Raw genomic sequence first — 57,671 nt, 5'->3', positions numbered from 1 at the left:
GCGAAAAATCGATCCCTTCTAAAACGGTTGTGCCATCTGCGTTGGTTAAAGGTATAGAATTTAGATAAAACTTAACGCCCCAGTTGTTAAACTTCTGGTCGTTCCCGTAGCCGCGGATCACAACGCGCTGGCCGCCAAGATTGGTTCTTTTGTCAACCTGAACTCCGGCCATCGTGTTTAAACTCTGTTCAATGTACATGGAATTATTTCGGTTGAGTTCGTAAGCGCCTAGAGTTTCTGTGCTTTGTCCGTGGCGTTTAAATTCTGCGCGTTCTTTTTTTATTTTGCTTCTGCCCTGAACCTGAACGGTGTCTATTGCCTGTTCCTGGTTTTGTGCAAAGCAGAATGTTGATGCGAATAAAGCACCAAATAATATTTTTATTTTCATATAAGATTTTTGATTGTATTTAATAATTTTTTCGGTAAAAATCATTAAAATCGGGGTGGCAGAATTTCTCTTTCAATGAAATCTGAAACCTTTGATAGTGTTTGAAAATTTAGAATTCGAGGTTGAGTTCTTGTAAGATCAGAGTAATGTTGATCTTTGTTCACCATTTCAACTCCTAATTTTTTTAATTTTTGAGGATTTAAATTTCGGGGTCTGCGACAATTTTGTTCAATGTGATTTATGGAACTGAGCTGCCGAATATCTTTTTCAATTTTGGCGAGTTTCGTTTCTTTTTGATCATGGTAGGCGAAATAAATTTTCTTTCCGTTGAGTTCTTTTATCTGAATTACATCATAAAGATCATCATTAAGAATAAATTCTTTTGAATCGAGCCATTTCGCATTAGCCAGGTCTTTTTCGGAAAACTGAATCAATTCACTTTCTTTGAATTTATTTTTGAAGATTTTGATTTTAATCTCCTGATGCACCTCATTTTTAAGATGGGTGAAAAGTGGTAAAGAGACAAATGCAAAACCAATAAATAGGATGCCGGATAAAAATAAGTAGGATTTTATTTTCAAAGTAAAAAAAGCAATTTAGTTTAAAGAAATAGTGCGCGATATAATTTGATTAGTTTAAGTCAATGTCTTACCGATTATCAAACCTTTTATTTCTAAGATGATTTGACCGCAATTTCAACTTAATTTAGGGTGAGATCAAAAAAAACAACCAAAAAACAAGAAATGAATCTTCTCTTTGGTTGTTTAAATAATGCTGAAAATTTTATTTTTTCAATAATTTCAAAGCCTTGTTGCCAGACTCTGTTTTAACCAGAATCAGGTAAAGTCCCGGTTCCAGATTGCTTACTTCTAAATTAATTTTTGAAGCAGCAGTTTTAGAAATGGTTTTAACCACTTTTCCGGAAGCGTCGTAAATTCCGACAGTCACATTACCTTTTAAAGTTGAAGGCAGATAAAGATCTGTATTTCCAACAGCAGGATTTGGTGCGATCGTATATTGAGCTTTGGCTAAATTTCCGTCATTTGTTCCAAGACTACTGGAAGGAACAAGTGATTTGATGATCCATCCGAATCTTGCTTCTGCCGGATCAGTTGTTAGACGAAAACGCACCGCAACTTCTTCTCCTGCATTAAAACTGGATGGGAAGTCTAAAACGCTCGTTTTAAATTTATCTTCAGTAACTCCATCTGCAGTAGAAACATTATTCCATTCTGGATATGAACCTTCGTCAAAGGTGCCAACAGGAACCCAGTTTACAAGGTCGGTGGAAGCTTCTACAACTGCAAAATCATAGTTGCCTTCCGTGAAAGCCATATGAGTGATGCTCTCTTTCGAATCTGAACCAACCATTATTGGAGTTCTTAGATACGTTTGATAGGTAGTTGCATTAGCATAAGGATGCCCAATATTGTTCAGTACATTGTAAGGGAATTTCGACTCTAAATTGTCAACCACAAATTTCCCTGCAGTTCCTATGTAAACATCAGAATTAGTAAATAAAGGCAGGTTAACATTTTGCGCACCTGCGTTAAAACTGATGATCTCTACATTGCTCGTATTTTTCGTAGTCTCATTAGCTCCACCATCGGATAATCCGGAAACGGATACGGTGTGAAAACCTTCGCTGAGTGTAGATGAGGTGAAGGAATAATCTGTATTGGCTGTTGTATTAGAAATAGTGGAAACATAATTTCCGTCTACATAAACCTTTAAACCTGAAATTTGAGGAGTCGTATAAGTAAAGACTGCTTTTGCCGTCATGTCATGAATTCCGGTTTGATTAATGCTTTTGATTGAAGGAGCACTAATATAGGTCGGAAGAACATAATCATCCAATTGTGGAACAGTAGCCGTCCACACTCCGCGACCATGAGTTGCGAGTACGACCTGGTTATCTACAATTTTCATATTCCACACAGATATTGGTGGAAACGCAGTAACGATATACCAGTTGGCACCTCCGTTGGTTGTTTCAAAAATCCCTACATCTGTACCTGCCCATAATACATTGGTATCAAAAGGCATTTCGAGCAAACTGTGAACAGGAACATCCGGGAAGCCGGTAACTGTTCCGGTAGAAAATCCGGTAATGTCTGTCCATGTCGCACCATAATCGCTTGTTTTTACGACTTTTGGCTGACCTGCTCCACTAAATAAAGTATAAGCCTGAGCCTCGTTCACACTTGAAGGTGACAAACCGGAAATATAAAAATTCCCTGTTGTTGGAACTGAGCCTGTCGTTTTAGCAAAGGTGTTCCCATTATCTTTTGAAACATTAACGCGGTAAGTACTCGAAGCACCACCGGAAACTACTGATCCAGCCCAAACCACATTTGGATTCGCGACCGAAACTTTCACAGTGGCATAAGATGCATTTCCTAACCACGTTCCGTTTGTTGCTGGATTGAATGTAGAAACAGTCCAGTTAGTTCCAAAATCCAGAGATCTCCAGACTCCCGTACTTGAAACGGTAAAAATTACATCAGGATTATTGTTAGCATTTGCCAGTTTAGAATAGAACGGGGATTTTGCTGATCCGTAATCAGCATTTCTAGCACTTGAAGTAGCGGTAGTTGTACCTCCATTTTTAGAAACCGCAAAATTATTGTACTGAGAACCAAAAATTAATTTTTGGGTGTCTCTATAATTCCAGAGTGCTTCAAAACCGTCGCCGCCAAGTACTGCCAAAAATGGAGATGCTGCGGTAGATGGAGCGGTTATCGTTACTGCAGAACCATTATCCTGTGCTCCAACAACGTACGCATCTACGCCTTTCTTTTTATCAGCACCATAAAACTGCGTGTTATTAAGACCTTTGGCTTTTGCTTTCCAGTCTCCCTGAGTTTCCCCCGGATTGCTTTTGTAATCCGTATAAAAAACACCACCATCATTATTTAATACCAATCTAAACTGTGCTGCGTTTGCAGGATTAACCTGTGCAATTAAACCGTGCTGATCCGGATGCACATAAGTATTCAGTTTGGTACCATCGTAACCACTTGCAATACTTAAAACTTTATAAGTATTATTTGCAGGATTTACAGTGACCTTAGCCAGATAAATACCGCCAACGTAGGCGATTGTTTTATCGGTTGGGTGTGCGGTGATGATATTATCATACCAACCCTGAGCTCCCAGTATTTCTTTACTGTCACCGGAGGCGAAAGTCTGCTCTTCGAATGTGGCACCTGCATCATTACTAACATATATTTTAGTAGTTCCGGCGGCCTCTGCGCTCAGGAAAATAGTATTATTATCTGCCGGTGAAATAGCAAGTTCTACTCTTTTTATAGTTTTTCCTGCGGAATCAAAAACTCTTGTCCAGGTTGCACCGCCATCTGTCGACTTGATCACTCCATAAGAGTTAACAGATCCATAAATAGTGCTGAAATCTGCTGTTGCTTTTAAATCCTGAACGTTAAGCGTTGTTCCCGGTCCTGTATATACTTTCGAAAAGTTGACGCCACCATCCAGACTGCGGTAAATTCCCGTAGATGTTGCAGCAAAAATTTTAGCAGCATCTGTTGGACTGACTAACAATCGACCCACACTTCCAAAAGAAGAGTTTGCCAGGTAAGTCCAGGTTTCACCTGCATCAAGTGATTTTACAATACCGGATCCTGTAATGGCATCAAGTGCATTGAAAGGTTCTCCTGTTCCCGCATAAATAATATTGGCATTGCTTGCAGAAATTGCTAAAGTACTTGTCGCCAAATTCGGAATAGAATAATCGGTGGTCGTTCTCCAGTTTAAACCTGCGTTTTCAGAGATCCACACACCGCCACCGGCTGTACCATTGTACCATTTATTAGGGTTTGTCGGCGAGGCGAGAATGCTTCTTCCTCTCCCGGGAATATTGTTTGGTCCTCTCTCCGTGAAAGTGACTCCGGGTAAAGCATAGGTACTGTTTTTGGAGGTATCATAACCAACTGCTTTTGCCTGTGCCAGCATCGGACTTTTTAGTGCTTGTTCGTGGGCTTTTTCTAAAAAGCCATATTTGTAAAGCATCTCATCACTCCCTACAGGTCTTGTAATGTTTCTGCGGTATTCAGCCATTTCAACTATTCCGCTTACTTCGCCGGGCAATCTTATCCCTTTGATTTTTCTTTCCTTTTTATCTGCTAGATCTTTGTAAACATTTTCACCAGGTTTAGAAAGATTTATCAGGATTTGCTTTCTAACCTCTATTTGTGCGTCATTATCACTCAGATTGGCAAAAATATTTTTATATTCATTTCCGGCCAAGTTAAGGTCAGATATCATTTTATCTGCAGAATTGGTTGTTGAAACCTGCGCGTTTTTTTCGTTCAGCGCTTTTTCGCGGTTGCCGGAATGCGTTTGTACGATCGGCTGACAAGATGCAAATAATGCGATTGTTCCTGCAAGTACAAATGCCCTGTAATGGTAGTTATTCTTCATAATTATTTATTTAAATCTATTAAGATTTCATTGGGTTGATGATTTTCATTAATGTCTGTAGTTTGTTGCATGACCTCGACGTAGGGAATGATCGCTAAGGTGTGATCATTTTTCCAGTAAATCTTTTCAGCAGCGATACCGGTTTCCTTTTTTACGATCATATTATCTTTGGTAGACGTAATATAATAGGTGTAAAACCTTACCGGACTGTTCTTTTTTTCTTCTACTTTAAAATGCAGGGTGTAAGAACTGTTTTTACTTAATAATTTGCTAAAATTACTTTGTGTATTCACAATTTCGTCGTTTTTGATTGATGTTTCTTTAGTGTCTTTATTGGTGCTGCAACCGGTCAGAGCGTTACTAAAGAGAAAAAAGCAAGTGCTTAAAAGCACGGAATTAAATAAAAATTTCATGTTTTAAAGATACAATTTAAGAGCATTTAATAGGATTTTTTTTTACTATATTTTCATATTTTGTATATTTTCAATAGTTATGCGGTGTATATGAATAAATCTTTGCCCGCTCGATCCTTTCAGAACTAATAAATTTTCGTCTATCTTTCTCTGCCAGCAGAAAATATTTTTATTTTTACTCATTTTCAATTTTATAAAAATTTAGATCCGATTGCCACTAAAATCATCCACCGGAATTTGCAGTGACATCTTAAGAATTTGTTACAGACTGAAAGAAGTCTGCATCACTAGCAGAAATAAAGTGAAGGAAATCGCAATGAGAATTCCAACCCATGATTCATATCCCTGCTTAAAACGGAGTCCTTTTATGAAACTTCTGTGGAATAAAGATACAGCCCGTCGACAGGCTCGAGATAAAATTAAAATCAGGTTTTTAGCTCCTGAAGAATTACCAAATTCAAAGAATAAAATGCATTTTTATCGATTGCTACATTCGAAAAAATAGTTATCTTTGCACCCTTATAAATAATCGGGACGAGTTCCCACAAAATCAAACATTTATGTCAGTAAAAATTAGATTACAAAGACACGGTAAAAAAGGAAAACCTTTCTTCCACATCGTAGTTGCCGATGCAAGAGCAAGTAGAGATGGTAAATTCATCGAAAAAATTGGTACTTACAATCCAGTTGTTAATCCTGCGGTTATCGAACTAAACATCGATTCTGCTGTAAAATGGTTAAACAACGGAGCGCAACCAACCGACACCGCTCGTGCGATTCTTTCTTACAAAGGAGTTCTTTACAAAAGACACTTACAAGGTGGAGTAGACAAAGGTGCTTTCGATCAGGCAGAAGCTGAAAACAGATTCAACGTTTGGTTAGAAGGAAAAGAGCAACAAGTTGCAGGTAAAAAAGATGGTCTTAGCAAAGCGAAAGATGATGCTAAAAAAGCAGCATTTGATGCAGAAACTAAAGTAAACCAAACTAGACTAGACGCTGCTGCAAAAGTTGAAGCTGATGCGAAAGCAGAAGAAGATGCTAAAAAAGCAGAAGTTAAAGCTGCTGCCGATGCAAAAGCTGCGGAAGCGAAAGCTGCAGAAGATGCAAAAACTGCTGAAGAAGAAGAAGCTGCAAAAGCACCCGCTGCTGAAGCAACGGAAGAGCCAAAAGAAGACAAAACAGCTGTTGAAACAGTTGCCGAAAAAGTAGGAGAAGCTGCCGCTGCTGTTGCAGGAGCTGTTGATACTGTAAAAGAAACTGTTGCTAACGTTACAGAAAAAATTACAGGAAAAGACGAAGCTGCTACCGAAGAAGGAACTGACGAAGCAAAAGCTTAATCAAAAAAACAAATCGTTATGCGCAAAGAAGATTGCTATTTTTTAGGAAAAATCACACGCAGACACGGTCTTCAGGGAAATGTATTCTTGAAATTAGATACAGATCAACCTGAAATGTACAATAAATTGGAATCAATATTCGTTGACATCAACGGATTATTGGTTCCCTTTTTTGTTGCAAGACAATCCTGGAGCAAAGGCGAAACGCTGATTATCTCCTTCAAAAATTCTACAGAAGCGGTGGTCAACCAGGCGGTGGGCAAAGATGTTTATCTTCCGCTTTCTACTTTGCCGGAACTTACGGGCAATAAATTCTACTATCACGATGTTGTAGGTTACGAGATCCGCGAAGAAGACGGTAAAAGCTGTGGCGTTATCCAATCCATCAACGATCAGACCGGTCAGCATTATTTTGTGCTGGATCTGGGCGGCAAACAAATCGTTATTCCCATTATTAGAGACTGGATCCTGGAAGTGAACCGCGAGGAGAAATTCCTTAAAATGTCTTTACCAGAAGGTTTAATGGATGTTTTCTTAATTCCATCTAAGAAAGACGAGTAGATTTTCAATTTTATTTTGGGCGACAAATTCCGTCTTCCACTCCCAATCTTTTTCTGCCCTTTCTAAATCCCCACCCAAAAAAGGATTTCCGTTCAAGCCGGGTCGCAAAAGGGATCTCTTAATCAATTTCCGTTTAATGTAATAAACAAAAAACTTAGCCTTTGCTAAGTGAAACGCCCTTGTGCCTTTCATTATTCACAACGTTAAGATAAATACCTTTGCGCTCCTTGCGTTTAAAATCATCAAAATTATCATAGCAATTCCAAATTGTACTTGTAATTACACAAAAATTTTGATTACAAATAAAATCCGTCGCAATAGGGATTTCCTAACCAACTCACTTCTATAATTACTTAAAAAAAGAATTAGCCTTTGCTGAGTGAAAAGCCTTTGCGCCCTTCTTTATTCACAACGATAAGAAAAGTATCTTTGCGTTCCTTGCGTTTAAAATCATCAAAATTATAATAGCAATTCCAAATTGCACTTGTAATTACACAAAAATTTTGATTAAAAATAAAATCCTGTCGCAAGAGGGATTTTCTTAACCAGTTCTCATTTAAAATTGTTAAAAAAAACTCTGCCTTTGCTAAGTGAAACGCCCTTGTGCCCGTCATTATTCACAACGATAATAAAAATACCTTTGCGTTCCCTGCGGTTAAAATCATCAAAATTATCATAGCAATTCCAAAATGTACTGGTAATTACACAAAAATTTTGAGTACAAATAAAATCCGGTCGCAACAGGGATTTTCTTAACCAGTTCTCATTTAAAATTGTTAAAAAAAACTTAGCCTTTGCCAAGTGAAACGCCTTTGCACCCATCATTATTGACAACGATAATAAAAATCCCTTTGCGTTCCTTGCGTTTAAAATCATCAAAATTATCATAGCAATTCCAAATTGCACTTAGATTAAAATTTTGATCACGAGAATACTGGGTTTTTGCTAAATCTTTTTCTGCAGATCTTCAATCCTTTCCAGCATTTCGTTAAAGAATTTTTTGCGGTCCCGTTGTCCCGAAAAACTCAGTGATGTTGAGTTTTTGATCTGATGTTGAAAAAAATTAAAAGCATCATCACACGTGTTTTTATCATCCGTAGAAATATATCCAAACATATTAAACGGAATAAATAATGATGATTTCTCTTCGTTTTTAAACAGAATACTGTTGTTCAAAATTAAAATATCGTGCGCATAGATCTGAAATTTGCCACTTTCGTTCTCTGCTTTTTGCTCGATGCTTTTAATTAAATCGATCAGTTCGTTCAGAATGACATAAGCAGTTTCTTTCTTTAAGATCTTGATCTCCGTATAAAAAGCAACTTGGTTCAGAATGCTTGTAATGGTGGTGTTATTCCAGATTTCTGTAACGTTCAGGTTTTCATAAAGGGTTTTTAGATCGTGCGTTTTATCGGAATGTCTTTCTATTTTAAAATCTTCAAATGGTGTTAGGAAATCTTTTTGATTAAGAAGATTCATCCAGACAAAGAGTTTAAATTTCGATAATGCGGAGTTCGAAATCGTATAGAAGAACGGAATGTCTTTCGCTGAATAGTAAACCTCCGTATCCTGATTAATTTTATAGGCTTGTAAAGATTGCAGAGCATCGTCAAAATAATTCAGCAAATCTTGGATTGTTCGGATCGGTTTGGTCTTTTTCGCTATGATCTGGTGATCCGTTTTAAGAAATTCATCCAGAGAAATCTGATAATACCCTGCTAGAATTACAGCTTCTTCAAAACTAAATTTTGCCTTTTGCGAAGTTCTTCTGTGCGCGGCATCATAACTTATATTCAGAATATTCGCGATCTCATCGTTCAATGATTTCTCTCCAATTTTTCGTCTGATCTCTTTCAATAAAAGTTCCTGATGCATTTTTGCGATTTTCACAAATGTAGAAAAAATTTTAATTCTTTTCCACATTTAGATGATTCGGTTTCTCACTTAGTTTTGACCTATAATTTAAAACAAACAGTATGAAAACGCGATTTATGGCAACAGTCAGTATACTTTTAGGAATTTTCATTTTTGGGCAGGATTTGCCCGAACCCAAACTGAAATCTCAAATAGTAACAATTAATCCATCCCAAATTCCAAAAAATACGGCAGGAATAAATGTGGGAATTCTGGATCAATACGAGAATCAAAAGATCAATGGATTCAATTTCCAACTCAATCCAATTTCTTTGATTTATCTCTTAATTCCACAAGAGATCCAAGTTCCAAAAGAAGGCAGCGGAACCGTTTCTGTAAATGGAATTCATCTATCAACCGGTGGAATGTTGGAAGGAAAAACACTTAATGGAATTGGAGTTTCCATGTATCATATCGCAGAAAAAACAAATGGAATTACGGTCAACGGTTTCAATAATAATTCGGGGAAACTCAATGGCCTGCATGTTTCTTTGATTAATAATTCTGCGGTTTCTGGTAATGGAATGTTGGTTTCTTTATCAAATACGGCAGACGATTTCTCAGGAATCCAAGTCGGCGGAAGCAACCAGAATTCAAAAGGAAAAGGTTTACAGGTCGGTATTGTAAATCGTGGTGAACATTTCAAAGGTGCTCAAATTGGGCTCGTCAATAAAAATACCAGCGGACGGTCTTTTCAGATCGGTTTCTGGAATAAGAATTCAAAAAGAACATTGCCTCTAATTAATTTTTAAAATCATGAAGATCCTGTTTATATTTCTCGGATTGTTTTTCGCCAAATCCCAAACCACAGAAAAAGACCAGAAGCTGCTTTTCGAATTGGGAACTTCCTCCGAAATTTCCCCTAAAATTACAACCCGAAATCCTGCAATCGTCTTCGGTGTTTGGTATCGTTATCCAATAGAAGAAGATTCGCGTCTGGAACTGGGCGGTCAAGTAAAAAGCGGCAATAATTATTACAAATTTGACTATGGGAAAAACGGGATTTTTTATCCCGTAGAATCAAAAGCAACCATCATTAATTTAGGTGGCAGACTCGTAAAAGAGTTAAAAATCAAAAATCAAAACTTAGACTGGGTGAGCGAATTAACTTTGAGCCTTTTGTTTTTTGACGGAACGGGCATTCCAGATGATCCAATTCCGGAACCCGTAGAAGAAAATTCTAAGACGATTATCATCGATGCAGAGGACTTTTCTACCCTGCAATTTTCACAAGGCATCAGGATCTGGAAAGGAAATTTGGGTTTTGGTCTGAAAGCGAGTTTTGCTCCGTACGGTTTATGGTACAAAAACACGATCCCTGGTCAGTTTAATGTGTTTTCCGCCGAAGCAAGTATCGCTATAAAATTGTAGAGATTTCTAAAATTCTAAATTTACAGCACATTTTTTTCAAACGATCTCGTCCTCTAAGACGAGATCGTTTGTTTAAAACTTTAAATCGACATTCACGAAGATCGTTTGTACGCTCAATTTACGGTCAAAAACGATATTAATTTACGCATAATTCTTTTCAAAAAAAATTTTTCTCCGCATCAAAAATTACGCCAATTTTTAGTAAGTTTGCATATACCGATTATGTAAAAACGGGAATTAAAATTGAATTCCCCCGACCATTTAAATATTGAATTTTAGCAAATGAGAACGACCATTAAAGAATTATTAGGAGATTATAAAAAAATACTTCATCACGACATTACCGTTCAGGGTTGGGTTCGGGCATTTCGCTCTAACCGTTTTATCGCTTTGAATGACGGCTCAACCATCAACAATTTACAGATTGTGGTTGACTTTGAAAAGTTTGATGAAGAGATCTTAAAGAACATCAGCAATGCTGCCTCCTTAAAAATTGTGGGCGAAGTTGTAGAAAGTCAGGGTGCCGGACAAAGCATAGAAATTATCGCAAAGAAAATTATTATTTTAGGCGATAACTTTACCGAGGAACGCGATAAGACGATTCTTCAACCGAAGAAGCATTCCTTAGAACTTCTACGTGAACAGGCTCATTTGCGTTTCCGTACAAATCTGTTTAGTGCTGTATTTAGAGTGCGAAGTTCAGTGAGTTTTGCGATTCATCAGTTCTTCAATCAAAACCAGTTTTTCTACATGAACACGCCGATCGTTACGGGTGCTGATGCAGAAGGTGCCGGAGAAATGTTTGGGGTAACGAACTTTGACCTTAATAATATTCCGCGCGACGAAAATGGTGATATCGATTATGAACAGGATTTTTTTGGTAAGAAAACCAATCTAACGGTTTCCGGACAGTTGAACGTAGAAACTGCGATGATGGGATTGGGTAGAGTTTATACTTTTGGTCCAACTTTTCGTGCAGAAAACTCAAATACAACGCGTCACCTTGCAGAATTCTGGATGGTAGAACCCGAAGTTGCCTTCAACAACTTAGAAGACAACATCGATCTGGCCGAAGATTTCTTAAAATATGTTATCAATTATGTTTTAGAACACTGCAAAGATGATCTGGAGTTTTTAGACAAAAGATTTGTAGATGAACAAAAACAAAAGCCGGAAAAAGACAGAGCTTCGGAAGGTTTAATAGAGAAATTGGAGAATGTTATTACGAAAAGATTTAAGAGAGTTTCTTACACAGAAGCGATTGATATTTTAAAAAATTCCAAAGAAAATAAGAAAGGAAAATTCCAGTTCCCGATCGAAGAATGGGGTGCAGATCTACAAAGTGAGCACGAACGTTACCTGGTAGAAAAACATTTTGAATGTCCGGTTGTTCTTTTTGATTATCCGAAAGATATCAAAGCGTTTTACATGAAATTGAACGAAGACGAAAAAACTGTAGCTGCGATGGATGTTTTATTCCCCGGAATTGGCGAAATCATTGGTGGTTCCCAAAGAGAAGATAAATTTGATGTTTTGAAAGCCAAAATGAAAGCGATGAATGTTGATGAACACGAACTTTGGTGGTATATGGATACCAGAAAATTTGGTTCCGTTCCGCATGCAGGTTTTGGACTTGGTTTGGAAAGATTGGTGCTTTTCGTTACAGGAATGACCAATATTAGAGATGTGATTCCTTTTCCTAGAACGCCTCACAATGCGGAGTTTTAAAATTTTAGTTAACTTTGGTTAAAATCAAAAGCTATGGAAAATTTAATTGTATATCCCGATAATCAAAAGCAATTGAATGTTTTAAAATTGCTTTTTGAAGAAATGAAAATTAGTTTTAAAAGCGAATCCAATGAAGAAAAACTGGAGGATTGGCAGAAAAATTTAATAGACGAAGGAATAAAAGATTTTGAAGAAGGCAGATTTAATTCAAGAGAAGAGGTGAATAAAAAAGCTTTGGAATGCCTGAAATAAAATGGTCTCAAAAAGCTCAGAAAGAATTAAATAACACCCTTATTTATTGGTGTGAACGTAATAAATCGGATGCTTTTTCGATGAAAATTTTAAAAGAAGTTAATATAAAACAAGATTTTTTAGAGAGAAATCCAAATTCTGGAATACCCGTTAATTACAAATCGGTATTTAAAATTCAAGTATTGAAATTCTTTTCTTTGGTTTACGAAGTGAAGAAAGATGAAATAAGGATTCTTTCCTTTTGGGACAATCAAAGAAATCCCGAAAATTTAGAAATTTAAAAAGTAATTTACTTTAATATAATACATGTTAAAACAAAACCTTCAAATGCGTCTCGGCCAGAAGTTGGCGCCGCAGCAAATTCAGTTAATGAAGCTAATTCAGCTTCATACCCTCGAATTCGAGGAAGAATTGGAGCGTGAGTTAGAAGAAAATCCAGCCCTGGAAAAAGCGGAAGAAAAAAAAGATGAAGAAGAATTTTCTTCTTTAGATGAAGGCTTTGAGGAAGAAGGTACCGAAAGCATCAGTACAGATTTTGATGTTAACGACTATATTTTCGACGATGAGCCGGCTTACAAAACAACTTCCAGCAATTATTCTGCGGATGACGAAGAGTTCGATAACCAGTCGCTTTTAACGGAAGGACAATCCTTATATGACTATCTTTTAGAGCAGATCCGTTTGGTCAACATCGACGGTGATGATTTAAAAATTGCAGAATATATCATTGGAAACCTCGATAACGACGGATATCTTCGGCGTGAAATCAAACAGATCGTAGATGATCTGGCATTTTCATTGGGAGTTTATACGACCAAAGAGATCGCAGAAGACATTTTAGAGAATTACGTTCAGAAATTAGATCCGCCCGGAGTTGGTGCACGAGGTTTACAGGAATGTCTGTTGCTGCAGATCGAGAAAAAAGTGAGTGCAGATAAAGCGGTTACTTTAGCGGCGAATGTGTTGAGAAATCAGTTCGATGCCCTAACCAACAAGCATTACAATAAAATTATTCAGAAATATGATATTGAAGAAGAAGATTTGAAAGATGCGCTGGAAGTCATTTCAAAACTTTCCCCAAAAGTTGGTGGGAACTTCGATACGCAAACAATTACCATTAATCAGGAAATTATTCCCGATTTTGTAATTCATGTAAAGGATAATGGTGAAAAAGGAGTAGAAGTTCATCCAACCTTGAATAGTAAAAATGCACCTTCATTGAGGGTTTCAGACGAGTATAAAGATATTTTAACAACTTATTCTCACGATAAAAAATCTGCAGAACATAAACAGGCTGCACTTTTTATCAAACAGAAGTTAGATGCTGCAAAGTGGTACATCGACGCTATTAACCAAAGACAGAATACATTGCTGCAAACGATTTCTGCTATCGTGAAGCTGCAGAAGAATTACTTTATTACAGGTGATGATAAATCTCTGAAACCAATGATTCTAAAAGACGTAGCAGATATTACCGGATTCGATATTTCAACAATTTCCCGCGTCGTAAAAAGCAAATATGCAGATACGCCGAACGGAATTGTTTATCTGAAAAATCTGTTTTCGGATTCTTTAACGAATGATGACGGAGAAGAAGTTTCTACGAAAGAAATTAAAACCCATTTGATGGATATAATTGATGCCGAAAGTAAAAGAAAACCTTTAACCGACGATGCACTTGTAGGACTTTTAAAAGAAAAAGGATACAATATTGCGAGACGAACCATTGCAAAATACAGGGAGCAACTCAGCATTCCGGTGGCGCGATTGCGAAAAGAATTATAAATGAGAAGGTCACTGAAAAGTGACCTTTTTTTTATGCCTGTTCGATTTCGATTTTCTGCAGTTCGGCGAGATTTTTCCCTAATCTCTGTAAAATTATTCCGTAAACAATTCTGTAGTAAATCCAAATCAGGATCACACTTAAAACCATCATCAAAATAAGTCCAACGTAGAAACCGATTAAAGTTGGATGATTAAGCTCAATGTTCTGAGAGGATAAAGTCCAGAAGGTGAAAATTGCCAGAACAACTGTATAAAGAATAATTAAAAAGATATTGGCCAAAATAAAATAGTTGACCGTCTTTTTGAATTTCATAATTTGTAAAATCAGCTTTTTGAGATTCGATTCAATATTAATTCTCTTGTAATTTTTGTAAAATTTAACCACAAAAAAGGCAGTCAGAATTAAACTGATTATTTTCAGACATAAATAAAGATGATTAAAATTAGCCTCTAAAGCAACAGAATTTTTAACACCCAATTTGGTTAGGATATTCATAAAACTGTTAGAATCATCACCCAGAAAAAGATAATAAAGGTTCATACATAAAATGACAAGAAATTCTGCAGCACTGATCCAAAGAATATATTTCACATAATTCCGTGAGGATTTATTCAGCATCGCTTCAATATCGGTGCTGTTATATTTTGGTTGAACTTTCTGTTCCTGCCAAGTTTTCTTGAAATTATCTAAATCAAATTCAGGCATGTTTTTCCATTAGTTCTTTTAAAGTTTTTTTTAGTCGGTTCATTTTCACGCGCGCATTAACTTCGGTAATTCCTAAGTTTTCCGAGATGTCTCTGTAAGGCAAATCATCCAGATACATCATTACAATGGCTCTTTCAACATTGGGAAGCATTTTTACCACCCGATAAAGCAGAGAGATCTGCAATTGTTTTTCGTCATCATCTTCCACAAAATCCTGGTGATGATAATCCATCAGTTCATCAGTTTGAGGTGATTTTGTTTTTTTTCTAAAAAGTGTAATAGCAGTATTCAGGGCAACACGATACATCCACGTCGAAATTTTTGAGTTTCCTTTGAATGTGTCGTAAGAACGCCAGAGTTGTAACACAATTTCCTGAAACAGATCCTGTTCATCTTCTAAAGAATTGGTGTAGAGTCGCGAAACCTTGATAATCAAACCCTGATTATCCTTAATTAGTTTCGCAAATTCTTTTTCTTTAATGCTCAAAATCAACGGAAATTTACAGAAGCGAAGATAGGATTTTTTGTGGAAAATTCTGCAGTAAACAAGTTGGAACAGGATTAGATGCGCAAGGTTCACCACAACAATTCTCGAACAAAAATGATATATTTGCCACATGATTCTACGCGGAGAAAATTTAATTAAAGAGTACGGACCGAAAAAAGTGGTAAAAGGCGTTTCAGTCGAGGTTTCACAGGGCGAAATCGTTGGTCTCCTGGGTCCAAACGGTGCCGGAAAAACAACCTCTTTTTACATGATCGTGGGTTTGGTAAAACCAACTTCTGGAAAGATTTTTCTTGATAATAAAGAGATCACAAGCGACGCAATGTATCGCCGTGCACAGAAAGGAATCGGTTATCTTGCGCAGGAAGCCTCCATTTTTCGTAAACTTTCTGTAGAGGATAATATTCTCGGAGTTCTGCAACTCACCAAGCTTTCAAAGCGCGAACAGCAAATGAAATGTGAAGAATTAATCGAAGAATTTTCTTTGCAGCACGTGCGGAAAAACCGTGGAGATCTGCTTTCCGGAGGGGAACGAAGAAGAACGGAAATCGCACGCTGTCTCGCAACAAGTCCGAATTTTATTTTGTTGGATGAGCCTTTCGCGGGAGTAGATCCGATCGCGGTAGAAGATATTCAGAAAATTGTAAGAAGTCTGGTCGATAAAAATATTGGGATCCTGATTACAGATCACAATGTGCAGCAAACCCTTGCGATCACGCATAAAACCTATATCATGTTTGAAGGAAAGATCCTGAAGGAAGGACTTCCGCATGATCTGGCCAACGATCCTCAAGTTAGAGATGCCTATCTAGGCGAGAATTTCGTTTACCAGGATATTCTGAACCGACCAAAAAAGAAATCTTATGCCTATAACATCTGGGCCGGAAATTTCGATGCGAAACAGCAGTTTCAAAATTTTGTACAGGATGATTTCCGTGGAATGGAAGGACTTAGATTGCTTTACGGTTTCGAAGACATCAGTTTCGCTTCTTTGTCGAATTCTGAAATTGAACATATTTTTAAGGAAGTAGTGGATAAAAATGCAAATAATGCGTTCCTTTTTCAGAAGAAAGAAATCAATGACGCATACCCTTTAGAAACGGTAATGGGTGAGGCAAAAAATCACCGGACAGAACAACTGCGTTACCTGACAACTTTCTTTTATGAAGCATAAATTTTAATCTGCAAGATTTTAAATCTTGAGCTAGAAGTGGAATATGCCAAAGCCATTTAACAGAACAATCACCCTTTACCACATTTATCAGCAACTCATACCGTTTATAAAACCGTATCGGGTAATGATTTATGGCACGCTGTTCCTCACATTTATCGGAGCTTTGTTAGCTCAGGTGAATCCTTTGGTTTTAAAATATACGGTTGATGAAGTTACTCAGCTAACGCAACTTCCGGATCCCATGAAAGACGGTATTCATGTTCTGGTCGTAATTTCCGCGATTTTGCTCGGTAAAGAATTTCTAAATATTTTCATCCAGTTTGGACAAAAATTTTACGGCGAAAAGATCAGGATCAGCACGAGTTCGGTTTTAGCACAATCTGCGATCGACAAAATCCTGACGTACCGAGTTGCTTATTTCAACGACGAAAACCACGAATCAGGTAAATTACAGATCCGCATCGACCGTGGAATTGAGAGTTTAACAAAGTTGGTGCAGAATTTCTTCATCGATATTTTACCGCTATTTTCGAACGCTTTTATCGCCTTGATCATCATGTACATGCAAAATGTATATGTTGGTTTGGTTTCTACGATCGTGGTTCCCATTTATTTTGTGATCAGTTCTTTGCAGGCAAAAAAGCTTTCCGGCGTCCGACGGACTTTAAGAAATCAGAGAGAGCAAAAAACTTCCGGACTTTTAAATTTGATCAATTCCATTATGGTGATCAAAAGTTTCGTGCGGGAAAAGTTTGAGGGCAAGAAACAATATGATTTGCAGATGCAGCTCATGAGCAGCCAAATGTTTACGCGAAGAACCAATTTTATCTATGACGGTTTAAAAACTTTTATCGAGCAGTTTGGTGTTGTAATGATCATTTTGCTCACCGTTTATTTAGTGCTGGATCAAAAGATGACGATTGGTGCGATCATGCTTCACATCCTTTTATTTAATAATGTTTCTTCACCAATTCGGCAATTGCACAGGATCTACGACGATATGAACGACGCCATGATCTATGCTGAGGGTTATTTTGATATTTTAAATGCGGAAGAAGAAACAGAACCCAACGGAACTTTCGTCGAAAAAAGTATTAAAGGAAAATTCGAACTCAAGAATGTAAACTTTACTTATCCGAACGGGACAAAAGCTTTAAATAATGTTTCGATGCTTATTGAGAACGGAAAAACTACGGCGCTCGTTGGTTTGAGTGGTGCAGGAAAATCCACCATCATAAATCTGTTATGCAAATTTTATTTACCGGATTCCGGATTGATCGAACTGGATAACATCAATTTAAATCAGTTTGATAATACTTCGCTCCGAAGCGATATTGGTTTAGTACTGCAAAAAAATCACATCTTTCAGGGAAGTATTGAAGATAACATACGTTATGGAAACATGAACGCCACTTTTGAAGAGATCGAAACTGCGGCGAAAAAAGCTTATCTCCATGATCAGATCATTGATCTGCCACAACAATATAAACATGATGCAACGCAACTTTCCGGCGGTCAACAGCAGCGAATTGCCATTGCAAGATTATTTTTGAAAGATCCGCCGATTATTTTTCTGGATGAACCAACCGCAAGTTTAGATGCGATTGCGACAGAGCAGATCAAAAATTCTTTAGATGCTATAAAAGAGGGTAGAACCGTCGTCATTATTTCACATTCTCTTTCTCAGATTTTAGATTCTGATACGATTTATGTCATGAAAAAAGGTCAGGTCGAAGAAAATGGAACGCATGATGAGTTGGTTGCTATGCAGGGAACTTATCGCGAAATTTTCGATGCCTCTGCACGAAGTTTGAATTTGGATAAACTCATGAGTACGTATCGGCAGAATTAATTAGTGAAGCCTTTCAGCCTTCAAAAGGCTGAAAGGCTTTTTAAACTGGAAAATATAAATAGTATTTTTGTAATATTAGAAAAAAATAAATGAAAAAAATCATCCTCTCCTCCTTCTGCATTTTCGCTTTAACGTCTTGTCAGAAAATTGAAGAAAGCGTTACGACCATCGTTTCAGAAACGACAGCAAAAGCTCAACAGAAAGCGAAAGAAACCGTTCAGGAAACGGTGAATGAACAATTAGGAAAATTGGTCAATTCAGAAAATATAGAGTTCAACCAAATTTTTCCACATCAAAATAATTTAGCAATGGACAATCAGGTGGGAAGAAAGGTCGCTTTTCCAAACGGTACTCCTTTTTACGTTTTTAAATATAAAATTGCTGATAAAGATCTGTTGTTGAAAACCTTAGTGGATCAACCTACGAGTGATGAAGCGAAATCTAAGAAAGAATTTGATAAAGTTGACGGTACTTCAATTATTGAAAAAATTACTTTTTTTGAGAAATTCTTACCCTCAAATTCTATTGACATGAGTTTTTTAGATGACATTAAAAATGATAAGAATATTGAATACTACAAAGTGAAACGTTTCCCTAATGCAAGCACTATCATTTATAATCCGAAAAATGAGATGGTTTATCAATTTGTAGAAGTTAAAAAATAGTTGATTTTAAGAAGATGAAAGATCATTTAATTCAAAATACCGTTGACTTTGTAAAAGTAAAACTCGAAGGTGCAGAAGCCGGTCACGACTGGTTTCATATCGAAAGAGTCTGGAAACTTTCGAAAAAAATCGCAGAAACAGAAGACTGCAATTTAGAAGTTGTAGAACTTTCTGCTTTGCTGCACGACATTGCTGATCCTAAATTTCATGATGGTGACGAAACTTTAGCTTTAAAAATATCGAGGGATTTCTTAGAAGCGCACGAAGTCTCTACCGAAATTATTGAACAGGTTTTATTTATCATCAAAAACATTTCCTTTAAAAATAGAGGTGAAATTCCCGAAATTTTGCCTGTTGAACTGAAAATTGTTCAGGACGCAGACCGCCTGGATGCGATTGGTGCGATCGGAATCGCACGGACTTTTAATTTCGGGGGCTTCAAAAATAATTTAATGTACCATCCGGATCTTCCGCCACAACTGAATATGACGAAAGAGGAATACAAAAAAAATGAGGGAACGACCATCAATCATTTTTATGAAAAGTTGTTGCTGCTAAAAGATTTGATGCATACCAAAACCGCAAAAAAAATCGCGTCGGAAAGACACGATTTCATGCTGAAATTTTTAGAAGAGTTTTATAAAGAATGGCAGGTTACATTCTAAAGAATATTGTAACCAACAATCAAAGAGAAATTATTGTAGTAACCATTAATGAATAAATAATCGTTTAAAATATACTTTTTTAAGTAAGATCTTGCCTGGAATACCCATTTGTCTTTGTAGTTAAAACCTAAACCAAATCCTGCATTTGGTCTCGCATTTACATTAAATTCTTTTTTCACAGTCAAGCCGACAAGTTCATATTCCAAAAAATTATCGCCCACTTTTATCGTTGTTAAATTAAATAAACCATCAATAAAAATTTTAGAATCTTTGTTAATAAACATGTAATAACGAGCTCCCACTGGAATTTCTATGGCACTGAACTGAACTTCGGAATTGCTAATTACACTGTTTCTACCTGTCTGCTTGTAAGTCGTATAAGTTGGCTCAGTAAATAACGCAAATTTATTTTTACGGAAAGGTAGTACGTATTCTAATTCAACTCCAAATCTTGGACTTATTTTATTGTCAAAAGCTAAAGAAATACCTGGATTTGCGGGAACTTCATAATCTACATTCGAGAAAGAAATTCCCGGACGTAAGTAAAGATTGAAGATCGATTTTGCTCCAAGGGATCTCTGCTCAGAAGTCGCAGTTTGCAAAGGATTATAATCCTCAAAAAAAGTGGTAAGAACCTGCTCTTTGTAACTTAATTTATCAATTTTTTTACTGGCATCGTTACTGGTAAAATATTTTTTCAATTGATTTTTATATTCATCATTTGTTGCGTAAGAGCCATTATCGTTCGCCGGGAAATAACGTTTGTAAATTAATTGTGTAATGGGCGTATTTACATCGGAATAGAAGAATTTAAGCAATTGTTCATCGTTATAAATGTAAAGATTTTTATCGCCGACAAAAATTTGTTTTAAGAAGACCGTTTTATCAATCCAAATTGGCGCAGATTTATCCGTTAAATACTGCAAATTATCGGTTGATTCATCTATCTGACCTATGAAACGGACATATTTGGAAAAATTATAAACTCCAAATTCTTTTACTTCACTTATTTTACCTGTTAAATTGGCACCATCCTCTGATGATCTGTAAGTAAAAAAGGTTGGATTAAGATTCCAGTCTTCATTTTTTATTAACACGTCGGTTTTCTCGCCGCCATTATTAATATAATAACCTTTTTCAAATATAATTTGAGAAAACGCAGTGGTAAATAAGGAAAGGAGTAAAATGAGTAATGATTTTTTCATATTTTTAATTTATATTAAAGTGAGGGCAAATATAATTATTTAATTAAATTTGTCGCTATGTTTTATTTATTTTTCCTCCTTTTTGTATTTCTTTTGGCGGGTTTATTTGTTTCTGTATTTAAAAGCAAGAGACTGAAGAAGTGGGCGAGAGTTTTTCGGATTTTTACCGTCACTTTTGCTGTTGCACTTTTTACTTATTATTTTACAACTAAAAGCTTAACGCAGTACCGGGAAAATTCTTTAACGGTTCAGTTGATCAACAAACTGCCATTTCCACTGGATTTTTATCTGGTGAAGATTAAAAATGGCGATCAAACAACGTCAAGGTATGAAACCCGACATATCGGAAGCATCCGAAGCAATTTTTACAGGATTGATTATCTGGATATGAAAGACTCTGATCAGTTTTGGATCGCTGCATTTATGGGCAAGAAAAATTTGGTTTATTTTTCTCAGCACGCCGTTCCAAATAAAAATGAAGATCAAATCATCGAGATTCACAACTATATTAATCAAAGTGCAAAACTTTCGGAGATTTCCAAAACACTTGTCGCAGAGAAGAAATTCGAAAACATGAAAACCGCCATCTGGATCACGTTAGACTTGTTGTTACTTTTCCTGAATTTCTCTTTGTTATTCAGAAAAATGAAATAAAAAAATCCCGAAAAATTTCGGGATTATCGATTGTTGTTTGCTGTTTATTTATTTTGCTTGCTGTTCTTTCAAAGCTTCTTTATCCTTATCCGAAGGATTCCAGACTTTCACTTCAGAGTTTTTCGTTATTCCAGAGAGGATCTGAACATTGATACCATCGGAAGCGCCTAATTTCACATACACTTTTTTGAAACTTCCATCTGGTTGTTTTACTTCTACAAATGGTTTATCTACGCCTTTTACTTTTTCGTACTGGATCAAAGCTTCATCTAAAAGAAGGGCGTTTTTCTGTGAGCTTAAAATAATTTCTCCATTCGCCGAAAATCCGGCACGAATATATTCATGCGTTTCATTGAAAACATCGCCTTCAATGGGGAATTTTATGGTTCCACTTTCATCTTTTCCTTTCGGCGCGATCATCGTCACCCGTCCACGGAAACTTTTATTCTGTAAAGCACCGATGACCACGTTCATGTCCATTCCTTCCTTCAATTTTCCGGCTTGAGCTTCGTCAATGGTACCTTCAAAAATTAATGAATTTAAATCTGCGATGGAACAAATGGTAGTTCCGGCGTTAAAGGAGTTGGCTTCAATAACCTGACTACCGACCTTTACTGGAACTTCTAAAACGGTTCCTGTGGCTTTTGACCGAATCTGGGTCGTTGCTAAACTTGCCAGTTCCGGCGTTGTTCCGGTTCTCGCAATCTGAAGGTTTTTTTGAGCAGTCTGCAACTGTTGTTGAGAGTTTTTCAAGACCTGTTGCGTTGATTGCAATGATTGCTGTGCAGAAATATACTCCTGTTTAGAAATTACACCTTGAGTATATAAACGTTGTTGCATCGCAAATTGTTTCTGCTGTGTGTCTACGTTAATTCTGGAGTTGCTGATCTGAAGGTTTGCATTATTAATGTCTTGTTGAGCAGCATTAATATTTTGAACGGTCGGGACAATTCTAATGGTTGCTACCAATTGTCCTGCAGTTACCTGATCGCCTTCTTTCACTAAAATTTTATCAATGATCCCGGAAATGTTTGGTTTGATCTCGATCTCTTCGCGCGGTACAATTTTTCCGGTCGCCAAAACCTTATCGTCCATATTTTGAACCACGGCTTTTTTGGTGAGAAACATTTCGCTCTTTTTGGAGTTGGAATTGATCAGATATCTAATTCCCATCACTAATCCTACTAAAAAGATGAGTCCTAAGATGATATAAATAACTTTTTTAACGGTGAATTTCTTTTTCATAATTAGTTTTTATTCTTTTTTACAGTCATATGTCTGCGCCAATCTTTATCTTCATTTGTTTGAAAGAATTTCAAATTGCGATTATATATGAATGATTTCTATAGTTTTTTTAAATTTATTCTGTTCTCAAAGCTTCTATTGGTCGGATCGATACTGCTCGTTGCGCGGGAATCATTCCAATTAAAAGTCCCAGAAAAACCATCACGCCCATCGCAGCGAAGACTTCTCCATAATCTACGGTTGGATTATAAAATGGAAAGGCATCCTGACCTTCCGTTAGAGCATTTAGGATCATGAGCAGAAAAATCCCGAAAATAAATCCTAAAAGTCCTGAAGTGATCGTGATGACGACGCTTTCTAATAAGATCTGATTTCGAACTTCTGCAGGTTTCGCACCTAACGCCCGCCGAATTCCTATTTCATTGGTTCGCTCTTTTACCGTTATCAACAGAATATTTGAAATTGCGATGACTCCTGCCAAAATGGTTAATGTTCCTACAACGATCGTTAAGAGCTGCATTCCAGTCAAAAATCCAGTCAGCTTGCCAAAAAGTTTTCCTAAGTTAAAACTCCCGAAAGCATTGGTGTCATCTGGTGAAACATTGTATTTTTTCTTGAGTTCAATTTTTACGGCATCTTCCAGCAAATTTAAGTCAGCATCGTTTTTCCCCACGATCGCAAAAAATCCTACTTTATCGCCGTCATTATACATTTTGGTGAAAGTACTGAAAGGAATGTAGGCGGAGTCGTCACCGCCCATGTTTCCACCTTGTTTTTGAACGCGAAAAACACCGATGACATTGAAAAATAAACCTTTCACGGTGACTGATTTTCCCAAAGGGTTTTCGTTCTTCTTAGCATCGAAGAAGTTCTTATAAATTTCCTCACCGATGACGATGACATTTTTATTTTGGCTGATGTCTGCATCATTAATATACCTTCCAAAAATTAATTTTTTTTCTGAAATTTTATTTCCAATGGGATAATCTCCGGTCAAGGTATAAGTCTCATTTTTGCCGTTTTTAGAAAAAAGTTCGCCGGGAGTGCCAAAATTTCCGCGGGTAGACTGTGGAGAAATATAATCAATTTCGGGTATTTTTTTCTCTAAGATCTGAATGTCTGGTAAATGTAAAGCCATTTGTCGGCCTTTCGGGAAACCGTCGTAAGGAATCGCGGTGTTTTGTGCCCAAAGAAAAATAGAGTTCGTCGCGAAACCTGCAAAAGCTTTGTCAAACCCATTCTCCATTCCTTTCGCGGCACCCAAAAGCGCTACAAAAAGGAACATGCCCCATCCAACACCGATCATGGTGAGAAAAGTTCGAAGTTTATTATTCTGTAGAGAATGATAAATTTCTTGCCAGGTATCGAGTTTAAAAATAATGTTCATAATTTTTTAAGTCAATTTTTTCAAGTCAATTCGGCTTCGCCGGTTAATTTCTTGGAGTCAATTTTCCTTTGATGTCAATTTAATAAAGTGGATTTTTTACTATTCAATATTCAATATTTCTTACAGTTTTCCTGCATTAATCAATTTTGATAATAATATGAATATCGTCTCTAATGGTTTACCAACTTGTTCTAATTCTTCAATAGTTAGCCAGTTTTCTTCAAAAATAATTTCTAAGCATGAATCAATTTCTATAATCGAGCCTCTGGAAATTTCGTAATATCGATTTCTTTCTACTTGCGATTTTCTAGATGATCCTTCAGATAAATTTAGCAATACTGAAGTCGAAGCTCTTCTTATCTGATCAATCAGATTATATTTTTCGAATGCAGGAAGTTTCAAAATTAATTGATAACAAGCTTTCCGAAATTTTTTTGCCTCTTTGTAAACTTTTAAATTATAATGATTAAGATTTAAAAACATTTTTCATTTTTTTAAAATTCACCATTCACTCATTCACCATTCAACCTGTTCTAATCGCTTCTCAACGCTTCAATCGGTTTTATTTTACTGGCTCTGTACGCAGGAACAAATCCCGAAATTAATCCGGCGATGACCAAACATACGAAGGCTACAGAAATTAATCCCCATCCAACAGAAGGCGCCATGATAAAATATTTCTCCAGACTGTCGCCTATTAATGTTAATGTTAAAACTCCGAGTCCCACTCCTATAATACCGGAAATTACGGTGATGACCACACTTTCCTGAATAATCAAAGCCACGATCGAATTCGGTTTTGCGCCGATGGCTTTTCTAACGCCAATTTCCCTAGTCCGTTCTTTCACGATATACACCATGATATTGCTAATTCCGATAATCCCGGCTAATAAAGTTCCGAGTCCAATAAAACCAACAATTAAAGTAATAATGAGCAAAAACTGGAAAGTTTTCTCCATATTTTTTGCGTTATTGTTCACACGAACAGCATTTTCATCATCCGGAGAGACCTGAAGATTTTTTTTAAGATTTTTTTCTAATTGATCGCTGTAGGTGATCGCCTGAGCGGGAGTTAAATTCTGATTATAAGTAATGTAAATTCTGGTTAAAGTATCTGAACCTTTCTTTAACTGCTGTAATGTAGAAAGTGGAACGCTGATCATTCTTTCGTCTTGATCTCCACCGTCATCGGAAAACACACCGATCACTTTAAACATGGTTCCGTTCAAGTCCAGATCTTTTCCTATGGCACTTCCGTTTTTAATGAGATCGCGTTGCACCATTCTACCGATTACGGCTACATTCTGCTTCTTTTCGAGATCTGCATTATTGAGATACCGACCGTCTAAAACACTTCTGTTTTCTATGTAAGTTTCTGAAGGATCGGCACCATTTACCTGGTACGATCCACTTTCTTTGCCATATTTCACCAGCATGTTTGCGATGTATCGGGCGGAAGAATGTTCTACCTTTTCGGGATCCTGCTGGATGATATTTTCGAAATCTTTATTCTGAAGGGTCACTTTTCGATCCGACTGCAAACCATCAAAAGCAATAGTAGTTTTACCGGTAGAAATGGAAATTAAATTGGAGGCATCTCGCGCAAAACCTTCTGTAAAAGCATTTTTTAAACCATTTCCAATTCCGAACAAAACAATAAAAATATAAAGACCTAAAGCCACCGTGAAACCCGAAAGAACCGTTCGCAATATATTACTGCGAATGGACTCAAAAATTTCTCTCCAGCGGTCAAGATCAAACATATTTTTTAATTGATTTTACTGATTTATTATTCTAATAGAAGATTCTTTAAGCTAAAACTCTTTGCGTGATAAATTCATCACTCTCAATAATTCCATCTTTTAAAATGACGTTCCTTTTTGTCTCTGCAGCCACGTCTGGTTCGTGTGTTACAACGATAATGGTTTTGCCGTTGTTGTTAATTTCCTGCAACAATCGCATGATATCGTAAGTCGTTTTAGAATCTAACGCTCCTGTTGGTTCATCGGCAAGAATTACTTTCGGATCGGTTATTAGAGCTCTCGCGATCGCGACTCTTTGTTTTTGTCCACCAGAAAGTTCATTCGGCATGTGCGTTGCCCAATCGGCAAGTCCAACTTTTTCTAAGTAAGCCATTGCTCTTAAATTTCTTTCTTTTCTTGGAACATCCTGATAGTAGAGTGGAAGCGCGACATTTTCTAAAGCATTTTTATAGCCGATCAAATTAAAAGACTGAAAAATAAATCCTAAAAATTTACTTCGGTATTCTGCCGCTTTAATTTCCGATAAATGTTCAATGGGAATTCCATCGAGATCATAAACACCCGAATCTTTTTCATCTAAAATACCAATGATATTAAGCAATGTAGATTTACCGGAACCGGAACTTCCCATGATCGAAACAAATTCTCCTTCGTCGATATTCAGGTTTATTCCCTTCAAAACGTGAAGCTTGCTTTTTCCGGTATCGTATGATTTATGTAAGTCTTTAATTACTAACATGCAGTGGTAGAATTTGTTTGAAATATAAGTATCAAAATAAAGGGGTTTGTTACAGGCAACGTTTTCTTTTTCTAAAAAGCTTTTGTTTAACCCGTAACCTTTTGTTCGTCGTGTTTTTGTAAAGCTGTTTAAGACAAATTCACGGGAACGTTCATGTTTGAATCCTTAGTAGTCCGCAAAAGCAATAACAGAGCAAGGTGTGTGTCTTTGTGGAAAACTTTTAGGCTTCAAAGTCAGAGTTTTAGTATTTAGACCTTTCCTGAAAGGGTTCTATTTCCTATTTTTGTGACTCACACCTCTGAGATCATATTCAGGGAATCGTGGAAAAATATTTATTTTAATATTCACAAAATCAGCGTTTTAAGTGATTTGCTGCTTTTCTCCACAATGATCATTAAACATAATTTGTAAATCAATCGAGCATGGGAATTTTTGACAAAAGAGTAAGTTATAAACCTTTCGAATATCCGGAAATTCTGCAGTTTGTAGAAGCCATCAACAAATCATTTTGGGTTCATTCCGAAGTAGATTTCACGGCCGATGTTCAGGATTTTCAGTCGCAGCTGGAGCCACACGAAAAAAACGCCATCAAAAATGCTCTTTTAGCCATTGCTCAAATTGAAGTTTCTGTGAAAACTTTTTGGGGAAATCTCTACAATCACATGCCGAAACCAGAATTGAATGGTTTAGGGGCAACTTTCGCGGAGTGCGAATTCCGTCATTCGGAAGCGTATTCCAGATTACTGGAAGTTTTGGGTTATAACAATTCTTTCAATCAGGTGGTCGAAATTCCGGCGATTAAAAAGAGAATAGATTTCCTTTCCAACGTTTTAAAACATGCGAATTCTACGACTCCGAAAGAATATGTTTCATCACTTTTACTTTTCAGTATTTTAATTGAGAACGTTTCCTTGTTTTCTCAGTTTGCGATCATATTATCGTTTACAAGATTCAAAGGTTACATGAAAAATGTTTCCAATATTATCGCCTGGACTTCTGTTGATGAGCAGATTCACGCAAATGCAGGAATGTATCTGATTAACAAGATCCGTGAAGAACAACCGGATTTACTGACCGATTCTGATATCGAAGATATTTATACTTTGGTTGATCATTCCATTGAATTGGAAAAAGAAATTCTGGACTGGATCTTCGAAATGGGAGAAATCGACAACATCGGGAAAGATGACTTACTCAACTTTATGAAATACAGAGTTGACGACAGTTTGAAAAAAATCGGAATGAAAACCCGTTACAATATTACGCCTGAACAATACCGACCAATGGTTTGGTTTGAAGAAGAAGTTTTCGCCAATTCTATGGATGATTTCTTCGCCAAAAGACCGGTTGATTATACGAAACACGATAAAAGTATTACGGAGAACGATTTGTTCTAGTTTGATTTGGGCGCTCTCGTCATAAAAGACGAGACCTTCCACTCCCTCCCGATTTTACATCGGGATCCGTTCAAGTCGGGGCGCAGTTGAGATTGTAAGATAAAAGTGGCGCGAGCGAAGCGAGAGTCGATAATTTTAAAGTAAAACGGTAATTAATACAAAGTAGCGGTGGTCAATAATATTAAAAAATTGCAATCAACTTTAGTCCAATTATAATTGTAACTTATCGGTGAGTAGAGAATAATTCTCTCCAATTAATTTTCACAAAAATTATTATTATGAAAACAGCCTCAGCAAGCCAGATCGATCAGTTAGAAATTTTAAAAAATAAAATTCAATTATCTACAGACAATGAAGCGACGAGCGAAATGTTAGTAGAGGTTGAGGAACTTTTAAAGGACATCGACTTTATGAGTACTTTTTATAATAGTTTTATGGGTGATATGAGAATTTATAAATCCCAGAAAGTAATGACCGTGCAAAGTTCATTAACAAAAATTCTGGACGAAGCGATTGAATTTTATAAACAAAAATAGATACTATTTCTATTTGCGAATTTTTTTAAAAGTTTATCAGATCAATAGGAACGGACTTTAGTCCGTTTTGAAAAAGAAAAAGTACAATTGGCTTTAGCCAAAACCTATTTGGAGTAGAGCGCTGTTAGAGCTCCAAGCTCTGACAGCGATTTGAAAGTTCGCGAAATAGAAAAGACAGAACTTAATAGCCCCGATTGAAACGGTATCCTTTTTTGGTGATTGAGCGGAGGCGAAATCACCAAAAAAGATTGAGTGGAAAGCGGGTCCAATACAGATAAAAAGCGAGCATTTTATGCTTCGAAAAAAATAAAAAAATACAGTGTACCCAGTACATTTTAGAGAAAAAAATTATGGAAGAACAATCGAAAATCTGGTGGCTGAACGAAGAATCGGAGCAAATGCTGAATCGTGGTTATTTGTTGAAAGGGGAAACCGTAGATGGCGCGATCCTCAGAATTACGGCGGCTGCTGCGAAACGATTATATAAACCTGAGTTGCAACCGGCTTTCGAAGAGATGATCAGAAAAGGCTGGATCAGTTTTTCTTCTCCGGTTTGGGCCAATATGGGAACGGAACGCGGCTTGCCGATTTCATGTTTCAATGTTCACGTTCCGGATAATATCGAAGGAATTACCCACAAACTGGGTGAAGTGATCATGCAGACGAAAATTGGTGGCGGAACTTCCGGATATTTTGGGGAACTGAGAAATCGGGGAACTGCAGTAACCGACAACGGAAAATCTTCGGGTGCAGTTTCCTTCATGAAATTATACGATACCGCAATGGATGTTGTTTCGCAAGGCGGCGTTCGTCGTGGTGCTTTTGCAGCTTATTTGGATGTTGATCACGGCGATATCGAAGAATTTTTGTCCATTAAAGATATTGGAAGTCCGATTCAGAATTTATTTACCGGGATTTGTGTGTCGGATTACTGGATGCAGGATATGATCGACGGCGATATGGATAAACGCAAGATCTGGGCGCGGGTTTTAGAAAGTCGCCAGCAGAAAGGTTTGCCGTATATTTTGTTTACCGATAACGTGAACAGAAACAAACCACAGGTTTATAAAGATTTAGGCTTGCCGATCAACGCAAGTAACTTGTGTTCCGAAATTATGTTGCCTTCTAACGCAGAAGAATCATTTATTTGCTGTCTATCTTCTATGAATTTAGAATTATATGATGAATGGAAAGACACCGACGCAGTGAAATTAGCCATTTATTTCTTAGATGCAGTTTTGTCTGAATTTATCGAGAAAACAGAAGGAAATTATTACTTAACGGGTGCGAGAAATTTCGCAGTGCGTCACAGAGCTCTTGGTTTAGGGGTTTTGGGATATCATTCCTACTTACAGAAAAACATGATCCCGTTTGAAAGTTTTGAGGCGACTCAGTTTAATGCGAAAGCGTTCCGCCAGATCAAAGAGCAGTCTCATCTTGCCTCCCAGGAACTGGCCAATATTTACGGCGAACCGGAAATTTTGAAAGGCTACGGAATGCGCAATACGACCACAATGGCGATCGCTCCAACCACTTCTAGTTCTGCTATTTTAGGACAAACTTCTCCAGGAATTGAGCCGTTTGCCTCCAACTACTACAAAGCAGGTTTGGCGAAAGGAAATTTTATGCGCAAGAATAAATACCTCGCTAAATTACTGAAGGAGAAAGGTTTGGATAATGAAGATACGTGGAGAACGATTATGTTAAATCACGGTTCTGTTCAAAATTTGAAAGAGTTGAGCGAGGAGGAAAAAGCAGTTTTCAAAACCTTCCGTGAAATTTCTCCGATGGAAATTATATCGCAGGCGGCACAAAGACAGCAGTATATTGATCAGGCTCAATCATTGAACCTGCAAATTCCATCGACGATGCCTGTGAAAGATGTAAACTACCTTTATATCGAAGCCTGGAAAAAAGGGGTGAAGACTTTATATTACCAAAGAAGTTCTTCCGTTTCGAAAGAGATGATGGTGAACTTTGTGAGTTGCTCGAGTTGTGAAGCTTAGCATTCAATCTTCATAAAAAATAGTAAAACCACAGAATAATTTCTGTGTTTTTTTTAAATTAAATTAAAATGGTAATATATAAATATAGAGACTGGGATATAGAAAATCACAAGAAAATTTTAACGCATAACGAAGTTTTCCTGTCGTCACCTCAAAATTTAAATGATCCTTTAGATTGTAGAATCTCACCAGATTTTTCCCTATTGGACACTGATGAGAAAATAGTTTTATATATCAAAAATTATATGAAAAGGCACACAGAATTTTTTCTGTCGAAAGGCAAGAATTTAATTATTGAAGCTAACAATATATTCTCGTACTTAAAATATAACGTGAAAGATTACCAGGCAAACTATGATAAAAATTTATTTGAAATGCAAGATAAATATTTTGGAATACTTTCGCTGACTTTATCGTGGAAAAGTAATTCGTTATGGACAAATTATGCAAAAAACCATCAAGGATTTATTATTGGTTTTTATGAAGATTGTCTAAAAAGATCTGAAAGATTTGGAAAAGGAGGTTTAGTATTTTATCATGAAAATTTTCCTTCAATATTTCCAATTGAAGATAGTATAAATGATTGTATTCAAAATATGTTCAAACAACAGTTTTCCAAATCTCATCATTACAGTTTTGAAGAAGAATATAGAATTGTAAAAAATTTCTTTCCAGGAAAAGCTTCTTATAAAGAACGCAAAATTATTGTAGACGAGGAATGTATAGCAGAAATTGGCCTTGGATGTAAAATTTCCAAAATTGATGCAGATCAAATTATTAGTATTGCTAGGGCCAGAAATATCCCGATTTTTAAAATGAATACAAAACCTGGTTCATTTGAATTAGACAGGCAATATATTTCTTGATTACATAAAATACCAAAGCGAAATTTAAAATTGTATGTGGTTTTTTGTTTAAAAAAAATCGGTCTCAAAAATTTTGAAACCGAAACAATTATTAAAAGTATAAAATCTACTCTGGAAATCCATTGAAGTAAGTAATGCCATAATAAGCACTCCAACCTGCGATAAGAATGATGATCACCCACATCCAGACCGGAATGGTTTGCGGCGTTTCGCTGCCTTCGATCACAAAACTCTTTTGATTTCCTTTATCGTAAGCATTGATCATTAACGGAAAAGAACCGTCGACGATATCGTTTTCTTTTAATCCTTCAATACTAATTGCAGGACCATTTTTTACAGTGAAATTTATCTTTCGGATCCCTTCTCTTCCCGATTGTGCCTGACTCACAATTTTCAAAATGTGTTCGCCATCCGTAAGTTTGGAGGTGTCAAAATCGAAAACAATCGGCGTTTCCAGATCAGCAATTGGATGTTTGTCTTCATCGATGAAAAGCAGAACTTTGGTTTTATCTTTCGTCATCTTTTTAAATTTAATTTAAAATAGAATTTTTGATATGATCACTATTTTTCTCTCCCGGTTTTATTAAATATTTTAAGGAATAAAACAAGGTGTAAAGAGTAATTATTGCAATAACTCCTACGATCATCCAGTCCCAGCTGCTTTCCGGACCAGTGCCGTGCGTAAAACTCTGGGTGATTTTGGGCTGCTGCAGTTTGCAGGCGTCACACGCAAAAGCAAAATTTGCAACGAGAATTAATATAAATGAAATGATATTTTTATAATTTTTCATAATTCTATTTGTTTAAGATTATTAAGTCTATCTAAATTATTTCAGACCACAAAAGATGCAAAAGTTTTACTTTATCAGAAGTCGATCAAAGTTTGCAAAAAGCATTGTCAAGTCAACTTTAATTTTTTCATTCTTTTGATTTTTTTTCATTGCAGAAACTGTCGGTATCTTTTGCCATTTTTGCGGCTTAATGAATAAGAATTTCAGATTTTCAAGAATTTACTTTATCTCATCATATATTTTTTTGACTTCTTCTAAAGTCACTGGTTTTGCGGCATTGCCCCAACTTGACCGTTCATGATTCATTAAAGCAGTTACCATTTCTGCGGTGAAATTAGCATTGGTACCAACTGCCGGCATTACGCCGTAACCTGGTCTGCCGTTATAGCCTTTCATAATAATGGTTACGTAAACTTTTAAATCGTCACCCAAAACTACAGGACTTCCTTTTAATGGTGGGAAAGCGCCGGGTAAACCTTCGCCATTAGCCTGATGACAGGCAACACAGTTTCCACTGTATAATTCACCGCCATCTGGTAGAGCTCCTGCTGCTACTGTTGCTGCTGCTTTTTCTGTTTGTTTGTACAAAAATTCGGGGGCTAGAACGCCATCTGGTAATTTCGTTTGTTTTAAAGATAAAAGATAGGCCACCAATTGAAGTGCTTCTTTCTTCGCCACGATCTTATTGAATTTATTTTTCAAGAATTTTTCGGGAACTTTCACTTCAACATCACCTTTAGCGATATATTGTTTTTCTTCAAAAAGCCATTGAAAAGCCGGCATGATCGATTGTGCAACCACCGCACGAGGTTGATAAAGATGCAGCAACTGCCAGTCGATACTTGGTTGTCTTTCTCCGATATTGGTCAAATCCGGACCTGTTCTTTCGGAGCCTAATAAATTGGCAGTGTTTCGCCATACATCGGTTCTCTGATTTCTCGCATAATCTGCGGGAATATTTGGTCTGCTTCCAAAAACCTTATCCATCTCCACACTTCGAACCTGTTGCGTATGACAGGCGATACAGCCGTTTTCTACATAAATTGCTTTACCCGCAATTTCATCTTTAGTCAGCGGTTTCGAATTCGGCAATGGTTTGTAAACCTGCTGATTTTGAATCGCAGGTAAGATTGCAATGTTTAAAGTCAGAAAGAGGAAAAATACGATTGCAGTCCCAAATAGCAGTTTATGATTACTATAAAAATTCATGTGCGGTAGTTATTTAGTTGGGGTAAATTCAGTATTTTGAAGTTTTTTCTTCGCAGCCAAAATTTCAAATGGGGTAGTTGGTATTTTAACTTCTATTTTTCTATTTACCATTTTGTAAAAATTATAGGCAAATACAAAGTGAGAGATCCACATCATTGTTCCGCCAATTGCTCGCCATAACCAAAACGGCGCCATCGCAACAACACTATCGATGAAAGGTTTTTTCGCCATCCAAAGCAATCCTTTTTCCGTAGATCCGATCATTAAAGACACAATGTAAAACATTAAACCGATGAGGGCTAACCAGAAATGTATTCCTACCCAGATTTTTGGTGGTTCTTTTCCTGTAAGTCTCGGTACAAGCGTATAGATAAATGCCCACAACATAAAGGTGATGATTCCATACATCGTCATATGAGAGTGTGCGACGGTAAAATCGGTAAAGTGCCAAATTAAATTGGTGAATCGAAAAGCTTCTACCGTTCCCTGCATGGAACCTGTAAAATAGAAGATGATTGAAATAAGATAAAAAGGAAGCGTATAACTAGACTTCAGCTGATACCAGTTTCCATTAAAGGTCAAGAGGAAATTTGTAGTTCCCGCCACAACCGGAATGACCATTCCAACGCTCGCCACAATAGCTACCGTTTGCATCCACCAGGGAATTGCACTGAAAATAAAGTGGTGACTTCCAATAAGCGTGTAAAATAAAATTTGCGTCCAAAATGCCAGAATTCCTAAACTGTAAGAATAGATCGGTCGGTTAAGCTGCTGTGGTAAAAAGTAATACATTAAACCCAGACACAAAAACATAAACCACATTCCTACGCCTTGGTGCATATAGTAACCCTGAATAATAGTCTCTCCTAAACCGTGCTGCCAGAATGGAAGATAAGCGACAAGCAGAATAACAATTACATACATTACCGCTGCAATTATGTACCAGTTCGAAACATAAATTTCTTCGGTCTTTCTGCGGGCGATCGTCATCAGAAAATTATAGAGCGTAAGCACGATTCCTGCGGCGAAAAGCGCCATGATCGGCCAGATATATTCGCGGTATTCTCCACCGCCATTGTTAATACCTGCCATGAGGGAAATTGATCCCAGAATCACAGAAGCATTCATTAATATTAAGGTGTAATAACCATATTTTAAATTGAAAATATCGGTGTTACTAACTCTTGGAATGACATAATAAGATAGTCCAACCATTGCGAAAGATGCCCAACCCCAGAAAACAAGATTGGTGTGAACCGGACGAAGCCGTCCAAAACTTAACCAGCTTTGATGGTCAACATCTGGCGCAACAAACTTAATTCCTAAATATTCTCCTACCGAAGTTCCTACTAGAAGCCAAAGGATGGAAAAACCGATAAAATAAAGGATCAATTTAGAAAGATCGGGAGAAATATAATTTTGCGCAATAGGACTTTTTTTATGAGGTATTACCCGGATCGCATCAATTTTATTAATGTTATTGATGATTCCTTTCTCATCAGAAGCCGCAAGATTTCCAGATAATTCATTCTGTGGAAGTTGATATTCAAGTTCTTTTGTCCTCCTTTCGTACTGTTCGATTTCCGCGGGCGACAGCGTTTCTATTTTCTTTTCAAATTCTTGAAGTTGCTTTCTGTTCGTCAGATTTTTGTAAGTTCCATAGGTTTTTACAATGGCAATTACCAGACCTGCAAGAACTGGAATCAGAACCAACAATAAGGTCATTTGTATTCCTGATTCTCCAAATAGTGAATTATTCATAAAAAAATAAATTAGATGACAATATTGTCCTTTATTAGGGTAAAAATTTTTTACCTCTTCAAAAAAGAAATTCCATCTGAGACCTCCTCTGCTAAAAAACGCAGCGATGTTCCTTCTAAAGTTTCTCTAATGTCTGCTCTGATCTTAACAAAGCTGTTATGAAGGGGACAAGGTTTAAAAGCATTACACTTTCTTAATCCCAAACTGCAGTCTTCCAGTAAACTATTACCGTCAATGGCTACAATAATATCCCATAGTTTCACATTGTCTAAATCGTCTTCATTTAAAAAAAAGCCACCGGTTGGACCTTTAGCAGAACGAATAACGTTGACCTTAGTAAGCTTTTGTAAAATCTTTGCGGTGAAAGCCACTGGAGAATCGATCGATTTTGCAATTTCCATTTGATTGACTTTTCTGTCCTGAATGGATTGTTTAGCAATATAAATCGACGCCCGGATTCCGTACTCACATGATTTTGAAAACATTATTATGCTAATTTAGTTCAGAATAAAATAATAAAAGATAAACTTGTCTTTTATTCTGTCTATATAATTTATTGATGAAATTAATATATTAGAATTTGGTCTTTACATCGGCCATTACCGGTACATGAATATGCGTTTCAAATTCTTTGTTGAGGTTTTCAATAAAATACGTAGTAAGCAATGGTGAGGCTTTTTCAATATTTTGGTGAACAAAAAAATAGAGTTTTTCCAAACCTTCACCTTTCCAGATTTCTATTCTTTCTAACCAATCATCTAATCTCGTGTAATCGCTTTCTGCATTGGCGCCTACATAACGGATAAATGCAACAGGAGTCGTGAGTCGCATGTGAAGCATGTCTCTTCTTCCCGCTGTATCTACAATAATATTGGTAATTTTGAATTTTTGGAAAAGTTCACAGGTTTTGTCAATGATATCTTCATCTGAGAACCATTCTTCATTCCGAAGTTCTACTGCAAGTGGAACTTCTTTAGGCCAATCCTGAATAAATTTTTCCAGTCTTTCAAAATCTTTTGGTTTGAAATTGTCGTGAAGCTGTAAAAAAACCATTCCCAGTTTTTCCTCAAAGGTCAAAACTGAAGTTGCAAAACTGGTCACTACATCTGTAATATTCCGCAAACGTCGAAAATGAGAAATAGTATTGGTTATTTTCGGGAAAAATTTAAAATCAGCTGGTGTTTTGTCTTTCCATGTTTGCACTTGCTCTGCGCTTGGCATTCCATAAAAAGTAGCATTTAACTCGATGGAGTTAAATTGAGTGGAGTAATAAGTCAACTCGTCCTTTGTTCCTTTTGGATAAAATCCTTTCAGATCGGTTTTATTCCACTTTGCGCAGCCGATGCATATTTCGAGATTTTTTGCCTTCGATTTTTTTAGAATTTTGGCAGTGCTCTTGTGATCTTTTGGCAGCGTAAAGTCAACTAGCGACGGGTCTTCAACTTGTCCGAATTTCATTTGAAAAGTAAATTTAAAAAATAAAGATAATGAAATTTTGAAAAATCATTATCTTTATTTTAAATAAAATCGGAAAATTTTGAAGTTGAATTTACGCTAGAAACTCAATTTCTTTATCTTTCAATTTGTTTTTATCGACCAGCTTCAGCATCGTTTTCAACATCTTATTTCGCAGTTTCGAGATCCTGCGAATATTTTTATCTTCGCTGTAATCGAAGATATTATCTTCAAAAGAAAAAGTATCTCCTTTCTTGAAAGAGATATTGTTCTCTTTTAATTCCTTCAGCAACATTAAATTCGTCATTGTTTCCAGCAAAACATTTTCAGAAATGGCAAGTTCTTTTAACGATTTAAGTATTTGTTTTTTATATTTTTTCTTTGGGTTCATATCTTTGAATTTTAATCTATGCAATAGTAAGGATTTTAAATTAATTTGAAAACTGATTCGCTCCGAAAAACTTTTAATCAAGCCAATAAAATTTGAGCTAGAAATTTGATTATCTTTGTCCGTAGGATGAAAAACACAGATCTTATAACACTTATTTCGTTAGCAAAAAATAAAAATCAGAAGGCTCAAACGCAGTTGATTAATCTTTTTTGGGTTGATGTTTTTAGTTTTGTAATGAAGAAAGTTCAGAACGATAATGTTGCTGATGAACTTACGGTTTCCGTTTTTTCTAAAGTTTTAGCGAAGCTCGATCTGTACGATCCCAACTTTCAGTTCAAAACCTGGATTCTCACCATTGCGCAAAATTCGGTCATCGATTACTGGCGGAAGAAAAGCCGCGAAAATGAGGACTCCACCGATAATTTCGACGACTTCAAAAATCATTTTGCTTTATCGCCCGAAGAACTTTTAATTTCCGCCGAAGATCAAAAACAAATTGTAACGATCATCGAAAGTTTAGATTCTAAATACCAGGATATTTTGCGTCTGCGTTTTTTTGAAGAGAAAAGCATCAAAGAAATAGCTGAAGAGCTTAATATTACGGTTGCCAATACGAAAGTGAGAATTATGCGCGCCAAAAAAGTGCTCTCCGAATTATTGAAAACAAATGAGTTTGAAGATTGATGAAAGCAATTCCAAATTTCCTAAATTTGTAACTTATTATTAAAGATGAACGAAACCCTTCTCGATACTCCACTTCAAAAACCAAAATGGATCCGTGTAAAACTTCCGACAGGAAAAAATTACCGTGAACTGCGAACTTTGGTCGACAAATATAAACTCAACACGATCTGCCAAAGCGGAAGCTGCCCGAATATGGGCGAATGTTGGGGCGAAGGAACTGCAACTTTTATGATCCTCGGAAATATTTGCACGAGAAGCTGCGGATTTTGTGGCGTGAAAACAGGAAAACCTTTAGATGTTAACTGGGATGAACCTGAAAAAGTGGCGCGTTCCATTAAATTAATGAAAATTAAACACGCGGTTTTAACTTCGGTTGATCGTGATGATTTAAAAGATATGGGTTCCATTTTATGGACGGAAACGGTAAACGCAGTTCGCAGAATTTCTCCCGGAACAACCATGGAAACTTTGATTCCCGATTTTCAGGGAATTACAAAACACATCGATAGGATAATTTCTGTGTCGCCGGAAGTAATTTCTCACAACATGGAAACCGTAAAACGTTTAACCAGAGAAGTTCGAATTCAGGCAAAATACGAAAGAAGTCTGGAAGTTCTCCGCTATATGAAAGAAGCCGGGCAAAACCGAACAAAAACAGGTTTGATGCTTGGTTTGGGCGAAGAAAAAGCGGAAGTGATGCAAACAATCGAAGATATCAGAAATGCAAATGTTGATGTTATTACGATCGGTCAATATTTGCAACCGACTAAAAAACATTTGCCTGTAAAACGTTTTGTGGAACTGGAAGAATTTGAAGAATACCGATTATTCGCAAAAGATTTAGGTTTCCGTCATGTTGAAAGTTCGCCTTTGGTAAGAAGTTCTTATCATGCCGAAAAGCATATTCACTAATAGAATTCAATTTAAAATTTAAAAATCGCTATCAACTTTGGTAGCGATTTTTTTGTAATTTTAAAAAACCAAAATATAAAACATGAAAATCCTCAAGTTCGCCACGTTGATCCTCTTTTTGTTTTCATTCTCCTGCAAAGAGAAATCTACCTCAGAGAAATCAAAAACATCTTCGTCTAATAAAATGAAGACCGAAGAAGTTTCCTATAATATCGATGGGAAAAATTATAAATCTTTTGTGGCTTATAATGAAAATTCAACCGGACCAATACCTGTCGTAATGATTTTACCGGAATGGTGGGGTTTAACCGATTATGCAAAAGACCGCGCAAAACAATTAGCAGAGCTTGGCTACTTTGCAATGGCTGTTGATTTGTACGGCGACGGAAAAGTAGTCGATAATCCCACCGACGCGCAAAAATTAACCGAACCTTTTTATAAAATTCCGGTGAATGCAAAAATGATCTTCGATGTGGCAAAAGGACAAATTCTAAAATTTGATCAGGCAGATTATAACAAGATCGCAGTAATTGGATATTGTTTCGGTGGCGCACAGGCTTTAAATATGGGTCGACAGGAAAGTGATCTGAAAGGCGTCGTGAGTTTCCACGGAAATTTAATGACAGGCGTGAAGCCGAAAAACAACAAAGTTCCATTTTTGATTTGTAACGGAGCTGCTGATGTTTTCGTTCCTCCTGCAGAAATTGCGGCTTTCAAAAAACAGATGGATTCTGCAAATGTGAAATATACCTTCATCGATTATCCAAATGCGGTACATTCTTTTACAAATCCTGCCTCAACGGAATTGGGTAAAAAATTCGATATGAAAGTTGCGTATAATAAGGAAGCTGATGAAAAATCCTGGAATGATATGAAAGTTTTTTTTAAAGAAATTTTTAAATAAATAGTCACGACCATTCAATCATTTTATAAAAAAATCCCTCTATTTTGAAGAGGGATTTAGGGTGAGGACTTTAACAAGAGCTATTTCTTAAGACTCTTTGAAATATTTTCTCAGTTTCCAGGCCATTTTTTCGTGTGCCTGCATTAATCCGGTCAAGAAATCCGACGTTCCTTTATCTTCATATTTTTCCTCGGTATCATCTACATATTTACGCAAAGTTTTCACAATGGTTTCGTGATCTCCCACGAGTTCTTTGATCATCTCCTGGTTTGTTGGGATCTTGCCTGGATTTTCTTTCAGTTTAGAACGTTTTGCAAATTCAGAAGTCGTTCCAATTGCAACGCCACCTAATGTCGAGATTCGCTCTGCAACTTCATCAGCTCCTTCGCCAACCTTTGTATACTGGTCTTCAAAAAGAAGGTGAAGTTCCATGAAATTATCACCGGAAAGATTCCAGTGGAATTTTCTTAATTTAATGTAAAGTACATTTCCGTCTGCGAGAACGTTGTTCAATAAGTCGTTTACAGCAGTTAAGTTTTTCGTTGTTATTCCTAAGTTTGGTTTCATAATAATCTATTATTTAATTTGGTTATACATTCAGTTTTCCTTCAACGCCATCGCTGTTATCGGATTTATTCCCCGTAATTGCTGCGGTTGCAAAACTCAGAAAAGAAACGAGTTTTCCGGCTTTCGTGTCCCAGTAATAGGTTTCCTCCGGAGTTACACGGATCACAGAAACTTTCGGATCTTCTTTTCCATCCTCGAACCAGGCTTTTGCCAGTGGTGTCCATTGTTCTTCAATCGTACTTTTGTCTTTGTAAATAAAAGCTTTACCAAAAACAGAAAGATATTCCGAACTTCCGTTGTTCATAAAATAGAGTTGAACGCGATTGTCCTCTTTGATTTCAAAATTCTTATTGCTGGTATCGCTGCTCAAAAACCATAAATTCCCTTCCGCATCTGTTTCCTGCAAACTCATTGGTCGTGCTGCGATCGGCAGTGTCGTTAGATCGGTACAAAACATACACAATCTGGCGCTTTCCGAAAGTTCTTTTAATTTTTTTATGGCTTCTGTCTGATTTAAATTTTCTGTTGACATTTTATTTTTATTAATCGTTAACTTCATCTCCGTTTGCGCACCAAAAAAGGGCATTTTGTATATCTTCTCTGGGGAAAAATCTAACTTCGCCCGGCATTAAAACACTAAATATCGCTGTAAAATTCTGTATGCTGTCTTTATCGGTAATGATCGCAGCACGATTCCATTTTGTAATATTATTCAGACCCAAAAGAACTTCCTGAAACCAGGCTCCAGATGTAAATGAATCCAGATCAGTATCAATGAAAAAGAGGTAATTAAGCTCATCGAAAATATTAATTTTGGCTTTAACGTGGGGAATAACAAGATTTTCAAAATCTTCTTTCGTCACTTCGCCACTGGCTTTAAACGCCGCAACATTGTCCGCAACTTCTGGAATTAAGGTAATCATATTGTAAATTTTTAATGTTTTATTTGGAGCAACAAGGATCAGATTTCTTCAAAATAAGAACCCGCTTTCACTACTCGCTTCCCAATTTTTTAAATTGGGAGAGCTCAAACAGACCGTTCAATCGGGGCTGAAACATAAATTTGTTCTTCTCCCGAAAGAAAGTAGTCTTCATTACTTCAACAAGAATTGAACCATCAGTCGATCTGCTCCCATGATGAAGGTCAGGATTTATAAAATCTATCAATGCTAACATGAAATAAACTCAAATTAAAGGATCTGCTTTTTCAAAAATCTGTACTTTTATCCTCTTAAATATTCAAATGAAAGCAGTTCTCATCACCATCGGCGACGAAATTTTATCCGGCAACACCATAGATACCAATTCCAATTTTATTGCGAATCATCTTAAAAGTATTGGGATTCCTGTAGTCCAGATTTTTACCATTTCCGATACGCTTCAGGCCATCAAAGAAACTTTACGTTCTGCATTCGAATTAGCAGATATCGTGATCACAACTGGCGGACTCGGCCCCACAAAAGATGATAAGACCAAAATTGCTTTCGCCGAATTTTTTAAAGATGACCTGCAATTGGATCCGGCAACTTTCGACCATTTAAGAAAACTTTTCATTAAAAGAAAGCGTGAACATTTATTAGAGATCAATAGAAATCAGGCGGTCGTTTTATCCAGAGCCATAATTTTTCAAAATGAAAATGGTTCCGCACCCTGTCAAATGATAGAGGAAAACGGTAAAATCACCATTTGTCTTCCGGGCGTTCCTTATGAAGTAAAACCGTTAATTAAAGACAAGATCATTCCTTTTTTAAAAAATAAATTTTCATTAAATCATATTACCTCCCGAATTATTTCCGTCGTTGATTTTCCGGAGAGTCTTCTTGCTTTAACCATTGAAGATTGGGAACTTGCCTTACCAAAAAATATTTCTCTGTCTTATTTACCCATTGGGAACCGCGTAAAACTTAGATTGACTGCAACCGGAAATGAACTGCAGAAATTAGAGGATCAACTGGATCACCAAATAGAAAAGCTAAAACCATTGATCGCTGAGAAAGTGATCTCCTGGAACGGCAACGAAATTCAGGAAATATTAAAAGAAATCTTAACCCAGAAAAAACTTTCGCTTTCCATTGCAGAAAGTTGCACGGGCGGCGAATTATCTCGTTTGATCACCTCCGTTTCGGGTAGCTCAGCCTACTTTTTGGGTGGAATAATTCCTTACGACTATCAGAAAAAAATTGAAATTCTAGGAGTTTCTGCAAAAACGATTACCGACAAAACGGTGGTTTCCGAAGAAATCGCGCAGGAAATGAGTTTTGGTTGTCAGAAATTATTCAAAACAGATATTGCGCTTTCTACAACTGGAGTTTCCGGACCGAATTCAGATGAATTTAATAATGAGGTCGGAACCGTTTTTTATTCCATACGCGTAAACGATTTCGAAAAAACAAACCGTCTTTTCCTTCCTCACCTGGAGAGAAATGATTTTGTCAATTTTGTTTCGCAACGGGTTTTACAGGATTTAGTAGAGATTTTAATTAATGAATAGGTTTAGGTTGATCTGGAAGTGGTTTCAGGAAAAGGTGAAACAACTCAAGCTCGAAACCCTTACTATCTACGCTTGTTTAAAAGATAAACGCACCCCTTTAATTGCAAAGATCTTCGCCGGGATTACCGTGGCTTATTTGCTGAGTCCAATTGATTTGATTCCAGATTTCATACCGGTTCTTGGACTTCTTGATGATCTGATTTTGGTTCCTTTGCTTATTAAGATCACCATTTCTCTGATTCCAGCTGCTTTGTATGAAGAAATTAAATCGAAAGTAAATACGAAGGAAGTTCTTCAAAAAAGATGGTATTTAGCAATTCCGGTTCTTTTAATTTACATCGCATTTTCAATTCTTTTATATTACAAATTTTTCAAAAATGAAGCTTAAATATATCCTGCTTATTTTGACGGTTTTTGCAACAGTCATTTCCATTACCGGAGCCAAAGATAATTTTACCTGGTGGCTCGAAGCTTTTCCGGTGATTCTTGGCGTTACAGTTTTGATCATTTTCAGGAAATTTCAATTCACCAATCTGGTTTATGTGGTCATTTTTATCCACTTTCTCGTTCTTCTTTTAGGCGCTCATTACACGTACGCAGAAGTTCCGGGTTTTAAATGGATGAGTACTGTTTTTGGTGGAACCCGCAACAACTATGATAAGATCGGTCATTTTATTCAGGGATTTTCTCCCGCCCTAATCGCACGCGAAATTTTGATCAAAAAAGAGGTACTGAAGAAAAAGTCCTGGTTTTTCTTCATTGTAATTTGCATCGTTTTAGGGATCAGTGCTTTTTATGAAATCATAGAATGGTGGGTTTCCTTATTTTCAGGCGAATCCGGAGATAGTTTTTTAGGAACTCAAGGTTATATTTGGGATACTCAAACCGATATTTTTATGGCGCTTATCGGCGGAATTACTGCTTTATTACTCTTTTCTAAAATTCAGGATAAAAAGATTTCTGCCAAAGTATAAATCACGGCTGATTTTTTTCAGGAAAGTAGACAAGACCGGATCGAACTTTTCCTAAACCTTTAAAATATTTGTTTCTCAGAAACGTTTCTCTAACAATAAATCAAGTTAATTATGTATAAAATTTTTGGAAGTTTTTTAATCGTCGCATCACAATTCGTCTTTGCGCAATCCACACGAAATGTGGGTGAATTTTCCTCTTTGAAAGTTTATGATAAGATTACGGTCGTTTTAATTCATTCCGACGAAAGTAAAGTCGACACCGGTGGAAATACCGATGTAGAAACCGTTAACAAAAATGGAGAACTGAAGATAAGAATGGCTCCGGTGAACATTATGCAGGGCGATCAGGTTTCTGTAAAAGTTTTTTATAAAAACCTTAATGATATTCAGGCAAGTCAGGGTTCTTCTATATCTTCTAAAGACAAGTTAGAATCCAGAATGCTCACGCTGGTTTCCAATGAAGGCTCGAAAATAAATCTATCGCTCGATACCGAAACATTAAAGGCTAAAACCAATTCTGGCGGAGAACTTAATATTTCCGGTACCGCGACTCATCAGGATATCACCGGAAATACGGGTGGTAGATATTTCGGAAGAAATTTAGATTCCCAAACCGCAACGGTCGCAGTAAATGCAGGTGGTGTTGCAGAAATTAATGTTTCCGAATCTGTTAATGCCACCACAAGAGCCGGCGGTGTTATCGATATTTATGGTGATCCCGAAGACCGACAGTTGAAAAACGTCATCGGTGGAAAAATTAATTTTAAGTAAAATAGTACTGTTATTTATTAAATTCTCTGTAACATTTAAAAAAAAATTCAGACTAAATAATAAACAATACTTTCTAATGAAAAAATTGAATATAGGTTTTCTTGCCTTTGCAGGAATAATTGCACTCAACTCCTGTGCAACAAAAACACCAGTGCCACCAGAAACTCCGGCAACACCAATGGAAACACCCAAAGAGGCACCTAAACAAACTTTAGAAAAAGGTTTGGATTTTACCACTTTCGACAAAGCAGTTCGTCCGCAGGATGATTTTTACAATTTTGTGAACGGAAGCTGGATGAAAACCGCCCAGATTCCCGCAGATAAATCAACTTGGGGAAGCTTTAATAAATTAGCCGAAGACACGGATAATAATTCCATGACGATTTTGAATTCTTTGCTGAATGATAAATTTGCGGATGGTAGCGAAGGTAAAAAAATTCAGGATCTATACGGAACGTATATGAATCTTGACAAACGAAACGCCGACGGAATTGCACCGATCAAACCAGATCTTGCAAAGATTGATGCCATCAAAAACATGGCTGATCTTCAGAAATATTTAGATGAAGCTACCAAAAATGGCGAGAATCCTTTTTATTCCTGGGGCATAGATGCTGACTTGAAAAACTCTAAAATGAACGCTGTTTATTTAGGAGATGCTTCCCTTGGAATGGGTCGCGATTATTACCAGAAAGTAAACGCCAAAAACACCGAGGCTTTAGCAGAATACACCAAATATGTCGCTTCAATGCTTGATGTTTTGGGCTATAAAAATTCATCAGTTACGGCTCAGAATATCGTTAACTTCGAAAAAAGCATTGCGCAAACTTATTTAACCAACGAGCAGATCCGCGATGCCACTTTGCAATACAATCCAGAAACGATGGCGCAGCTTTCGGGAATGGTGAAAAATGTAAGCCTGCCGAAATATCTAACTTCTGTGGGAGTTGATACCGATAGAGTGATCGTTGGAGAATTGAAATATTATAAAAATCTGGATAAATTCATCAATTCGAAAAACATTCCGCTGATCAAAGATTATATGAAATTTCATATGATTTCTGGCAACGCAAGTCATCTTTCCAGTGCTCTGGATCAGAAGAAATTCGATTTTTACGGTAAATATTTGCGTGGTCAACAGGAACAAAGAGCACAAAATAAACGTGGATTCGAAATGATCAACGGCGTTTTAGGTGAAGCTTTCGGTAAATTGTATGTTGAGAAATATTTTCCTGCCTCTGCAAAAACCCAGATGGTAGAACTGATCGATTACTTGAAAAAGAGTTTTGCCTCGCACATCACCAATCTAACGTGGATGTCGCCGGTAACTAAAGAAAAAGCCCTGGCAAAACTGAACAAGTTCACCGTAAAAGTAGCCTATCCGGACAAATGGAAAGATTACTCTAAACTGACCATCAATTCCGAAGCGAACGGTGGAACTTTGTACAATAACCTGCAGAATGTTACCGAATGGCAATATCAAAAAGATCTGGATAAGATCGGTAAACCGGTAGACAGAACCGAATGGGGAATGTCGCCGCAAACGGTAAATGCTTATTACAATCCTTTAAATAACGAGATCGTTTTTCCTGCTGCTATTTTACAGGCGCCGTTCTTTAATCCCGCTGCAGATGCTGCCATTAATTTTGGTGGAATTGGTGCAGTGATCGGCCACGAAATGACGCATGGTTTCGATGATTCCGGTGCCCAGTTTGATGCTGATGGAAACTTGGTTGACTGGTGGACCGCAGAGGACAAAGCCAACTTCGAAAAAGCTACTAAAGCGCTTGCCGCACAATATGGAACTTACGAACCGGTAAAAGGAACTTTCGTAAACGGAGCTTTCACTAACGGCGAAAATATTGCCGATTTAGGTGGCGTTAATATCGCTTATGATGCTTTGCAAATGTATTTAAAAGACCACGGAAATCCAGGAGAGATCAGCGGATATTCCCAGGATCAGAGATTTTTCCTGAGCTGGGCAACCGTTTGGAGAACCCTTCAAAAAGAAGCTTCTCTTTTAAATCAGATAAAAACCGATGAGCATTCTCCGGGATTATACCGCGCTTTTGGACCTTTAGTCAACACCGATTCTTTTTACAAAGCTTTCGATGTTAAAGAAGGAGACAAACTGTATAAAAAACCAGAAGACAGAATTAAAATCTGGTAAGAGCATTTAAGATTAAATAATTAGGAGATCACTCAATTAATTTTGGGTGATTTTTTTTAAGGCGTAACCTTCATTCCTCACCCAGGATCCAACGCAATTCAGGTCGCGCTTTCCGCTAAATCTTTTTTTGCCCTGGCTTTTCCCTTCCAAAAAAAGGATACCGCTGCAATCGCTTACGCAAAATATGGCTTACCAAAGAGAGCCTTTATCACAAAACAAAATAAACCCTATCTTTGAAATAAATCAAAAATCACCTACAGTCTTATGAGAAAAATGACAATTACTGTACTTGCTTTTTCAGGAATTATAGCCCTGAATTCTTGTTCAACAAACATAGTGGTCACCACAGAAACTACAGAAACAACAACCGCCGTGGAGGAACCTGTAAATAAAGAAGAAGGACTTAACCTTTCCTACATGGACACCGCTGTTCGTCCGCAAGATGACTTTTCAAATTACGTCAACGGAAACTGGATGAAAACGGCCGTAATTCCTTCCGACAAATCAAGTTGGGGAAGTTTCAACGCTTTACGTGAAGATGTAGATAACTCTTCTTTAGAAATTTTAAATAAAATCCTTACCGATAAATTCGCTGCAGGTTCTGAAGGTCAGAAGATCCAGAATCTTTACGGAACTTACATGGATTGGGACAAAAGAAATGCCGACGGAATTAGTCCCATCAAAAGCGATCTTAATAAAATCGACGCCATCAAAACGGTTTCTGATCTTCAAAAATATTTGACCGAAGCAACAAAAACGGGAGACAATCCTTTTTACGCCTGGCGCGTTAGTGCAGATATGAAAAACTCCGTGATGAACGCTGTTTATTTCGGTGGCGCTTCTTTAGGTTTAGGCCGTGATTACTATCAAAAAGATAACGAAGCCAACACGAAAACGTTAGCAGAATATAAAAATTATCTGGCAAGACTTTTTGAAACCATCGGCGATAAAAATGCCGATCAAACTGCCCAAAGAGTTGTGGCTTTTGAGAAAAAACTGGCTGGAGATCTGTTAACGAACGAGCAAAATAGAGACGCAAACCTTCGTTATAACCCTAAAACTTTGCCCGAGCTTTCTAAACTGGTAAAACATGTTGATCTTCCGAAATATCTGGCTGATGCCGGAGTAAAAACCGATAAGGTCATTGTAACGGAATTGAAGTATTACCAAAACATGGATTCGTGGATGAACGAAAGAACGCTGCCATTGATCAAAGAATACATGAAAGCAAGAATGGTTTCCGGAAATGCAGGAAATCTTGATAAAAAATTAGACGATATTAATTTCGCTTTCTACTCTAAATTTCTTCAGGGTCAGGAAGAACAAAGACCAATGGATAAAAGAGGTTTGGGTGTAATTAATGGCGTTCTGGGAGAAGCTTTTGGAAAATTGTATGTGGAGAAATATTTCCCTGCAGAAGCAAAAAGTCAGATGGAAACTTATATTGGTTACCTGAAAAAATCTTTCCAGCAACACATCGCAGATAACGACTGGATGTCGCCGGAAACGAAACTCAAAGCACAGGAAAAACTCGCAAAATTCTCTGTAAAGATCGCTTATCCTGATACCTGGAAAGATTATTCGAAATTAGAATTAACCGGTCCAAGCGCCGATGGAACTTATTACAAAAACCTCCAGAATATCACAGCTTGGCAATATGCTAAAAACCTGGATAAAGTTGGTAAACCGGTAGATAAAACCGAATGGGGAATGTCGCCGCAAACCGTAAACGCTTATTACAGCGGATCGAATAATGAGATCGTTTTCCCGGCTGCAATTTTACAGTCGCCCTTCTTTAACTTTAAAGCAGATCCTGCCGTTAACTTCGGTGGAATTGGTGCGGTGATCGGTCACGAGATCTCCCACGGTTTCGATGATTCAGGTTCCCGTTTCGATGGTGATGGAAATTTAAATAACTGGTGGACCGATGCCGACCGTAAGAACTTCGATGAGAAAGTTGGGAAACTGGCTGCGCAGTACAATAAGTACGAACCGGTAAAAGGAAGTTTCATCAACGGTAAATTCACAAGTGGAGAAAATATTGGTGATCTTGGTGGAGTAGCAGTAGCATACACCGCGTTGCAAATGTATCTGAAAGATCATGGAAATCCAGGTTTGATCAGTGGTTTCACGCAGGATCAAAGATTCTTTATGAGTTGGGCAACTGTTTGGAGAACTAAATCGACGGAGAAATATATGGTGAATCAGGTGAAAACAGATCCTCACTCCCCAGGTTATTTCCGTTCATTTGGACCTTTAGTTAACCAGGATTCATTCTATCAGGCGTTCGATATTAAACCGGGCGACAAATTATACAGAGCACCGGCAGAAAGAATTAAAATCTGGTAAATCTCAGGATTTAATTTCTACATAAATCATTCTAAACCCTTTCTCTACATTAAATAGGAGAAAGGGTTTTTTATTTGCAAAAATGATAAAGATTTTAACGATAGTGGATAATAATTGTCCTAAAAATCAAGTTCAAAATACTATATTTGTAAAAAAGCACCATGTTGGATTTTCTCGAAGGAATGGATTCTCTTCAAAAGATATTTTGGTATATCGCCCTCACTACAAGTCTCATATTTTTGGTTCAAACTGTACTCACTTTTGTGGGCAGCCATTCCGCAGATGTTGCCAACACAGATTTTGATGGTGATTTGAATCATGCCGATGCGCCGTTTCAATTGTTTTCACTTAGAAACTTAGTTAATTTTTTGCTTGGTTTTGGCTGGACTGGCGTTGCTTTCTTCGACACGATTCCAAACAAAATTATTTTGGTTGCGCTTTCATTTGCGGTAGGAGTTGCTTTCGTTTTTGTCTTTTTTCTTCTCATTATGCAGATCATGAAATTAACGGAAGACAATACATTCAATATTCAAAATTTGGCTGGTAAAAGTGGCGAAGTCTATCTGAATATTCCCGCAGAAATGTCCGGAAGAGGAAAAGTTTTAATCTCCGTGAAAGGTTCTAATCACGAACTTCAAGCGATGACTCGGTCCAAAATTCCCTTGCTTTCCAGTCGATTGGTGAAAGTGGTCGAGATTTTAGACGGTGTTTTAATCGTATCTCCAGTATAAATTCAAATTAAATAAATTATGTATATGTCCGGAACAATTATTCTTATTTTAGTAGCGGTATTCGTATTCTTCGTTACTTTTTTAGCCCTTATTTCGCGTTATAAAAGATGTCCCTCCGACAAGATTCTGGTGATCTATGGTCGAACTGGCGGAACTTCTGCAAAATGTATTCACGGTGGTGGAGCTTTTGTTTGGCCTGTAATTCAGGATTACGCTTATCTTGATCTAAAGCCAATTTCTATTGATACCAATTTAACGAATGCCCTTTCTAAACAAAATATTAGAATTGATGTTCCGTGTCGTTTTACAATTGCAATCTCTACAGAACCCGATACAATGGGAAATGCAGCAGAAAGATTATTAGGTTTAGCACCGGAACAGATCCAGGAATTATCGAAAGATATTTTATTCGGCCAATTGCGTTTGGTGATCGCGACCATGACCATTGAAGAAATTAATACCGACCGGGATAAATTTTTAGATAATATTTCTAAAAATGTTGATACCGAATTAAAGAAGATCGGCTTGAAACTGATCAACGTTAACGTTACCGATATTAGAGATGAATCCGGCTACATTGAAGCTTTAGGAAAAGAAGCAGCAGCAAAAGCAATTAACGAAGCGAAAATTTCCGTTGCAGAACAGGAAAAAATTGGTGAAACCGGAAAAGCTTCCGCAGACCGTTCGAAAGATATTGAGATCGCAGAAACAAATCGCGACCGTGACGTTCGGATTGCAGTAACTCAAAAAGACAGAGAAGTAAGTATTGCTGCAGCCGAAAAAGATGAATCCATTGGTAAAGCCGAGGCGATGCGGGAATCCAGAATCGCGACGTCTCTTGCGAATTCACTTGCAGTTGAAGGAGAAAATCATGCAAAAATTACCATCGCAAACTCCGATGCGCAAAGACGGGAAAAAGAAGCAGAAGCTTTAAAAGTGGCAATGACTGCTGAAAAAGTTCAGGCTGCTGAAGCTTTAGAAGAATCTTATTTAGCAGAACAAAAAGCCGAAACCGCAAGAGCAGAAAGAGAGCGGTCAACACAACAGGCAAACGTTGTTGTTCCTGCGCAAATTTCAAAACAGAAAATAATTATCGACGCAGAAGCTGATGCAGAAAGAATTCGTTTGAATGCAAAAGGAGAAGCCGACGCGATCTTCCTTAAAATGGAAGCGGAAGCAAAAGGTCTTTACGAGATCTTAACAAAACAGGCCGAAGGTTACGACCGAGTGGTAAAAGCTGCAGGAGGCGACGCGAAAAATGCCTTCCAGTTATTGTTAATTGAGAAACTTCCGGAATTGGTGAAAACCCAGGTTGAAGCGGTTAAAAATATTAAGATCGATAAAATCACCGTTTGGGACAGTGGAAATGGTGCTGATGGGAATAGTTCTACCGCAAATTTTGTGTCGGGAATGATGAAAACAGTGCCGCCTTTAAATGATCTTTTTAATATGGCCGGACTGAATCTTCCGGATTATTTGAAAGGGAAATCTGAAGCTGAAACCGATCGTGAAAATGCGCAAAAAGTAGAAACCGTTACGACAGAGATCAAGACAGAAATTAAATCTGACTCACCGGAAAACGATACGAATCCGACTTAAATAAAACATCATGAGTAATCCAATTACTTCTCAGAAAAATATCATTATTAAAAATCCCGAAACCCGGGATTTTTTGGCTGATGCATTCTACCCCGAAAATGGAAAAAATCTACCGCTCGTTATTTTTGCGCACGGTTACAAAGGCTACAAAGATTGGGGCGCCTGGGATCTAATGGCGGAAGAATTTGCAAAAGCCGGTTTCTTTTTTGTGAAATTCAATTTTTCCCACAACGGGACAACGGTTGAGCAACCCAAAGATTTTGCGGATCTTGAAGCTTTTGGACATAATAATTTCTCCAAAGAAATGTCTGATTACGATGAGGTTCTGAATTATTTTCAGAAAGATCCTCACGTGGACAAAGATAAGATCGCCATTATCGGTCACAGCCGTGGTGGTGGAATTACCGTTATCAAAGCTTTTGAAGATGACCGCGTAAAAGTGGTCGTTTCTTTAGCAGGAGTCAGTAATTTTAAATACCGTTTTCCGAATCAGCAACGTTTTGAAGACTGGAAAACGTCTGGCGTCATGTATTCTGAAAATAAAAGAACACATCAGCAAATGCCGCATTATTTTCAATTTTTTGAGGATTTTGAAAAGAATGAAGAGCGTTTCGATATTCAGTACGCAGCTCAGCATCTGATAAAACCTCTCTTGATTATTCAGGGAACAGAGGATGAAGCGATAAAAGATAAAGAAGCTTTTCTGTTGAACGAATGGTGTAAAACTTCAGAACTTGTTCTTTTAGAAAATGCCAATCATACTTTTGGCACCAAAGAACCCTGGACGGAAAACCAACTTCCGGAATATTTAAAGGAAGCAACTTCAACCATGATCAGGTTTATTAAAGAACATTTTTAAAGTCTAATATTAATAAAAGTTAATATTTAACTCATAGAAAATTTTGGTAGTTTTATCGGCCAAAATTTAATGTACTATGCTTCTATCGGTCCTCGAATTTCCTGACTTTGCGCAACCGCAAATATGGATCAGTTTACTTACTTTAACTTTTCTGGAGATCATTCTGGGCGTTGATAATATTATCTTCATCTCCATTATCTCGGATAAATTACCAAAAGAAAGACAAAAGTTTGCCCGTAACCTTGGATTAGCTTTCGCCATGATTTTCCGGATCGGACTTTTACTCATGATCAACTGGATCATTGGCCTAAAAGAACCCGTTTTAACTTTGCCTTTTATCGATGAACCGGGAACTGATCTGGCCTTATCTTTAAGCTGGAAGGATCTTATTCTTCTCTTAGGTGGAATATTTTTAATTGGAAAAAGTACCTTTGAGATCCACGAAAAAGTTCAGGTTCACGAAGAAAGTCATAAACCAAAATCCGCAGGCTCTTCATTAATGACGATGGTGATCATTCAGATCATTTTGATCGATATGGTATTTTCCTTAGACTCGATCCTTACCGCAATTGGTTTGGTTGATAATGTTGTTTTGATGATCATTGCGGTCGTAATCTCTATTGGAATTATGATGGCTTTTGCAGGACCAATTTCTGCAATCATCAATAAATATCCGAGTTTGCAAATGCTTGCACTTTCTTTCCTCGTCGTGATTGGAGTAATGTTGGTTGCAGAAGGTATTCATCAGCATGTGAGTAAAAACATCATTTATTCGTGTCTTGCTTTCAGTTTATTGGTAGAAGTTCTTAATATTAAATTACGGAACAATCAGGAGAAAAAATATCTGAAACTGAATCCGGATCTCAATAATGATCTAAGCATCAAAGAACATCAAGACTAATTATAAAAGAGCGTCTATCTTCAACCTGTCAGGAAAATCAGGATTATTATAAAAGAGTGACTATTTTCACTCTTTTTTGTTTTTCCCAGCGGAAATTTTTTCTGCTACGAGTTCTGGCTTTCTGATCTTTCTACCCACATAAGCCATTGCAAAAGGAATTAAAAATAAGATCATTCGACCAATTCCGGGCTCAACAAAACAAACCAGTAACGAAAGCAGAAATATCGCCGGAGTGATAAGCGACCGTATTTTCCCGTACTTCGAGTAATTGTGCGGAACGTACTCGGCGATCTTGTTTTTTGGATTCGTAATGTAACTTAAAAGAATAAAATTCATAATTCCGGTAAAACAGATATTGAATACATAGATCGCGTAAGGCGTTATTAATTTTAAATGTCCTTCGGTAAAAGAATATTCGCTGTAGATCGCAGTAGTGAAAGGCATTATCACGATTGTGAAAAGGAATATTAAATTGATCCAAAGCAGTTTTTTGGTATAATTGATCACATATCCAAACATGTTATGATGAGCGGTCCAGTAAATTCCAATTAAGAAAAAGCTCAGGATCAACCCCAGAATCTGGGGGATCTGTTTCGCAAACTCAATTAAAAAATCCTGTTCGGTGGCATTTTCCGGAACGAGTGGAACTTTCAGTTCAATCACTAAAATCGTAATAGCAATGGCGAAAACGGCATCGCTGAAAAATATTAAACGTTCGACCTGAAAGCCTTGTTTCTGTGGATGATGCGCATGTTGATCCATTCGTAAATTTTTATAAAATTAATGCAAAATTCTCTTGAATTAATTTTTAGGAAGGTTTTTTTTTGCTCTAGCCCATCGATTGCTTTCCTGATGAATCGTTTTAGTAATTATTGAGCGTTTCCTAATAATTTTTTAGGCTTTCGTTAGTTTTGCTCCCTCGATTTTGTTTCGTTATATTTGAATAAATAAACAATTATAATTATGAGAAAAACTTTACTTTTTGGTGCGTCTTTGTTCTTAGGATCTTTTCTAATGGCTCAGAATACCCATAGCGATCGCCCAACTTTAAGCGCAGATCTTCCCTATTTCTGTGGCTTTGAAACTGCAGATCTGGATGAATGGTTCATAACCAACGAAGGCCAGGGTAATCTATGGACTCGCGCTCAAGCTTCAACTTCAACTCCAGATCCATCAGAAGGAACATATTACATGATCTACGAATACAATTCGGATTTTGCGGCCAACACCTACCTGTATTCGCGCGGACTCAATTTACAGGCGGGAAAAAACCTGACATTACAATTTGATTATCAGGGAACCGATGTCTACTTTCCGGAGAAAATGGAAGTGAGGATCGGAACCGCAACAACAGTTGCTGGTCAAACGACTCCACTGTGGATCAATGAAGATATTGTGAATTATCCCTACGAAACGGCAAATGTGAATTTTACAGTTCCCGCAGATGGAGTTTATTATTTGTCATTCCGGGCTTTTTCTGATCCGGATGAGTTTTATTTGGCAGTAGATAATGTAAAGGTTTTTGAAACCAACTTGGCCACCGAAAATGTAAAAACTTCAACCTTGAAATTTTATCCTAACGCTGTAGTTGATGTTTTAACGATTGCTGATTCTAAGGGATTTTCTGGTGTTGAAATTTATGATCTCTCTGGTAAGAAATTAATTTCAAACGACGCTAAATCCTCCAGATTAGAATTAAATGTATCTCATTTACAACCCGGAATGTACATCGGGAAAACGAATGCTAACGGAAAGGTGGAAACTTTTAAATTTATTAAAAAATAAGAAATTCTTCTATATTCAAATAAAATATCCCGATTTATAGTCGGGATATTTTTGTCTTAGATCATTGAAATTTTATTTTAGTAAGATCTTCCAGGCTTCTGAAACTTTGCTTTCGGCGAGAAGTTTCTGCGCTTCCAGATGTTTGCTTTCTTCAGCGTGAAAATTTCCAGTTGGTAATTCTTCTGTATTGGCAAGCATTCCCAGATCGTTTCCGGTAAAAATACCGCTGAATTTAATTTCGTTGGGTAGCAGGTCAAAGCCAATTCCTTTTGTTACTAAAGGTTTCGGAACTTCAAATAAATTATTTTCATTATTTCGGGAATACCAGTTTCCACCTAATCGGGCAACGAGATCTAATTTTTTCTGGTCCAAAGTTTCATCCTCGTTTAAATATTCTTCGCGCAGATGAATTTTGATGATTTCGCAAATAACTAAATTTCCGGCGCCACCTTCGGTTCCCAGATGTTTAACTTCTAAAACTTTACATTCTAAATTAACAGGACATTCCACAATGAGCTTAGGCTTTACAAAGTCTGCATCTCTCATGGTTAAACCGGCTTTTGCAAACTCGTTTATTTCTTTTCCGTATTCCGTAGAAGCCAGAGAAATTTGTTGCACAATTTTGTAATTCACGATCCCAATCACGACTTCCGGAACTTCCAAAACATTTTCTAAAGTATGTTTCGTCGTATTATCACGCACTCTTCTGGCCGGAGAAAAAATCACCACCGGCGGATTAGAACTGAACAAATTAAAAAAACTAAAAGGACTTAAATTGATGTTTCCCTCTTTATCGATCGTAGAAGCCAGGGCAATTGGTCGTGGCGCAATGGCAGTCTGCAAAAGTGTTTGCAACTGAAAATTAGTTAATTCCTGGGGAGATATTGTTTTCATTTTTTTTATAAGTTTTTCACCACAAAGTCACAAAGGTTTTGGTTAAATACGACCCTTTATAGAGATCATAGAGTTTTATTCAAGATAATCTCCGATAGAAATCATTGACAAAAGTTTCCTGCCCTTGATTCATTAAATTTTTTACATTAAAATTGACTAAAATTCCTTTCGGTTTTTGCATCAAATTTATATAATTTAGGATTTGTGCCCGATGAATATCTAGTAATAATGAAACTGATTTCAATTCAAGAACGACACAATCTTCAATTAAAAAATCGCAAAAAAAATCACATGAAAGTTCTTTTCCTTTATAAAGAAGCGGAATTCTAAATTGTGACTTGAACGCTATTTCCCTAATTTTCAACTCCTCTTCTAAACATTTGTGATAAACACTTTCAAGCAATCCCGGTCCAATTATTTTATGAACTTCAATACATGCTCCATTAATTTTATAAGTTAAGTCATCGATCTGATTTTGCGTTAACATAATTTTTGAATAAATCTAGGTAATTACATATCACTCTTGATGAACTTTTACAAGTAATAATATCACTTCTATCTATGTGACTTTGTGGTTCGTATTAATTCGCAGGCAAGATCTTACCTGAAACTTCCCCGAAACCAACTCTAATTCCCTCTTTTTCTGCGAAACCTCTCATGATCACGGTGTCATTATCATTAATAAATTTACGTTCCTGGCCATCGTTCAATTTTAAAGGATTTGTTCCTCTCCACGTCAGTTCAAGCATAGAGCCGAAAGAATTTGGATTCTCGCCGGAAATGGTGCCGGAAGCGTACATATCGCCAACTTCAACATTACAGCCGTTCACGGTGTGATGCGCCAATTGCTGCGTCATGTTCCAGTACATGAATTTATAATTGCTTTCTGAAATTAAGGTTTCAGTTCCATTTTCAGGTTGAAGATAAACTTCTAAGTTAATGTCGAAATTTTTGTCTCCTTCGAATTTTAGATAATCTAAAACTTCCGGTTCCTGTTTTGGAGATTGAGTTCTAAATGGCGCCAAAGCCTCTAAAGTTACGACCCACGGAGAAACGGAGCTGCCGAAATTTTTCCCTAAAAACGGTCCAAGCGGAACATATTCCCAACTCTGAATATCGCGGGCAGACCAATCATTGAAAATTACCATTCCGAAAATTGCATCTTCAGCCTCTTTTGTAGAAATACTTTCACCCATCTCCGTGTTTTTATTGACGATGAAAGCCATCTCCAGTTCAAAATCCAGTTGTTTACAGGGTCCGAAAATGGGTGAATCAACATCTGCAGGTTTGGTCTGACCTTTCGGACGGATGATATCGCTTCCCGAAACCACAATAGAAGAAGCGCGACCGTGATAACCTACAGGCAGGTGTTTCCAGTTCGGAAGCAAAGCGTTCGCCGGATCGCGAAACATTTTTCCAACATTGGTTGCGTGTTCAATGCTGCTGTAAAAATCGGTATAGTTCGGAATGTGAACGGGCATCATCATTTTTACCTGATCCAAAGTGAAGAAACAATCTTTGATGGATTTTTCGTCATTTGCCAATTTGGAATTTTCGGTTAAAAGCTCCTGAATTTTCAAGCGCACTGCATTGGTTACGGGCTTTTCGAGTTCTATAAATTCATTTAAAGTATAGGCTTCAAAAACATTCTCGTTGATACCTGCAACATCGTCAAAAAATCCGTAATCATAAAGCGTTGCCAGATCAATGACCATATCACCAATTCTGGTGCAGCAGGCAATATATTCCTGGCCGAAAATTGCGACGCCAAAAGGAATATTATGAATTGAAAAATCGGAATTCTGATCGTATTTTATAAAAGATTGTATCATTTCTGAGGGTTTAAAACAAAGGTCCAAAGTGTAAATTAGATTTAGACTTTGAACCTTTTAATTATTTTTAAAAATTTATTTTTTATT

General features: G+C 37.0%; 58 protein-coding genes and 2 pseudogenes (2 of these 60 running past the window's edge). 31 read left to right on the top strand and 29 right to left on the bottom strand.

Annotated features, from left to right (window positions below; genetic code table 11):
• The 4 genes from ACZ9HT_RS10190 to ACZ9HT_RS10175 form a co-directional block, all read right to left on the bottom strand.
• A protein-coding gene (locus ACZ9HT_RS10190; RefSeq protein WP_476040379.1) for a TonB-dependent receptor crosses the window boundary here: on the bottom strand, window positions 1-388 show its 5' end (the start). Its footprint begins 1,769 nt before the window's first position; the window shows 388 of its 2,157 coding nt (coding positions 1-388); its start codon is at window positions 386-388; its stop codon lies off the left edge, out of view.
• Between the two features lie 44 nt (window positions 389-432).
• The gene (locus ACZ9HT_RS10185; RefSeq protein ID WP_476040378.1) at window positions 433-969 is read right to left on the bottom strand and encodes a hypothetical protein; all 537 of its coding nucleotides are present in this window, start codon (window positions 967-969) and stop codon (window positions 433-435) included.
• Between the two features lie 202 nt (window positions 970-1,171).
• A complete protein-coding gene (locus tag ACZ9HT_RS10180; RefSeq protein WP_476040377.1) occupies window positions 1,172-4,828 on the bottom strand; it encodes a T9SS type A sorting domain-containing protein in 3,657 nt (1,218 codons plus the stop codon).
• A 2-nt stretch (window positions 4,829-4,830) separates the two neighbouring features.
• Entirely contained in the window at window positions 4,831-5,241 is a 411-nt protein-coding gene (locus ACZ9HT_RS10175) for a hypothetical protein (RefSeq protein WP_476040376.1), read from the bottom strand.
• Window positions 5,242-5,801: 560 nt separating this feature from the next.
• Between ACZ9HT_RS10175 and ACZ9HT_RS10170 the strand changes: the two are divergent.
• Together ACZ9HT_RS10170 and rimM are read left to right on the top strand one after the other, a co-directional pair.
• Window positions 5,802-6,416, top strand: a pseudogene (locus ACZ9HT_RS10170) (30S ribosomal protein S16); the annotation flags it as partial.
• Window positions 6,417-6,596: 180 nt separating this feature from the next.
• Window positions 6,597-7,139 carry a ribosome maturation factor RimM gene (gene rimM / locus ACZ9HT_RS10165; RefSeq protein WP_476040375.1) on the top strand — a complete coding sequence of 181 codons (543 nt, stop codon included), beginning with the start codon at window positions 6,597-6,599 and terminating at the stop codon, window positions 7,137-7,139.
• A 552-nt stretch (window positions 7,140-7,691) separates the two neighbouring features.
• Here rimM and ACZ9HT_RS10160 read toward each other — a convergent pair.
• Complete coding sequence (locus ACZ9HT_RS10160) at window positions 7,692-8,045, bottom strand: hypothetical protein (RefSeq protein ID WP_476040374.1); 354 nt, start codon at window positions 8,043-8,045, stop codon at window positions 7,692-7,694.
• A 39-nt stretch (window positions 8,046-8,084) separates the two neighbouring features.
• On the bottom strand, window positions 8,085-9,029 hold the full coding sequence (locus ACZ9HT_RS10155) for an XRE family transcriptional regulator (protein ID WP_476040373.1): 945 nt from the start codon (window positions 9,027-9,029) through the stop codon (window positions 8,085-8,087).
• Window positions 9,030-9,130: 101 nt separating this feature from the next.
• Here ACZ9HT_RS10155 and ACZ9HT_RS10150 point away from each other — a divergent pair, with 101 nt between their 5' ends.
• The 6 genes from ACZ9HT_RS10150 (at window position 9,131) to rpoN (ending at window position 14,189) form a co-directional block, all read left to right on the top strand.
• Window positions 9,131-9,805, top strand: coding sequence for an LA_2272 family surface repeat-containing protein (locus tag ACZ9HT_RS10150; protein WP_476040372.1), 675 nt, complete (start codon window positions 9,131-9,133; stop codon window positions 9,803-9,805).
• 4 nt (window positions 9,806-9,809) lie between these two features.
• Window positions 9,810-10,424 carry a hypothetical protein gene (locus ACZ9HT_RS10145; RefSeq protein WP_476040371.1) on the top strand — a complete coding sequence of 205 codons (615 nt, stop codon included), beginning with the start codon at window positions 9,810-9,812 and terminating at the stop codon, window positions 10,422-10,424.
• 282 nt (window positions 10,425-10,706) lie between these two features.
• Window positions 10,707-12,152: an asparagine--tRNA ligase gene (gene asnS / locus ACZ9HT_RS10140; RefSeq protein ID WP_476040370.1), complete on the top strand. Its 1,446-nt coding sequence runs from the start codon at window positions 10,707-10,709 to the stop codon at window positions 12,150-12,152.
• 33 nt (window positions 12,153-12,185) lie between these two features.
• Window positions 12,186-12,404 carry a hypothetical protein gene (locus ACZ9HT_RS10135; RefSeq protein WP_476040369.1) on the top strand — a complete coding sequence of 73 codons (219 nt, stop codon included), beginning with the start codon at window positions 12,186-12,188 and terminating at the stop codon, window positions 12,402-12,404.
• Complete coding sequence (locus ACZ9HT_RS10130) at window positions 12,392-12,685, top strand: type II toxin-antitoxin system RelE/ParE family toxin (protein ID WP_476040368.1); 294 nt, start codon at window positions 12,392-12,394, stop codon at window positions 12,683-12,685. The genes ACZ9HT_RS10135 and ACZ9HT_RS10130 overlap by 13 nt, the downstream gene beginning before the upstream one ends.
• Window positions 12,686-12,710: 25 nt before the next feature.
• The gene (gene rpoN, locus ACZ9HT_RS10125) at window positions 12,711-14,189 is read left to right on the top strand and encodes an RNA polymerase factor sigma-54 (protein WP_476040367.1); all 1,479 of its coding nucleotides are present in this window, start codon (window positions 12,711-12,713) and stop codon (window positions 14,187-14,189) included.
• A 31-nt stretch (window positions 14,190-14,220) separates the two neighbouring features.
• Here rpoN and ACZ9HT_RS10120 read toward each other — a convergent pair whose 3' ends face one another.
• Both ACZ9HT_RS10120 and ACZ9HT_RS10115 read right to left on the bottom strand, forming a co-directional pair.
• Window positions 14,221-14,895: a beta-carotene 15,15'-monooxygenase gene (locus ACZ9HT_RS10120; RefSeq protein ID WP_476040366.1), complete on the bottom strand. Its 675-nt coding sequence runs from the start codon at window positions 14,893-14,895 to the stop codon at window positions 14,221-14,223.
• On the bottom strand, window positions 14,888-15,382 hold the full coding sequence (locus ACZ9HT_RS10115) for an RNA polymerase sigma factor (RefSeq protein WP_476040365.1): 495 nt from the start codon (window positions 15,380-15,382) through the stop codon (window positions 14,888-14,890). Before ACZ9HT_RS10115 ends, ACZ9HT_RS10120 begins: the two co-directional genes overlap by 8 nt.
• A 130-nt stretch (window positions 15,383-15,512) precedes the next feature.
• Here ACZ9HT_RS10115 and lptB point away from each other — a divergent pair.
• The 4 genes and pseudogenes from lptB to ACZ9HT_RS10095 form a co-directional block, all read left to right on the top strand.
• Window positions 15,513-16,238, top strand: a pseudogene (gene lptB, locus ACZ9HT_RS10110) (LPS export ABC transporter ATP-binding protein); the annotation flags it as partial.
• 460 nt (window positions 16,239-16,698) lie between these two features.
• Window positions 16,699-18,426 (top strand): ABC transporter ATP-binding protein, encoded by a 1,728-nt coding sequence (locus ACZ9HT_RS10105; RefSeq protein WP_476040516.1) that lies wholly within the window; start codon window positions 16,699-16,701, stop codon window positions 18,424-18,426.
• An 89-nt stretch (window positions 18,427-18,515) separates the two neighbouring features.
• On the top strand, window positions 18,516-19,091 hold the full coding sequence (locus ACZ9HT_RS10100; protein ID WP_476040364.1) for a hypothetical protein: 576 nt from the start codon (window positions 18,516-18,518) through the stop codon (window positions 19,089-19,091).
• A gap of 14 nt (window positions 19,092-19,105) precedes the next feature.
• Entirely contained in the window at window positions 19,106-19,756 is a 651-nt protein-coding gene (locus tag ACZ9HT_RS10095; RefSeq protein WP_476040363.1) for an HD domain-containing protein, read from the top strand.
• On the opposite strand, the gene ACZ9HT_RS10090 is transcribed toward ACZ9HT_RS10095, so the two are convergent.
• Window positions 19,753-20,961 carry a hypothetical protein gene (locus tag ACZ9HT_RS10090; RefSeq protein WP_476040362.1) on the bottom strand — a complete coding sequence of 403 codons (1,209 nt, stop codon included), beginning with the start codon at window positions 20,959-20,961 and terminating at the stop codon, window positions 19,753-19,755. The genes ACZ9HT_RS10095 and ACZ9HT_RS10090 overlap by 4 nt on opposite strands.
• A 57-nt stretch (window positions 20,962-21,018) precedes the next feature.
• Here ACZ9HT_RS10090 and ACZ9HT_RS10085 point away from each other — a divergent pair, with 57 nt between their 5' ends.
• Window positions 21,019-21,615, top strand: a complete 597-nt coding sequence (locus tag ACZ9HT_RS10085) for a hypothetical protein (RefSeq protein ID WP_476040361.1) — start codon at window positions 21,019-21,021, stop codon at window positions 21,613-21,615.
• Between the two features lie 48 nt (window positions 21,616-21,663).
• Here ACZ9HT_RS10085 and ACZ9HT_RS10080 read toward each other — a convergent pair whose 3' ends face one another.
• The 5 genes from ACZ9HT_RS10080 to ACZ9HT_RS10060 all read right to left on the bottom strand — a co-directional run bounded on the left by ACZ9HT_RS10080 (window position 21,664) and on the right by ACZ9HT_RS10060 (window position 26,749).
• Entirely contained in the window at window positions 21,664-22,860 is a 1,197-nt protein-coding gene (locus tag ACZ9HT_RS10080) for an efflux RND transporter periplasmic adaptor subunit (RefSeq protein ID WP_476040360.1), read from the bottom strand.
• A 115-nt stretch (window positions 22,861-22,975) separates the two neighbouring features.
• The gene (locus tag ACZ9HT_RS10075) at window positions 22,976-24,247 is read right to left on the bottom strand and encodes an ABC transporter permease (protein WP_476040359.1); all 1,272 of its coding nucleotides are present in this window, start codon (window positions 24,245-24,247) and stop codon (window positions 22,976-22,978) included.
• Window positions 24,248-24,367: 120 nt separating this feature from the next.
• A complete protein-coding gene (locus ACZ9HT_RS10070) occupies window positions 24,368-24,730 on the bottom strand; it encodes a four helix bundle protein (protein WP_476040358.1) in 363 nt (120 codons plus the stop codon).
• 50 nt (window positions 24,731-24,780) lie between these two features.
• Window positions 24,781-26,010 (bottom strand): ABC transporter permease, encoded by a 1,230-nt coding sequence (locus tag ACZ9HT_RS10065; protein WP_476040357.1) that lies wholly within the window; start codon window positions 26,008-26,010, stop codon window positions 24,781-24,783.
• 46 nt (window positions 26,011-26,056) lie between these two features.
• Entirely contained in the window at window positions 26,057-26,749 is a 693-nt protein-coding gene (locus tag ACZ9HT_RS10060; protein ID WP_476040356.1) for an ABC transporter ATP-binding protein, read from the bottom strand.
• Between the two features lie 422 nt (window positions 26,750-27,171).
• On the opposite strand from ACZ9HT_RS10060, the gene ACZ9HT_RS10055 reads away from it, so the two are divergent.
• From ACZ9HT_RS10055 to ACZ9HT_RS10040, 4 genes are all read left to right on the top strand, one after another.
• The gene (locus ACZ9HT_RS10055; RefSeq protein WP_476040355.1) at window positions 27,172-28,146 is read left to right on the top strand and encodes a ribonucleotide-diphosphate reductase subunit beta; all 975 of its coding nucleotides are present in this window, start codon (window positions 27,172-27,174) and stop codon (window positions 28,144-28,146) included.
• 278 nt (window positions 28,147-28,424) lie between these two features.
• Window positions 28,425-28,682 carry a hypothetical protein gene (locus tag ACZ9HT_RS10050; RefSeq protein WP_476040354.1) on the top strand — a complete coding sequence of 86 codons (258 nt, stop codon included), beginning with the start codon at window positions 28,425-28,427 and terminating at the stop codon, window positions 28,680-28,682.
• A gap of 332 nt (window positions 28,683-29,014) precedes the next feature.
• Window positions 29,015-30,688 carry a ribonucleoside-diphosphate reductase subunit alpha gene (locus ACZ9HT_RS10045; RefSeq protein WP_476040515.1) on the top strand — a complete coding sequence of 558 codons (1,674 nt, stop codon included), beginning with the start codon at window positions 29,015-29,017 and terminating at the stop codon, window positions 30,686-30,688.
• A gap of 332 nt (window positions 30,689-31,020) precedes the next feature.
• On the top strand, window positions 31,021-31,554 hold the full coding sequence (locus tag ACZ9HT_RS10040) for a DUF2971 domain-containing protein (RefSeq protein ID WP_476040353.1): 534 nt from the start codon (window positions 31,021-31,023) through the stop codon (window positions 31,552-31,554).
• 106 nt (window positions 31,555-31,660) lie between these two features.
• Here ACZ9HT_RS10040 and ACZ9HT_RS10035 read toward each other — a convergent pair whose 3' ends face one another.
• The 7 genes from ACZ9HT_RS10035 to ACZ9HT_RS10005 form a co-directional block, all read right to left on the bottom strand.
• Window positions 31,661-32,074: a cytochrome C gene (locus tag ACZ9HT_RS10035; RefSeq protein WP_476040352.1), complete on the bottom strand. Its 414-nt coding sequence runs from the start codon at window positions 32,072-32,074 to the stop codon at window positions 31,661-31,663.
• A 10-nt stretch (window positions 32,075-32,084) separates the two neighbouring features.
• A complete protein-coding gene (locus ACZ9HT_RS10030) occupies window positions 32,085-32,345 on the bottom strand; it encodes a hypothetical protein (RefSeq protein ID WP_476040351.1) in 261 nt (86 codons plus the stop codon).
• A gap of 219 nt (window positions 32,346-32,564) precedes the next feature.
• Window positions 32,565-33,554 carry a cytochrome c gene (locus ACZ9HT_RS10025; RefSeq protein ID WP_476040350.1) on the bottom strand — a complete coding sequence of 330 codons (990 nt, stop codon included), beginning with the start codon at window positions 33,552-33,554 and terminating at the stop codon, window positions 32,565-32,567.
• Window positions 33,555-33,563: 9 nt separating this feature from the next.
• Window positions 33,564-35,315, bottom strand: a complete 1,752-nt coding sequence (locus ACZ9HT_RS10020) for a cbb3-type cytochrome c oxidase subunit I (RefSeq protein ID WP_476040349.1) — start codon at window positions 35,313-35,315, stop codon at window positions 33,564-33,566.
• Between the two features lie 50 nt (window positions 35,316-35,365).
• Entirely contained in the window at window positions 35,366-35,800 is a 435-nt protein-coding gene (locus ACZ9HT_RS10015) for an RrF2 family transcriptional regulator (protein ID WP_476040348.1), read from the bottom strand.
• Window positions 35,801-35,888: 88 nt separating this feature from the next.
• Window positions 35,889-36,773: a DUF72 domain-containing protein gene (locus ACZ9HT_RS10010; protein ID WP_476040347.1), complete on the bottom strand. Its 885-nt coding sequence runs from the start codon at window positions 36,771-36,773 to the stop codon at window positions 35,889-35,891.
• 91 nt (window positions 36,774-36,864) lie between these two features.
• Entirely contained in the window at window positions 36,865-37,161 is a 297-nt protein-coding gene (locus ACZ9HT_RS10005) for a hypothetical protein (protein WP_476040346.1), read from the bottom strand.
• 126 nt (window positions 37,162-37,287) lie between these two features.
• On the opposite strand from ACZ9HT_RS10005, the gene ACZ9HT_RS10000 reads away from it, so the two are divergent.
• From ACZ9HT_RS10000 to ACZ9HT_RS09990, 3 genes are all read left to right on the top strand, one after another.
• Window positions 37,288-37,845 carry an RNA polymerase sigma factor gene (locus ACZ9HT_RS10000; protein WP_476040345.1) on the top strand — a complete coding sequence of 186 codons (558 nt, stop codon included), beginning with the start codon at window positions 37,288-37,290 and terminating at the stop codon, window positions 37,843-37,845.
• Between the two features lie 45 nt (window positions 37,846-37,890).
• On the top strand, window positions 37,891-38,757 hold the full coding sequence (lipA, locus tag ACZ9HT_RS09995; protein ID WP_476040344.1) for a lipoyl synthase: 867 nt from the start codon (window positions 37,891-37,893) through the stop codon (window positions 38,755-38,757).
• 82 nt (window positions 38,758-38,839) lie between these two features.
• Complete coding sequence (locus ACZ9HT_RS09990; protein ID WP_476040343.1) at window positions 38,840-39,661, top strand: dienelactone hydrolase family protein; 822 nt, start codon at window positions 38,840-38,842, stop codon at window positions 39,659-39,661.
• A gap of 87 nt (window positions 39,662-39,748) precedes the next feature.
• Here ACZ9HT_RS09990 and ACZ9HT_RS09985 read toward each other — a convergent pair whose 3' ends face one another.
• From ACZ9HT_RS09985 to ACZ9HT_RS09975, 3 genes are read right to left on the bottom strand one after another with little or no spacing between them, the layout of a single operon-like run.
• Window positions 39,749-40,228, bottom strand: coding sequence for a Dps family protein (locus ACZ9HT_RS09985; RefSeq protein WP_476040342.1), 480 nt, complete (start codon window positions 40,226-40,228; stop codon window positions 39,749-39,751).
• Between the two features lie 22 nt (window positions 40,229-40,250).
• The gene (locus ACZ9HT_RS09980; RefSeq protein ID WP_476040341.1) at window positions 40,251-40,760 is read right to left on the bottom strand and encodes a pyridoxamine 5'-phosphate oxidase family protein; all 510 of its coding nucleotides are present in this window, start codon (window positions 40,758-40,760) and stop codon (window positions 40,251-40,253) included.
• A 10-nt stretch (window positions 40,761-40,770) separates the two neighbouring features.
• Window positions 40,771-41,151 (bottom strand): SpoIIAA family protein, encoded by a 381-nt coding sequence (locus ACZ9HT_RS09975; protein WP_476040340.1) that lies wholly within the window; start codon window positions 41,149-41,151, stop codon window positions 40,771-40,773.
• A 320-nt stretch (window positions 41,152-41,471) separates the two neighbouring features.
• Between ACZ9HT_RS09975 and ACZ9HT_RS09970 the strand changes: the two genes are divergently transcribed.
• The 10 genes from ACZ9HT_RS09970 (at window position 41,472) to ACZ9HT_RS09925 (ending at window position 53,073) form a co-directional block, all read left to right on the top strand.
• Window positions 41,472-42,719 carry a CinA family nicotinamide mononucleotide deamidase-related protein gene (locus tag ACZ9HT_RS09970; RefSeq protein ID WP_476040339.1) on the top strand — a complete coding sequence of 416 codons (1,248 nt, stop codon included), beginning with the start codon at window positions 41,472-41,474 and terminating at the stop codon, window positions 42,717-42,719.
• Entirely contained in the window at window positions 42,712-43,107 is a 396-nt protein-coding gene (locus ACZ9HT_RS09965) for a YkvA family protein (protein ID WP_476040338.1), read from the top strand. Before ACZ9HT_RS09970 ends, ACZ9HT_RS09965 begins: the two co-directional genes overlap by 8 nt.
• Window positions 43,097-43,693 carry a DUF2238 domain-containing protein gene (locus ACZ9HT_RS09960; protein ID WP_476040337.1) on the top strand — a complete coding sequence of 199 codons (597 nt, stop codon included), beginning with the start codon at window positions 43,097-43,099 and terminating at the stop codon, window positions 43,691-43,693. The genes ACZ9HT_RS09965 and ACZ9HT_RS09960 overlap by 11 nt, the downstream gene beginning before the upstream one ends.
• A gap of 111 nt (window positions 43,694-43,804) precedes the next feature.
• On the top strand, window positions 43,805-44,464 hold the full coding sequence (locus tag ACZ9HT_RS09955) for a head GIN domain-containing protein (protein ID WP_476040336.1): 660 nt from the start codon (window positions 43,805-43,807) through the stop codon (window positions 44,462-44,464).
• Between the two features lie 76 nt (window positions 44,465-44,540).
• Window positions 44,541-46,634 carry a M13 family metallopeptidase gene (locus tag ACZ9HT_RS09950; RefSeq protein WP_476040335.1) on the top strand — a complete coding sequence of 698 codons (2,094 nt, stop codon included), beginning with the start codon at window positions 44,541-44,543 and terminating at the stop codon, window positions 46,632-46,634.
• A gap of 264 nt (window positions 46,635-46,898) precedes the next feature.
• Window positions 46,899-48,983, top strand: coding sequence for a M13 family metallopeptidase (locus tag ACZ9HT_RS09945; RefSeq protein WP_476040334.1), 2,085 nt, complete (start codon window positions 46,899-46,901; stop codon window positions 48,981-48,983).
• Between the two features lie 161 nt (window positions 48,984-49,144).
• Window positions 49,145-49,714, top strand: a complete 570-nt coding sequence (locus ACZ9HT_RS09940) for a serine protease (RefSeq protein WP_476040333.1) — start codon at window positions 49,145-49,147, stop codon at window positions 49,712-49,714.
• Window positions 49,715-49,738: 24 nt separating this feature from the next.
• A complete protein-coding gene (locus ACZ9HT_RS09935; RefSeq protein WP_476040332.1) occupies window positions 49,739-51,313 on the top strand; it encodes a flotillin family protein in 1,575 nt (524 codons plus the stop codon).
• 10 nt (window positions 51,314-51,323) lie between these two features.
• Complete coding sequence (locus ACZ9HT_RS09930) at window positions 51,324-52,172, top strand: alpha/beta hydrolase family protein (protein ID WP_476040331.1); 849 nt, start codon at window positions 51,324-51,326, stop codon at window positions 52,170-52,172.
• Between the two features lie 76 nt (window positions 52,173-52,248).
• Window positions 52,249-53,073, top strand: coding sequence for a TerC family protein (locus tag ACZ9HT_RS09925; RefSeq protein WP_476040330.1), 825 nt, complete (start codon window positions 52,249-52,251; stop codon window positions 53,071-53,073).
• 66 nt (window positions 53,074-53,139) lie between these two features.
• Here the strand turns inward: ACZ9HT_RS09925 and ACZ9HT_RS09920 are convergent, their stop codons facing one another.
• Window positions 53,140-53,835 carry a TMEM175 family protein gene (locus ACZ9HT_RS09920; RefSeq protein WP_476040329.1) on the bottom strand — a complete coding sequence of 232 codons (696 nt, stop codon included), beginning with the start codon at window positions 53,833-53,835 and terminating at the stop codon, window positions 53,140-53,142.
• Between the two features lie 201 nt (window positions 53,836-54,036).
• Here ACZ9HT_RS09920 and ACZ9HT_RS09915 point away from each other — a divergent pair, with 201 nt between their 5' ends.
• Window positions 54,037-54,858, top strand: a complete 822-nt coding sequence (locus ACZ9HT_RS09915) for a T9SS type A sorting domain-containing protein (protein ID WP_476040328.1) — start codon at window positions 54,037-54,039, stop codon at window positions 54,856-54,858.
• A 72-nt stretch (window positions 54,859-54,930) separates the two neighbouring features.
• Here ACZ9HT_RS09915 and ACZ9HT_RS09910 read toward each other — a convergent pair whose 3' ends face one another.
• The 4 genes from ACZ9HT_RS09910 to ACZ9HT_RS09895 form a co-directional block, all read right to left on the bottom strand.
• A complete protein-coding gene (locus ACZ9HT_RS09910) occupies window positions 54,931-55,752 on the bottom strand; it encodes a flavin reductase family protein (RefSeq protein WP_476040327.1) in 822 nt (273 codons plus the stop codon).
• Window positions 55,753-55,831: 79 nt separating this feature from the next.
• The gene (locus tag ACZ9HT_RS09905; RefSeq protein WP_476040326.1) at window positions 55,832-56,239 is read right to left on the bottom strand and encodes a GxxExxY protein; all 408 of its coding nucleotides are present in this window, start codon (window positions 56,237-56,239) and stop codon (window positions 55,832-55,834) included.
• A gap of 94 nt (window positions 56,240-56,333) precedes the next feature.
• On the bottom strand, window positions 56,334-57,584 hold the full coding sequence (fahA, locus tag ACZ9HT_RS09900; RefSeq protein WP_476040325.1) for a fumarylacetoacetase: 1,251 nt from the start codon (window positions 57,582-57,584) through the stop codon (window positions 56,334-56,336).
• A 75-nt stretch (window positions 57,585-57,659) separates the two neighbouring features.
• Window positions 57,660-57,671 carry the final stretch of a hypothetical protein gene (locus tag ACZ9HT_RS09895; protein WP_476040324.1) on the bottom strand. 450 nt of this gene lie beyond the right edge of the window, so 12 of the gene's 462 nt are visible here — the last part of the coding sequence; its start codon lies off the right edge, out of view; its stop codon occupies window positions 57,660-57,662.

The sequence above is a fragment of the Chryseobacterium sp. UYP7 genome (assembly GCF_056279225.1).
This window is presented reverse-complemented; position numbering and strand designations above follow the sequence as displayed.

Coding starts and splice junctions, on each gene's coding strand:
- ACZ9HT_RS10060 (WP_476040356.1), bottom strand. CDS start 26,749: ATGTTAGTAATTAAAGACTTACATAAATCATACGATACCGGAAAAAGC.
- rimM (WP_476040375.1), top strand. CDS start 6,597: ATGCGCAAAGAAGATTGCTATTTTTTAGGAAAAATCACACGCAGACAC.
- ACZ9HT_RS10135 (WP_476040369.1), top strand. CDS start 12,186: ATGGAAAATTTAATTGTATATCCCGATAATCAAAAGCAATTGAATGTT.
- asnS (WP_476040370.1), top strand. CDS start 10,707: ATGAGAACGACCATTAAAGAATTATTAGGAGATTATAAAAAAATACTT.
- ACZ9HT_RS09990 (WP_476040343.1), top strand. CDS start 38,840: ATGAAAATCCTCAAGTTCGCCACGTTGATCCTCTTTTTGTTTTCATTC.
- ACZ9HT_RS09960 (WP_476040337.1), top strand. CDS start 43,097: ATGAAGCTTAAATATATCCTGCTTATTTTGACGGTTTTTGCAACAGTC.
- ACZ9HT_RS09980 (WP_476040341.1), bottom strand. CDS start 40,760: ATGTCAACAGAAAATTTAAATCAGACAGAAGCCATAAAAAAATTAAAA.
- ACZ9HT_RS09955 (WP_476040336.1), top strand. CDS start 43,805: ATGTATAAAATTTTTGGAAGTTTTTTAATCGTCGCATCACAATTCGTC.
- ACZ9HT_RS10080 (WP_476040360.1), bottom strand. CDS start 22,860: ATGAAAAAGAAATTCACCGTTAAAAAAGTTATTTATATCATCTTAGGA.
- ACZ9HT_RS09920 (WP_476040329.1), bottom strand. CDS start 53,835: ATGGATCAACATGCGCATCATCCACAGAAACAAGGCTTTCAGGTCGAA.
- lipA (WP_476040344.1), top strand. CDS start 37,891: ATGAACGAAACCCTTCTCGATACTCCACTTCAAAAACCAAAATGGATC.
- ACZ9HT_RS10175 (WP_476040376.1), bottom strand. CDS start 5,241: ATGAAATTTTTATTTAATTCCGTGCTTTTAAGCACTTGCTTTTTTCTC.
- ACZ9HT_RS10100 (WP_476040364.1), top strand. CDS start 18,516: ATGAAAAAAATCATCCTCTCCTCCTTCTGCATTTTCGCTTTAACGTCT.
- rpoN (WP_476040367.1), top strand. CDS start 12,711: ATGTTAAAACAAAACCTTCAAATGCGTCTCGGCCAGAAGTTGGCGCCG.
- ACZ9HT_RS10055 (WP_476040355.1), top strand. CDS start 27,172: ATGGGAATTTTTGACAAAAGAGTAAGTTATAAACCTTTCGAATATCCG.
- ACZ9HT_RS10010 (WP_476040347.1), bottom strand. CDS start 36,773: ATGAAATTCGGACAAGTTGAAGACCCGTCGCTAGTTGACTTTACGCTG.
- ACZ9HT_RS10050 (WP_476040354.1), top strand. CDS start 28,425: ATGAAAACAGCCTCAGCAAGCCAGATCGATCAGTTAGAAATTTTAAAA.
- ACZ9HT_RS09925 (WP_476040330.1), top strand. CDS start 52,249: ATGCTTCTATCGGTCCTCGAATTTCCTGACTTTGCGCAACCGCAAATA.
- ACZ9HT_RS10120 (WP_476040366.1), bottom strand. CDS start 14,895: ATGCCTGAATTTGATTTAGATAATTTCAAGAAAACTTGGCAGGAACAG.
- ACZ9HT_RS09970 (WP_476040339.1), top strand. CDS start 41,472: ATGAAAGCAGTTCTCATCACCATCGGCGACGAAATTTTATCCGGCAAC.
- ACZ9HT_RS09975 (WP_476040340.1), bottom strand. CDS start 41,151: ATGATTACCTTAATTCCAGAAGTTGCGGACAATGTTGCGGCGTTTAAA.
- ACZ9HT_RS09965 (WP_476040338.1), top strand. CDS start 42,712: ATGAATAGGTTTAGGTTGATCTGGAAGTGGTTTCAGGAAAAGGTGAAA.
- ACZ9HT_RS09935 (WP_476040332.1), top strand. CDS start 49,739: ATGTCCGGAACAATTATTCTTATTTTAGTAGCGGTATTCGTATTCTTC.
- ACZ9HT_RS10035 (WP_476040352.1), bottom strand. CDS start 32,074: ATGACGAAAGATAAAACCAAAGTTCTGCTTTTCATCGATGAAGACAAA.
- ACZ9HT_RS10090 (WP_476040362.1), bottom strand. CDS start 20,961: ATGAAAAAATCATTACTCATTTTACTCCTTTCCTTATTTACCACTGCG.
- ACZ9HT_RS10020 (WP_476040349.1), bottom strand. CDS start 35,315: ATGAATAATTCACTATTTGGAGAATCAGGAATACAAATGACCTTATTG.
- ACZ9HT_RS10070 (WP_476040358.1), bottom strand. CDS start 24,730: ATGTTTTTAAATCTTAATCATTATAATTTAAAAGTTTACAAAGAGGCA.
- ACZ9HT_RS09905 (WP_476040326.1), bottom strand. CDS start 56,239: ATGTTAACGCAAAATCAGATCGATGACTTAACTTATAAAATTAATGGA.
- ACZ9HT_RS10085 (WP_476040361.1), top strand. CDS start 21,019: ATGTTTTATTTATTTTTCCTCCTTTTTGTATTTCTTTTGGCGGGTTTA.
- ACZ9HT_RS10095 (WP_476040363.1), top strand. CDS start 19,106: ATGAAAGATCATTTAATTCAAAATACCGTTGACTTTGTAAAAGTAAAA.
- ACZ9HT_RS10105 (WP_476040516.1), top strand. CDS start 16,699: ATGATTTATGGCACGCTGTTCCTCACATTTATCGGAGCTTTGTTAGCT.
- ACZ9HT_RS09910 (WP_476040327.1), bottom strand. CDS start 55,752: ATGAAAACAATATCTCCCCAGGAATTAACTAATTTTCAGTTGCAAACA.
- ACZ9HT_RS10130 (WP_476040368.1), top strand. CDS start 12,392: ATGCCTGAAATAAAATGGTCTCAAAAAGCTCAGAAAGAATTAAATAAC.
- ACZ9HT_RS10145 (WP_476040371.1), top strand. CDS start 9,810: ATGAAGATCCTGTTTATATTTCTCGGATTGTTTTTCGCCAAATCCCAA.
- ACZ9HT_RS09950 (WP_476040335.1), top strand. CDS start 44,541: ATGAAAAAATTGAATATAGGTTTTCTTGCCTTTGCAGGAATAATTGCA.
- ACZ9HT_RS09930 (WP_476040331.1), top strand. CDS start 51,324: ATGAGTAATCCAATTACTTCTCAGAAAAATATCATTATTAAAAATCCC.
- fahA (WP_476040325.1), bottom strand. CDS start 57,584: ATGATACAATCTTTTATAAAATACGATCAGAATTCCGATTTTTCAATT.
- ACZ9HT_RS10015 (WP_476040348.1), bottom strand. CDS start 35,800: ATGTTTTCAAAATCATGTGAGTACGGAATCCGGGCGTCGATTTATATT.
- ACZ9HT_RS10030 (WP_476040351.1), bottom strand. CDS start 32,345: ATGAAAAATTATAAAAATATCATTTCATTTATATTAATTCTCGTTGCA.
- ACZ9HT_RS10005 (WP_476040346.1), bottom strand. CDS start 37,161: ATGAACCCAAAGAAAAAATATAAAAAACAAATACTTAAATCGTTAAAA.
- ACZ9HT_RS10150 (WP_476040372.1), top strand. CDS start 9,131: ATGGCAACAGTCAGTATACTTTTAGGAATTTTCATTTTTGGGCAGGAT.
- ACZ9HT_RS09915 (WP_476040328.1), top strand. CDS start 54,037: ATGAGAAAAACTTTACTTTTTGGTGCGTCTTTGTTCTTAGGATCTTTT.
- ACZ9HT_RS10180 (WP_476040377.1), bottom strand. CDS start 4,828: ATGAAGAATAACTACCATTACAGGGCATTTGTACTTGCAGGAACAATC.
- ACZ9HT_RS10025 (WP_476040350.1), bottom strand. CDS start 33,554: ATGAATTTTTATAGTAATCATAAACTGCTATTTGGGACTGCAATCGTA.
- ACZ9HT_RS10000 (WP_476040345.1), top strand. CDS start 37,288: ATGAAAAACACAGATCTTATAACACTTATTTCGTTAGCAAAAAATAAA.
- ACZ9HT_RS09940 (WP_476040333.1), top strand. CDS start 49,145: ATGTTGGATTTTCTCGAAGGAATGGATTCTCTTCAAAAGATATTTTGG.
- ACZ9HT_RS09985 (WP_476040342.1), bottom strand. CDS start 40,228: ATGAAACCAAACTTAGGAATAACAACGAAAAACTTAACTGCTGTAAAC.
- ACZ9HT_RS10065 (WP_476040357.1), bottom strand. CDS start 26,010: ATGTTTGATCTTGACCGCTGGAGAGAAATTTTTGAGTCCATTCGCAGT.
- ACZ9HT_RS10075 (WP_476040359.1), bottom strand. CDS start 24,247: ATGAACATTATTTTTAAACTCGATACCTGGCAAGAAATTTATCATTCT.
- ACZ9HT_RS09945 (WP_476040334.1), top strand. CDS start 46,899: ATGAGAAAAATGACAATTACTGTACTTGCTTTTTCAGGAATTATAGCC.